At 69.8% G+C, this 54,582-nt stretch carries 60 protein-coding genes and 1 tRNA gene (2 of these 61 running past the window's edge); 35 read left to right on the top strand and 26 right to left on the bottom strand.

Annotation, left to right across the window (positions count from 1 at the left end):
* Both DFO65_RS08625 and DFO65_RS08620 read right to left on the bottom strand, forming a co-directional pair.
* Positions 1-598, bottom strand: the 5' portion of a protein-coding gene (locus DFO65_RS08625) for a ThiF family adenylyltransferase (protein ID WP_113904021.1). It extends 503 nt beyond the left edge of the window; 598 of the gene's 1,101 nt are visible here — the first part of the coding sequence; the start codon lies at positions 596-598; its stop codon lies beyond the left edge, outside the window.
* Positions 599-658: 60 nt separating this feature from the next.
* Entirely contained in the window at positions 659-1,861 is a 1,203-nt protein-coding gene (locus tag DFO65_RS08620; protein ID WP_113904020.1) for a molybdopterin molybdotransferase MoeA, read from the bottom strand.
* Positions 1,862-1,947: 86 nt separating this feature from the next.
* Here DFO65_RS08620 and DFO65_RS08615 point away from each other — a divergent pair, with 86 nt between their 5' ends.
* Positions 1,948-2,799, top strand: coding sequence for a CPBP family glutamic-type intramembrane protease (locus tag DFO65_RS08615; protein ID WP_113904019.1), 852 nt, complete (start codon positions 1,948-1,950; stop codon positions 2,797-2,799).
* A gap of 112 nt (positions 2,800-2,911) precedes the next feature.
* On the opposite strand, the gene DFO65_RS08610 is transcribed toward DFO65_RS08615, so the two are convergent.
* On the bottom strand, positions 2,912-4,384 hold the full coding sequence (locus DFO65_RS08610; protein WP_113904018.1) for a peptide MFS transporter: 1,473 nt from the start codon (positions 4,382-4,384) through the stop codon (positions 2,912-2,914).
* Between the two features lie 138 nt (positions 4,385-4,522).
* Complete coding sequence (locus DFO65_RS08605; RefSeq protein ID WP_113904017.1) at positions 4,523-5,767, bottom strand: MFS transporter; 1,245 nt, start codon at positions 5,765-5,767, stop codon at positions 4,523-4,525.
* 275 nt (positions 5,768-6,042) lie between these two features.
* On the opposite strand from DFO65_RS08605, the gene DFO65_RS08600 reads away from it, so the two are divergent.
* The 10 genes from DFO65_RS08600 (at position 6,043) to DFO65_RS08555 (ending at position 12,874) form a co-directional block, all read left to right on the top strand.
* Positions 6,043-6,648 (top strand): helix-turn-helix domain-containing protein, encoded by a 606-nt coding sequence (locus tag DFO65_RS08600; RefSeq protein WP_113904016.1) that lies wholly within the window; start codon positions 6,043-6,045, stop codon positions 6,646-6,648.
* A complete protein-coding gene (locus DFO65_RS08595) occupies positions 6,641-7,369 on the top strand; it encodes a B3/B4 domain-containing protein (protein ID WP_220151285.1) in 729 nt (242 codons plus the stop codon). Before DFO65_RS08600 ends, DFO65_RS08595 begins: the two co-directional genes overlap by 8 nt.
* Complete coding sequence (locus DFO65_RS08590; RefSeq protein WP_428844221.1) at positions 7,366-8,262, top strand: EamA family transporter; 897 nt, start codon at positions 7,366-7,368, stop codon at positions 8,260-8,262. The genes DFO65_RS08595 and DFO65_RS08590 overlap by 4 nt, the downstream gene beginning before the upstream one ends.
* Before the next feature lie 103 nt (positions 8,263-8,365).
* A complete protein-coding gene (locus DFO65_RS08585) occupies positions 8,366-9,259 on the top strand; it encodes a dihydrodipicolinate synthase family protein (protein WP_220151289.1) in 894 nt (297 codons plus the stop codon).
* A gap of 64 nt (positions 9,260-9,323) precedes the next feature.
* Complete coding sequence (locus DFO65_RS08580; RefSeq protein WP_113904014.1) at positions 9,324-9,887, top strand: DapH/DapD/GlmU-related protein; 564 nt, start codon at positions 9,324-9,326, stop codon at positions 9,885-9,887.
* A gap of 63 nt (positions 9,888-9,950) precedes the next feature.
* Positions 9,951-10,364 carry a phage holin family protein gene (locus tag DFO65_RS08575; protein WP_113904013.1) on the top strand — a complete coding sequence of 138 codons (414 nt, stop codon included), beginning with the start codon at positions 9,951-9,953 and terminating at the stop codon, positions 10,362-10,364.
* 75 nt (positions 10,365-10,439) lie between these two features.
* Positions 10,440-10,667, top strand: a complete 228-nt coding sequence (locus DFO65_RS08570) for a hypothetical protein (protein ID WP_113904012.1) — start codon at positions 10,440-10,442, stop codon at positions 10,665-10,667.
* 166 nt (positions 10,668-10,833) lie between these two features.
* Positions 10,834-11,241, top strand: coding sequence for a GntR family transcriptional regulator (locus DFO65_RS08565; RefSeq protein WP_113904011.1), 408 nt, complete (start codon positions 10,834-10,836; stop codon positions 11,239-11,241).
* Positions 11,238-12,152 carry an ABC transporter ATP-binding protein gene (locus DFO65_RS08560; RefSeq protein WP_113904010.1) on the top strand — a complete coding sequence of 305 codons (915 nt, stop codon included), beginning with the start codon at positions 11,238-11,240 and terminating at the stop codon, positions 12,150-12,152. Before DFO65_RS08565 ends, DFO65_RS08560 begins: the two co-directional genes overlap by 4 nt.
* A gap of 5 nt (positions 12,153-12,157) precedes the next feature.
* Entirely contained in the window at positions 12,158-12,874 is a 717-nt protein-coding gene (locus DFO65_RS08555) for a hypothetical protein (protein ID WP_113904009.1), read from the top strand.
* Positions 12,875-12,911: 37 nt separating this feature from the next.
* On the opposite strand, the gene DFO65_RS08550 is transcribed toward DFO65_RS08555, so the two are convergent.
* Positions 12,912-13,682 carry an alpha/beta fold hydrolase gene (locus DFO65_RS08550; protein WP_113904008.1) on the bottom strand — a complete coding sequence of 257 codons (771 nt, stop codon included), beginning with the start codon at positions 13,680-13,682 and terminating at the stop codon, positions 12,912-12,914.
* A 206-nt stretch (positions 13,683-13,888) separates the two neighbouring features.
* Positions 13,889-14,773: a universal stress protein gene (locus tag DFO65_RS08545; protein ID WP_113904007.1), complete on the bottom strand. Its 885-nt coding sequence runs from the start codon at positions 14,771-14,773 to the stop codon at positions 13,889-13,891.
* Positions 14,774-15,458: 685 nt separating this feature from the next.
* Here DFO65_RS08545 and DFO65_RS08540 point away from each other — a divergent pair.
* Positions 15,459-15,683, top strand: a complete 225-nt coding sequence (locus DFO65_RS08540; protein WP_113904006.1) for a hypothetical protein — start codon at positions 15,459-15,461, stop codon at positions 15,681-15,683.
* Positions 15,684-15,778: 95 nt separating this feature from the next.
* Here the strand turns inward: DFO65_RS08540 and DFO65_RS08535 are convergent, their stop codons facing one another.
* Complete coding sequence (locus tag DFO65_RS08535; RefSeq protein WP_113904005.1) at positions 15,779-17,623, bottom strand: flavin-containing monooxygenase; 1,845 nt, start codon at positions 17,621-17,623, stop codon at positions 15,779-15,781.
* 128 nt (positions 17,624-17,751) lie between these two features.
* Between DFO65_RS08535 and DFO65_RS08530 the strand changes: the two genes are divergently transcribed.
* Entirely contained in the window at positions 17,752-18,933 is a 1,182-nt protein-coding gene (locus tag DFO65_RS08530) for a GAF domain-containing protein (RefSeq protein ID WP_113904004.1), read from the top strand.
* A 93-nt stretch (positions 18,934-19,026) separates the two neighbouring features.
* Positions 19,027-19,099: transfer RNA gene (locus DFO65_RS08525), tRNA-Ala, on the top strand.
* Here DFO65_RS08525 and DFO65_RS08520 read toward each other — a convergent pair.
* Positions 19,091-19,531: a hypothetical protein gene (locus DFO65_RS08520; RefSeq protein WP_113904003.1), complete on the bottom strand. Its 441-nt coding sequence runs from the start codon at positions 19,529-19,531 to the stop codon at positions 19,091-19,093. The genes DFO65_RS08525 and DFO65_RS08520 overlap by 9 nt on opposite strands.
* A 163-nt stretch (positions 19,532-19,694) precedes the next feature.
* On the opposite strand from DFO65_RS08520, the gene DFO65_RS08515 reads away from it, so the two are divergent.
* Positions 19,695-20,678, top strand: coding sequence for a helix-turn-helix transcriptional regulator (locus tag DFO65_RS08515; RefSeq protein WP_113904002.1), 984 nt, complete (start codon positions 19,695-19,697; stop codon positions 20,676-20,678).
* 37 nt (positions 20,679-20,715) lie between these two features.
* Here the strand turns inward: DFO65_RS08515 and DFO65_RS08510 are convergent, their stop codons facing one another.
* The 5 genes from DFO65_RS08510 to DFO65_RS08490 all read right to left on the bottom strand — a co-directional run bounded on the left by DFO65_RS08510 (position 20,716) and on the right by DFO65_RS08490 (position 24,508).
* A complete protein-coding gene (locus DFO65_RS08510) occupies positions 20,716-21,315 on the bottom strand; it encodes a methylated-DNA--[protein]-cysteine S-methyltransferase (RefSeq protein ID WP_113904001.1) in 600 nt (199 codons plus the stop codon).
* On the bottom strand, positions 21,312-22,838 hold the full coding sequence (locus tag DFO65_RS08505) for an Ada metal-binding domain-containing protein (RefSeq protein WP_113904000.1): 1,527 nt from the start codon (positions 22,836-22,838) through the stop codon (positions 21,312-21,314). The genes DFO65_RS08510 and DFO65_RS08505 overlap by 4 nt, the downstream gene beginning before the upstream one ends.
* Before the next feature lie 97 nt (positions 22,839-22,935).
* The gene (locus DFO65_RS08500) at positions 22,936-23,298 is read right to left on the bottom strand and encodes a fluoride efflux transporter FluC (RefSeq protein WP_113903999.1); all 363 of its coding nucleotides are present in this window, start codon (positions 23,296-23,298) and stop codon (positions 22,936-22,938) included.
* A complete protein-coding gene (locus DFO65_RS08495) occupies positions 23,295-23,738 on the bottom strand; it encodes a fluoride efflux transporter FluC (RefSeq protein ID WP_113903998.1) in 444 nt (147 codons plus the stop codon). The genes DFO65_RS08500 and DFO65_RS08495 overlap by 4 nt, the downstream gene beginning before the upstream one ends.
* Entirely contained in the window at positions 23,735-24,508 is a 774-nt protein-coding gene (locus DFO65_RS08490; RefSeq protein WP_113904251.1) for a YggS family pyridoxal phosphate-dependent enzyme, read from the bottom strand. Before DFO65_RS08490 ends, DFO65_RS08495 begins: the two co-directional genes overlap by 4 nt.
* Before the next feature lie 63 nt (positions 24,509-24,571).
* On the opposite strand from DFO65_RS08490, the gene yczE reads away from it, so the two are divergent.
* The 3 genes from yczE (at position 24,572) to DFO65_RS08475 (ending at position 28,835) form a co-directional block, all read left to right on the top strand.
* A complete protein-coding gene (gene yczE / locus DFO65_RS08485) occupies positions 24,572-25,249 on the top strand; it encodes a membrane protein YczE (protein WP_113903997.1) in 678 nt (225 codons plus the stop codon).
* Between the two features lie 131 nt (positions 25,250-25,380).
* The gene (locus DFO65_RS08480; RefSeq protein WP_113903996.1) at positions 25,381-27,426 is read left to right on the top strand and encodes a primary-amine oxidase; all 2,046 of its coding nucleotides are present in this window, start codon (positions 25,381-25,383) and stop codon (positions 27,424-27,426) included.
* Positions 27,423-28,835: an aldehyde dehydrogenase family protein gene (locus tag DFO65_RS08475; RefSeq protein ID WP_113903995.1), complete on the top strand. Its 1,413-nt coding sequence runs from the start codon at positions 27,423-27,425 to the stop codon at positions 28,833-28,835. Before DFO65_RS08480 ends, DFO65_RS08475 begins: the two co-directional genes overlap by 4 nt.
* Positions 28,836-28,845: 10 nt before the next feature.
* Here the strand turns inward: DFO65_RS08475 and DFO65_RS08470 are convergent, their stop codons facing one another.
* Positions 28,846-30,219 (bottom strand): pyridoxal phosphate-dependent decarboxylase family protein, encoded by a 1,374-nt coding sequence (locus DFO65_RS08470; RefSeq protein ID WP_113903994.1) that lies wholly within the window; start codon positions 30,217-30,219, stop codon positions 28,846-28,848.
* A 226-nt stretch (positions 30,220-30,445) separates the two neighbouring features.
* Between DFO65_RS08470 and DFO65_RS08465 the strand changes: the two genes are divergently transcribed.
* From DFO65_RS08465 to DFO65_RS08440, 6 genes are all read left to right on the top strand, one after another.
* Positions 30,446-31,315 (top strand): TetR/AcrR family transcriptional regulator, encoded by an 870-nt coding sequence (locus tag DFO65_RS08465; RefSeq protein ID WP_113903993.1) that lies wholly within the window; start codon positions 30,446-30,448, stop codon positions 31,313-31,315.
* Positions 31,312-32,223, top strand: a complete 912-nt coding sequence (locus DFO65_RS08460; RefSeq protein ID WP_113903992.1) for a beta-keto acid cleavage family enzyme — start codon at positions 31,312-31,314, stop codon at positions 32,221-32,223. Before DFO65_RS08465 ends, DFO65_RS08460 begins: the two co-directional genes overlap by 4 nt.
* Complete coding sequence (locus tag DFO65_RS08455; protein ID WP_113903991.1) at positions 32,220-33,215, top strand: 3-hydroxyacyl-CoA dehydrogenase NAD-binding domain-containing protein; 996 nt, start codon at positions 32,220-32,222, stop codon at positions 33,213-33,215. The genes DFO65_RS08460 and DFO65_RS08455 overlap by 4 nt, the downstream gene beginning before the upstream one ends.
* A gap of 1 nt (position 33,216) precedes the next feature.
* Positions 33,217-33,711, top strand: a complete 495-nt coding sequence (locus tag DFO65_RS08450) for a thioesterase family protein (protein WP_113903990.1) — start codon at positions 33,217-33,219, stop codon at positions 33,709-33,711.
* A 105-nt stretch (positions 33,712-33,816) separates the two neighbouring features.
* Positions 33,817-35,769, top strand: coding sequence for a BCCT family transporter (locus DFO65_RS08445; RefSeq protein ID WP_113903989.1), 1,953 nt, complete (start codon positions 33,817-33,819; stop codon positions 35,767-35,769).
* A gap of 129 nt (positions 35,770-35,898) precedes the next feature.
* A complete protein-coding gene (locus DFO65_RS08440; protein ID WP_113903988.1) occupies positions 35,899-36,438 on the top strand; it encodes a YdeI/OmpD-associated family protein in 540 nt (179 codons plus the stop codon).
* A 42-nt stretch (positions 36,439-36,480) separates the two neighbouring features.
* Here DFO65_RS08440 and mobA read toward each other — a convergent pair whose 3' ends face one another.
* The 4 genes from mobA to DFO65_RS08420 all read right to left on the bottom strand — a co-directional run bounded on the left by mobA (position 36,481) and on the right by DFO65_RS08420 (position 39,062).
* Positions 36,481-37,173, bottom strand: coding sequence for a molybdenum cofactor guanylyltransferase (gene mobA / locus DFO65_RS08435; protein WP_245940558.1), 693 nt, complete (start codon positions 37,171-37,173; stop codon positions 36,481-36,483).
* 105 nt (positions 37,174-37,278) lie between these two features.
* On the bottom strand, positions 37,279-37,710 hold the full coding sequence (locus DFO65_RS08430) for a protein-tyrosine phosphatase family protein (RefSeq protein WP_113904250.1): 432 nt from the start codon (positions 37,708-37,710) through the stop codon (positions 37,279-37,281).
* A gap of 61 nt (positions 37,711-37,771) precedes the next feature.
* Complete coding sequence (locus tag DFO65_RS08425; protein WP_181778676.1) at positions 37,772-38,656, bottom strand: LCP family protein; 885 nt, start codon at positions 38,654-38,656, stop codon at positions 37,772-37,774.
* A 31-nt stretch (positions 38,657-38,687) separates the two neighbouring features.
* Positions 38,688-39,062, bottom strand: a complete 375-nt coding sequence (locus DFO65_RS08420; RefSeq protein WP_147233313.1) for a tyrosine-protein phosphatase — start codon at positions 39,060-39,062, stop codon at positions 38,688-38,690.
* Positions 39,063-39,192: 130 nt separating this feature from the next.
* On the opposite strand from DFO65_RS08420, the gene DFO65_RS08415 reads away from it, so the two are divergent.
* Genes DFO65_RS08415 through DFO65_RS08395 form a run of 5 tightly spaced genes read left to right on the top strand, consistent with a single transcriptional unit; the run spans position 39,193 to position 43,769 of the window.
* A complete protein-coding gene (locus DFO65_RS08415; protein ID WP_245940557.1) occupies positions 39,193-40,005 on the top strand; it encodes an ABC transporter ATP-binding protein in 813 nt (270 codons plus the stop codon).
* Positions 40,002-40,718 (top strand): ABC transporter permease, encoded by a 717-nt coding sequence (locus DFO65_RS08410; RefSeq protein WP_113903984.1) that lies wholly within the window; start codon positions 40,002-40,004, stop codon positions 40,716-40,718. Before DFO65_RS08415 ends, DFO65_RS08410 begins: the two co-directional genes overlap by 4 nt.
* Positions 40,715-41,431: an ABC transporter permease gene (locus tag DFO65_RS08405; protein ID WP_113903983.1), complete on the top strand. Its 717-nt coding sequence runs from the start codon at positions 40,715-40,717 to the stop codon at positions 41,429-41,431. Before DFO65_RS08410 ends, DFO65_RS08405 begins: the two co-directional genes overlap by 4 nt.
* Positions 41,428-42,336: an ABC transporter substrate-binding protein gene (locus DFO65_RS08400; protein ID WP_113903982.1), complete on the top strand. Its 909-nt coding sequence runs from the start codon at positions 41,428-41,430 to the stop codon at positions 42,334-42,336. The genes DFO65_RS08405 and DFO65_RS08400 overlap by 4 nt, the downstream gene beginning before the upstream one ends.
* Complete coding sequence (locus DFO65_RS08395) at positions 42,333-43,769, top strand: protein adenylyltransferase SelO (RefSeq protein ID WP_113903981.1); 1,437 nt, start codon at positions 42,333-42,335, stop codon at positions 43,767-43,769. Before DFO65_RS08400 ends, DFO65_RS08395 begins: the two co-directional genes overlap by 4 nt.
* Before the next feature lie 33 nt (positions 43,770-43,802).
* Here the strand turns inward: DFO65_RS08395 and DFO65_RS08390 are convergent, their stop codons facing one another.
* The 5 genes from DFO65_RS08390 to DFO65_RS08370 form a co-directional block, all read right to left on the bottom strand.
* Positions 43,803-44,981 carry an FAD-dependent oxidoreductase gene (locus DFO65_RS08390; RefSeq protein ID WP_113903980.1) on the bottom strand — a complete coding sequence of 393 codons (1,179 nt, stop codon included), beginning with the start codon at positions 44,979-44,981 and terminating at the stop codon, positions 43,803-43,805.
* Entirely contained in the window at positions 44,978-45,682 is a 705-nt protein-coding gene (locus tag DFO65_RS08385; RefSeq protein WP_113903979.1) for a class I SAM-dependent methyltransferase, read from the bottom strand. Before DFO65_RS08385 ends, DFO65_RS08390 begins: the two co-directional genes overlap by 4 nt.
* Positions 45,679-46,812 (bottom strand): type III polyketide synthase, encoded by a 1,134-nt coding sequence (locus DFO65_RS08380; protein ID WP_113903978.1) that lies wholly within the window; start codon positions 46,810-46,812, stop codon positions 45,679-45,681. The genes DFO65_RS08385 and DFO65_RS08380 overlap by 4 nt, the downstream gene beginning before the upstream one ends.
* Positions 46,813-46,885: 73 nt before the next feature.
* On the bottom strand, positions 46,886-47,545 hold the full coding sequence (locus DFO65_RS08375) for a response regulator (RefSeq protein ID WP_113903977.1): 660 nt from the start codon (positions 47,543-47,545) through the stop codon (positions 46,886-46,888).
* Positions 47,542-48,759, bottom strand: a complete 1,218-nt coding sequence (locus DFO65_RS08370) for a sensor histidine kinase (protein ID WP_113904248.1) — start codon at positions 48,757-48,759, stop codon at positions 47,542-47,544. The genes DFO65_RS08375 and DFO65_RS08370 overlap by 4 nt, the downstream gene beginning before the upstream one ends.
* A gap of 185 nt (positions 48,760-48,944) precedes the next feature.
* Here DFO65_RS08370 and DFO65_RS08365 point away from each other — a divergent pair, with 185 nt between their 5' ends.
* On the top strand, positions 48,945-49,487 hold the full coding sequence (locus DFO65_RS08365; protein WP_113903976.1) for a DUF1772 domain-containing protein: 543 nt from the start codon (positions 48,945-48,947) through the stop codon (positions 49,485-49,487).
* A gap of 6 nt (positions 49,488-49,493) precedes the next feature.
* On the opposite strand, the gene DFO65_RS08360 is transcribed toward DFO65_RS08365, so the two are convergent.
* A complete protein-coding gene (locus DFO65_RS08360; RefSeq protein WP_113903975.1) occupies positions 49,494-49,934 on the bottom strand; it encodes a VOC family protein in 441 nt (146 codons plus the stop codon).
* Entirely contained in the window at positions 49,931-50,761 is an 831-nt protein-coding gene (locus tag DFO65_RS08355; RefSeq protein WP_113903974.1) for a helix-turn-helix transcriptional regulator, read from the bottom strand. The genes DFO65_RS08360 and DFO65_RS08355 overlap by 4 nt, the downstream gene beginning before the upstream one ends.
* 160 nt (positions 50,762-50,921) lie before the next feature.
* Here DFO65_RS08355 and DFO65_RS08350 point away from each other — a divergent pair, with 160 nt between their 5' ends.
* The 5 genes from DFO65_RS08350 (at position 50,922) to DFO65_RS17180 (ending at position 54,109) form a co-directional block, all read left to right on the top strand.
* Positions 50,922-52,004, top strand: coding sequence for a YihY/virulence factor BrkB family protein (locus DFO65_RS08350; RefSeq protein ID WP_113903973.1), 1,083 nt, complete (start codon positions 50,922-50,924; stop codon positions 52,002-52,004).
* Between the two features lie 166 nt (positions 52,005-52,170).
* The gene (locus DFO65_RS17405; RefSeq protein WP_342766916.1) at positions 52,171-52,296 is read left to right on the top strand and encodes a hypothetical protein; all 126 of its coding nucleotides are present in this window, start codon (positions 52,171-52,173) and stop codon (positions 52,294-52,296) included.
* A gap of 9 nt (positions 52,297-52,305) precedes the next feature.
* Positions 52,306-53,031 (top strand): SDR family oxidoreductase, encoded by a 726-nt coding sequence (locus tag DFO65_RS08345; protein WP_342766915.1) that lies wholly within the window; start codon positions 52,306-52,308, stop codon positions 53,029-53,031.
* Positions 53,032-53,042: 11 nt separating this feature from the next.
* Positions 53,043-53,603 (top strand): type I phosphomannose isomerase catalytic subunit, encoded by a 561-nt coding sequence (locus DFO65_RS17400; RefSeq protein ID WP_342766914.1) that lies wholly within the window; start codon positions 53,043-53,045, stop codon positions 53,601-53,603.
* Positions 53,519-54,109 carry a hypothetical protein gene (locus DFO65_RS17180; RefSeq protein ID WP_342766913.1) on the top strand — a complete coding sequence of 197 codons (591 nt, stop codon included), beginning with the start codon at positions 53,519-53,521 and terminating at the stop codon, positions 54,107-54,109. Before DFO65_RS17400 ends, DFO65_RS17180 begins: the two co-directional genes overlap by 85 nt.
* A 15-nt stretch (positions 54,110-54,124) precedes the next feature.
* Here the strand turns inward: DFO65_RS17180 and DFO65_RS08335 are convergent, their stop codons facing one another.
* Positions 54,125-54,582: the 3' portion of an alpha/beta fold hydrolase gene (locus DFO65_RS08335; RefSeq protein WP_220151287.1), read on the bottom strand. The gene runs 340 nt beyond the window's last position; the window shows 458 of its 798 coding nt (coding positions 341-798); its start codon lies beyond the right edge, outside the window — the gene reads right to left on this strand; its stop codon occupies positions 54,125-54,127.

The following is a 54,582-nucleotide window of genomic DNA, read 5'->3' as shown; positions in this document are numbered from 1 at the left end:
TGCCGCACAGGGCGCCGATGACTCCGGCAGTGGCGCAGTCGGGCACCGAACCCGGTGCGGGAACGACCGGGTAGAGGTCGCGCAGGGTCGCGCCGCGGCGGGCGTCGAAGACCGCGACCTGGCCGTCGAAGCCGAGGATCGTGCCCCAGACGAGCGGCACCCCGAGGATCTCGCAGGCGTCGTTGGCGAGGTAGCGGGTGGCGAAGTTGTCACTGCCGTCGACGACGACATCGGCTCCGCCGACGAGGTCGAGGGCGTTGTCGACGGTGAGCAGGACCGGATGGGTGACGATCTCGATGGAGGAGTTGAGCTCGGCGAGTCGGTCCCTCGCCGAGTCGACCTTGCGGCGGCCCACGCCGGTCTCGGAGTGGATGAACTGGCGGTGGAGGTTGCTCAGCTCGACGACGTCGGGGTCGACGATGCTCAGTCGGCCGACTCCGGCGGCGGCGAGGTAGGTGAGCACAGGGGCCCCCAGGCCGCCGGCGCCGATGACGAGGACATGCGCGTCCGTCAGCGCCTCCTGGCCCGCAGCTCCGAAGCCGTCGAGGCGGATCTGGCGGGCATAGCGCTGTCGTTGGGCGGAGGTCAGGGGTGCCATGCCTCCCAGTCTAGATCGCTCCTCGGCAGGACCGCCCGCCCGGTCATGGGCGGCCTCGACTCAGCAGGGAAGGATGTCGACGACATCGCCGGGACGGAACGCGGCCGGGGCTCTCGGCACCCGGATGATGGCGTCGGCACGGGCGAAGTCGTGGAGTCGGGAGCGCGGCATCGCCTCGACCTCACCGTTCGGGGTGAAGACTCCAGGTCGCAGGGAGACGCCTCGAGGGTGACCGCTGAGATCGTCGCCGGCGGCCACTGCCTTCCGCCACCGGTTCGCCAACGGTCCCGCCCCGAGGAGGGTGCGGGCGAAGAGGTGGAAGGAGACGTGTGCGGCGGCGGGGGTGCCGGGGAAGTGCAGGAGGGGCGTTCCCCGGTAGCGCCCGTGGCCCTGCGGTCCCCCGGGTCTCATGGCCACACGGCCGAACGTCGAGTGGGCTCCTTCGAGGGCCGACCGCACGACCTCATAGGCGCCCTGGCTGATCCCCCCGGTCGTGATGACGAGGTCGGTGTCGGCGCTGAGCTCCTCGAGCACCTGGAGGAAGGCCTCGGGGTCGTCACCGCAGACGCGGGTGTGCGCGCTGGCGCCGGCACTCGCGATCGCCGCCTCGAGCATCGGCAGGTTCGAGTTGAGGATGAGTGCGGCCGGGCTCTGCGCCGAGGCGTCGGCGACGACGGCGTCGGGAGCGCCGAGTTCGTCACCGGTGACGATGAGCCCGACATGCAGCGGACGGGTGACGTCGACGGCGGCGATGCCGAGCATCGCGAGCAGGCCGGTCCCGGCATCCGTGATGAGGTCTCCGGGTGCGAGGACGACGGTCCCGGCGCCGACGTCCTCTCCGACCCTCCGGATGTTCCAGCCGGACGGAAGGTCGGCGGGAAGGTCCGCGATCCGGATCGTCGACGGAACCCCACCGGCCGGCTGCGCGTCGGTGAACTCGACCGGGACGACCGCCTCGGCGCCGGAGGGCACATGGGCGCCTGTCATCACCCGGACCGCCGTGCCCTGCTCGAGGACCACGTACGGCCGTCCTGCCGCGATGTCGCCGACGACGCTGACCTCACCGCCCGATCGCGCGGCTGCCAGCGCCGCCGCATCGAGGGCGAAGCCGTCCATCGCCGAGGTGGGCACTCGCGGGACGGACTGCGGGGCCCTCACCTCATGCGCCGTGCGTCTCCCCAGCGCCGCCTCGAGGCCCACGACCTCCGACGTCGGCCGGGGACGCAGATCGGCGAGGAGTCGGTCATAGTCTTCGGGTTCCACGGGGCTCCTTCCTTCAGTGTCCGATCCTACGAGGTCGCCGACCGCGGGCAACGCCATGGGAGACGGCGGTGGCCTAAGGTGAGACCGTGGACAAGGACCTCGCACCCGGAACCGAGACGCGACAGCGCTTCGCGGTCGTCTCGTGGCCGGGCTCCGCCGCTCTGCTGCTGGCTGCTTCGGCCGTGCTCATCTTCGGCGTCGGCACCTCGGTTCCCGACTGGCGAAGTCTCGGTTACGTTCCGATGATCGCTGCCATCGCTCTCGCCTGGTGGGTCGACCGTGAGTTCGGCCGGGATCTCACCGTCATCGCCGCCTGCCTGGCGCTCATCTCGTCGATCTCCGTCGAGGCCGACATCTCGTGGACGAACATCGCCCGGATGGGCGCGGTCCTCTCCGCCGTCGTCATCGGTCCGTGGCTGATCACCCGGCAGTGGTTCGGTGACCGGACGATCGTGTTCCCGCGCCGGCGGGGGCGGAAGTGGTCACCGCTCGAATGGTCGTGGCTGGTCTTCGTCATCGTCGTCGCCTGGCTGATCCTGCCGCCGTACTTCATGGGCACCGGGGTCTACCGCAACTGGCCGCCGGTGACCGAGTGGCACGAGGTGCTGCGCCTGTTCTTCGGCGTCAACGCCGTGGGCATCTGGGACGAGCTGTTCTTCATCTGCACGGTCTTCGCCCTGCTGCGCAAGCACTTCGCCTTCTGGAGCGCGAACGTCATCACGTCGATGATCTTCGTCGCCTTCCTGTGGGAGCTCGGCTACCGTTCGATCGGGCCGCTGCTGACGATTCCGTTCGCGCTCATACAGGCGTTCGTCTTCACCCGGACGAAGTCGCTGCCGTACACGATCACCGTCCACCTGCTCTTCGACGCCATCGTCTTCCTCACGATCGTCGCCGCCCATCACCCGTGGCTGCGCGTGATCTTCCTCGGATTCTGAGGCGACCCGTCCCGCAGACGACTCCGCCCTGCCCACCGGTCGGTCTCCGGTGGACAGGGCGAAGGGGCTCTGACGGCAGCCGCGTCGACCCGGCGACAGCCGCCGGACTGCCTCAGCGCACTCCGCGCAGGGCCTTGAGCATCGGCTTCGTCAGCGTCAGGGCGAGCAGACCGAGCACGATCGAGGCGATGCCCAGTGCCGTCCAGTACGGCACCTGGTTGGCCGCGTCGTAGTAGCCGCCGAGCACACCCGAGAGCGCGGTGCCCACACCCGAGGAGAGGAAGAACACGGCGATCATCTGCGACTGGAACACCTTCGGGGCGACCTTCGTCGAGAACGACAGGCCGACCGGGGAGATGAGGAGTTCGGCCCACACGAAGAGCATCATGATGAGCATGACCCACAGCAGCGGCGTCTGGTTGGCGCCGGCGGTGGCGAACGGCAGGAACAGCAGGTAGGCGATGCCGATGATGACGAGCGACAGGCCCGCCTTGACCGGAGTCGAGATCTGCCGCGTTCCCAGCTTCATCCAGATGGTGGCGAAGATCGGGGCGAAGATGATGACGAACAGCGCGGGGATCAGCTGGATCCAGTTGATCGGCATCTCCCAGCCGAAGATCATCCGGTTCATCTGCGAGTCCGAGTAGGCGGTCATGACGCCGAAGACCTGCTGGTAGAGCGACCAGAACACCACCGAGGTGACGAAGAACGGGATGAACGCGAGCACCCGGGAGCGCTCCTCCGGCCCGGCCTGCGGGCTCGTGAGCATGACGACGAAGTAGCAGGCGGCGGCGCCGGCGGAGATTCCGGCGGTCCACCAGGCGAGGTTGCCGGGGTTGACCACCTCGGTCATCCAGGCGATGACGACGAGCACGACGACGAGCACGATCGCGGCGAAGAAGAGCACCAGCTTGGACGCGGGCAGCGGGTTGACCGGGTGCCGCGCCTCCTCCGGCAGGGACTTCCTCGCGGTCGCATAGATGATGAGTCCCAGTGCCATGCCGACGGCGGCGGCGCCGAAGCCGAAGTGGAATCCGATCTCCTTCTGGAGCAGTCCGGTGATCAGCGGCCCGAGCAGGGCTCCGATGTTGACGCCCATGTAGAAGATCGTGAAGCCGGCGTCCCTGCGCGGATCCTTCTCCTCATAGAGCTCACCGACGAGGGCGGAGGCGTTGGCCTTGAGCCCGCCGGAGCCGAGCGCCACGAGGATGAGGCCGCCGGCGACGCCCGCGTATCCGGGGACGAGGGCGAGGCAGATGTGGCCGGCCATGATGATCATCGCCGAGTAGAAGAGGACCTTCTCCGCGCCGACGACCCGGTCGGCGATCCACGCTCCGAGGATCGTGGCGAGGAAGACGGCGCCGCCATAGGCGCCGACGATGCCGATCGCCGTCGGCTGGGGCATGCCCAGTCCGCCCTCGGAGACCTGGAAGTACAGATAGATGGCGAGGATGCCGTTCATCCCGTAGTAGGAGAAGCGCTCCCACAGTTCGAGGCTGAACAGCTGCAGGAGAGGGAAGGGATGCCCGAAGAACCGGGTGTCGTTCCGCACGGCCTCGGTGCTTGTCGAGGTGCTCGTTGACATAGTGTGCTTTCCGTTGTGCCGGGCGAGGCGCGCCAACGTCGGTGCGCATCGCAATGGACAAGCGGTGATATTACTCTCCGGACACCTCAGGCGTCACATGGCCGGATGATTGGGACGGACCGTCCCAATCGGCGGAAATCAGGTGTGAACCAGGTCTCTTCTCCGGCGTCGGGCGCGGATGAGCAGATTGAGGAGACCGGCGAGGACGACGAGCGCTGACGCCGCCATCGGGACCATCATCGCGGTCGCCGTCCCCGCAGCTTCGGCGAGGATCCCGTTGACCGCCGAGGCGAGCGACTGACCGACGATGATCGCCGAACCGACCATCGACATCACCGTCGCCGATCGGCCCTGCGGGCTGCGTTCGGCGGCGAGGCTGAACAGGGTCACCAGGGTCGGACCGACTGCGCAGCCCATGAGCAGCAGGGCGATGACGACCATGATCATGTCGGCGGCGACCGACATGGTCACGGCCCCGGCGAGCAGCACCGGCGCGAAGCACAGCCACCGGGCCCAGAGCGCGAATCGGGGTGAGAAGAAGGCCACCGAGATCGCGAAGACGGCCGAGCCGATGCCCATGATCCCGTAGATCAGGCCCGCCTGCTCGGGATGCCTGAGGTCGTTCGTCAGCGAGGTCAGGGCGGTCAGCGTCGAGCCGAAGACCATTCCGATGCCGAGGACGCCGAGCACGATGACGAGGATCCCGAAGGTGAACAGCTCTCGTGCAGGAGCCTGGACCGGGGTGTCGGCGGCGGCGTGGGGTCGCACGCGACCCGTGCGGTGGAGGGCGAAGGAGGACACGAAGACCAGTGTCATGACGACCGCGCCGATGATCGGGGCCACCGGGTGCAGGGCGGTGGCGAGGAGTCCGACGACGAAGGGCCCGAAGACGAAGACCACCTCGTCGGCCGCGGACTCGTAGGCCATCGTCCCGTTGAGGACCTTCGGCCGGCGCTGCGCGGGCAGGCGCGACATGACGATCTCGACGAGGCGCGAGCGCGACATGGGCGCGACCTGCGGGGCGGTGGCGCCGATGGCGAAGGCCGCCGCGAGGACGACCCAGTCGGACAATGGCGAGTAGACCACCCAGGCCATGAAGATGAGCGCCAGGCAGTTGAGGAGCCCGACGACGAGGAGGACGGGGCGCTGTCCCCATCTGTCGGCCGCGGCACCGATGAAGGAGCCGAAGAGCGCGGTGCCGAGACCGACCATGGCCGAGTTGATGCCGCCGAGGCTCATCGACCCGCGCCCGGCGACGACGAGGGTGAGGACCCCGATGACGACCATGGCGTAGGGCAGGCGGGCCATGAACGCGATGGGGAAATAGCTGCGCCCGACGACGGAGAGCAGCGACGGCGACGTGACGGTTGTGGTGCTGTTCATCTCAATCCAGTTCCTACCCGCTGTCGCGGGGTTTCGTGCCGCCGTGGTGACCTGGATCAAATCACTCGGTAGATGCACAGGGTTGCTGTGTGCAGGGTCGGACCGCCGCGATCGGACCGCTGACCGGGGAATTCGTGTTCCCGTCAGCACGGGCGACCGTGACAAGACACCTCTATGAAATCACAGTCAGCAGGCAGGCGGCATCTCTCAGGTCGGCACAGCTGCTCCCCCCGAAGCGATGGTCAGTGCCAAGGTAATGCAGTATCGTGCACTATGTGGATATCGAAGCAGAGACGCTCGCGCGTGCGATCGGAGCGCGAGTGAAGCAGGAGCGAAAAGGCCGCAGCTGGACACTCGACCAGCTTGCCGCGGTCGCCGGTGTGAGCCGCCGCATGCTCGTCAATGTCGAACAGGGCTCCGTGAACCCGAGCGTGGGCACTCTGCTGCGGCTGTCGGAAGCGCTCGGCGTCAGTCTGCCCGCCCTGGTGGAACCACCGGCTCCACGGGCGGCGAAAGTCATCAGGCGCGGCGAGGGGGCGGCCCTGTGGACGGGAGACCGGGGCGGGCAGGGCGTGCTCGTCGCGTCCGCCGACACGACCGACGCCATCGAGCTGTGGGATTGGACGCTCGCCGCCGGCGAGCAGCATGTGAGCGAACCGCACAGCGACGGCACACGTGAGCTCCTGCACGTCCAGGACGGCGCGGCGACCGTGACCGTCGGCGACGACCGCTTCGACCTCCACGCCGGTGATGCGCTGTCCTTCCATGGCGATGTCGCCCACTCGTACTCGAACCCGACTCGAGACAGCACTCGATTCTCGCTCACGGTCTTCGAGCCGAGAGCGGGAGCCGCTCACAGAACGGAGCTCCCCCATGCCTGACACGATGACCACCGAAGCGTTCCTCGCCGCCGCCACAGTGGAACCGGCAGTGTTCGACCTGCGCCCGGACTATCGGGCCATGCTCCTCGTCATCGACGGCCTCACCCCGTCCCTCACCGCCGAGGTGGGCGGTCGAACCGTGGATGAGCTCATCGCGGCCGCCGAAGCCCACGCGCGAGGCCTGCTCGCCGAGTCCCCCGTGGAGGAGCTGCCCCACATCGCGGCGTGGCGTGAGGCTTACCGCGGGTTCGGGGCGAAGCCGCAGCGCACCCGCAACAGCCTCGAAGCCCTCACCCGCCGATCCGAGAAGGGTCTGCCGCGGGTGAACGCGCTCACCGATGTCTACAACGCGATCTCGGTGCTCCACCAGATTCCCTTCGGCGGTGAGGACTTCCACCGGTATCAGGGTCCGCCACGACTGATCCGCGCCACCGGCACCGAGCCGTTCGACACCACAGCGAACGGCGAGCCCACGATCGAGTATCCGGATTCCGGCGAGGTCGTCTGGTGTGATGACACCGGTGTGACCTGCCGCCGTTGGAACTGGCGCCAAGGCCGCCGAACCGGGTTGAGCGATGACACTCGGACTGCGTTCTTCATCCTCGATGCGCTCGCCCCCGCCACTGATGACGACCTCGGCGCTGCAGTCGATGCACTCACCGAGGCATTAGCCGGACTCGGTTCCGACGTCCACGTGACCAGGCGCCTGATCGGATCATGATGAACTTCCAGCGACAGGCCCCAGGGGTCCCGCCGTGGTCGATGGCCGTCGCCGCGATGCTCGCCGTCCAGCTCTCCAACGCGCTGTCCGTGCCCGTCATCGGGCAGGTCGGCGCGGCAGGCACCGCGTGGCTGCGCATGTGCTTCGGTGTCGTGTTCCTCTGGATGATCGCCCGCCCCGCGATCCGCTCCCTGCGCCGCAAGGACGTTCCCGCGCTCATCGCGCTCGGAGTGGTCACCGGGTTCATGACGACGTTCTTCCTCGCCGCGGTCGAGCGCATCCCGCTCGGCACTGCCGTCGCGATCGAGTTCCTCGGACCGCTGACCGTCGCGGGACTCATGGGCAAACACCGCAAGGCACTCATCTGGCCCCTCCTGGCGTTCGTCGGCGTGGTGCTGCTGACAGAGCCGTGGCACGGCAGCATCGACCTCGCAGGCGTCGGGTTCGCCCTCGCGGCGGGTGCGTGCTGGGGTCTGTACAACGTGCTCACCCAACATGTGGGCGATCAGTTCTCCGGCATCAGCGGCCTCTCTCTGACGATCCCGGTCGCGGCACTCGCGACGCTTCCGGCCGGTCTGCCCCAGGTCATCGGCGGCGATCTCACCTGGTGGGTGCTTCCGGCTGCGGCAGGGATCGCGCTCATCACACCGGTGATCGCGTTCGGGCTCGAGATGCTCGCCCTGCGCCGCATGACCCACACCGCGTTCGGCACCCTCCTGTCGATCGAGCCCGCGTTCGGCATCCTCATCGGACTGCTCGTCCTCGCCCAACAGCCGACACGCACGCAATTGATCGGGATCACTCTCGTCATCGTCGCAGGGGCTGCCGCTCAGCGCGGCGGCAGGCGTTCGCCCACCCCAGTCGTCATCGCACCCGAAACGGGGACCCCATGACCATCAGACCGAAATACATCTCCACGTTCATTGTCGAGACCAGGAACCTCAACCCGATCCTCGGGCTCGGACACCGACCCGAACTGGAGCAGTCATGACCGACATCTTCACCGGGCTGAGCGCGTTCCCGCTCACGCCATTGCACGACGACACCGTCGACGAGACGGCATTCGCCGGGCTCGTCGAACGGCTGGCGACGGTCGGGGTGGACTCGATCACCGCGCTCGGGTCGACTGGCTCCTACGCCTACCTCACCCCGGACGAACGTGCCCGCGTCGCCCGCCTCGCCGTCGAGCACGCGGGCGCGACCCCGGTATTCGTCGGGGTCGGGGGCCTGCGCACCTCTCAGGTACTCGCCCATGTCGACAGCGCGGAGGCGGCGGGCGCTGCCGGGGTGCTGCTGGCCCCGATGACGTATCAGCCACTCACGCACGACGATGTTTTCGAGCTGTTCCGCACCGTCACCGAGCACACCCGGCTGCCGGTGATCGTCTACGACAATCCCGGCACCACCCACTTCACCTTCACCACCGAGCTGTACGCGCGGATCGCCGAACTGCCGGGCATCGCATCGATCAAGATCCCAGGCGTCCCCACCGACCCGCACCAGGCCGCCGAGCAGGTTTCGCGGATTCGGTCCGTGATCCCGGAGCACGTCACCATCGGGGTCTCGGGAGACGCTTTCGGCGCGCCCGGCTTGATTGCCGGCTGCGACGCCTGGTACTCGGTCATCGGCGGCATCCTCCCCGAACCGGCACTGTCCATCACCCGCGCCGTCCACGAGGGCCGCCCGGACGACGCCGCCGCGGAGTCGCAGCGACTCGCCCCGCTCTGGGAGCTGTTCTCCGAGCTGGGAGGCAGCCTCCGCGTGACCGCCGCGATCGCCGAACACCTCGACCTCGCTCCGCGGAAGTGTCTGCCGCTGCCGATCCAGGGGCTCACCGAGGATCAGCGGGCACGGGTCGCCCATGTGGTGGACCGGCTCGGCCTTGGCTGAGACTGCACAGACGCCACAGGCGACGACCCCGACCACCGGAAGAGATTCACAGAAGGAGATGTCGATGAACACCGAAGAGTTCCTCACCCGGATGAATGCCGGAGAGCCGGCCCTGCCCGGCAGCCATCTCGCGCAGACGATGGACGAGCTCGCGAACGAGGCCATTGCACTGTGTATGGAGCTCAACACCCGGAACACCACCCCTGAGGAGCGGATCGAGATCATGTCGAGGATCACCGGGCGGGAGGTCCCGGCATCGTTTCGCGTCTTCCCACCGTTCACGACCGACTGCGGGAAGAACATCAGGGTGGGAGAGCGGGTGTTCGTCAACAGCGGGTGCCGGTTCCAGGACCAGGGCGGCATCACGATCGGAGATGACGCCCTGATCGGCCACAACGTCGTCATCGCCACCCTCAACCACGACCTCGATCCGGACAGTCGCGCGAGCACGGTGCCGAAGCCCGTGGTCATCGGGAGCAAGGTCTGGATCGGCGCGAACGCGACCATCCTGCCGGGCGTGACCATCGGCGATGGCGCGGTCGTCGCGGCAGGAGCGGTCGTCACCAAGGACGTCCCCGCCCGAACGATCGTCGGCGGGGTGCCGGCCAAGGCGATCAGGGTGATCTGACCGACCAGGTCTTTCCCAAACGCGACTCAGTGAGAACGCAGATCGGTCTGAGACGATGCAGAGATGAATTTCCTCTCCCGAGTCATCGTCAATGCCTGCGCCATCTGGGTTGCGGCATGGATCCTGCCAGGCGTCGCCATCGAGGGCAACCGCCTGGTCGAGGAGCAGACCGGTCCCATCCCCGCGACGATCATCTCCTACCTCGTCATCGGCCTGATCTTCGGTCTGGCGAACGCGTTCATCAAGCCGATCCTCTCGCTGCTCTCGGCTCCGATCACCTGCCTGACCCTGGGCCTGTTCTCCATCGTCATCAACGCCATCATGCTCGCGCTGACGAGCTGGCTCAGCGGATTCACCCCGTTCCGATTCACCATCGACTCGTTCTTCTTCTCCGCGATCCTCGCCGCCCTCATCGTCTCCATCGTCTCCGCCCTGCTGGGATGGCTCGTGCCGGAGAGGACATCCGAGCGCGACTGACCCACGTGGCTACTCTACAGCATGTAGACTGTAGCCAGTGTGTCCAACTGCACCCAACGATCGTCGGAGGAGAACATGTCCCATCCCGTCGCGAAGCGGCCGAAGAACTCGCCCACTGTGGCTGACGTCCTCGTCTTCGTCGTCGCGCTCGCCATCTTCCTGTTCGGGCTCTACCTGTTCGGGTGGTCGTTCTCCGCACCCGTGGGCACCGAGTTCTGGGTGTTCTGGGCAGGACTGCTCGTCTCCAGCTTCGCCTTCCTGGTGCCGATGATCTTCCAGTGGACCAAGGATCCCCGTCCCTGATCAGACCCGGCCCCTGACCGGACTCAAGCGGCCCGTTGCGAAACCTTCGCAACGGGCCGCTTCTTCCATGCCCACAGATCGTTGCCGGTGGGAGATCCTCGCTCTCCCTTGACGCGCCCCCTCTTCAATGGTTCACTAGTTGAGTAACTAACCAAGGAGGTTGGGCATGGTCGATGCCACGACGCCGCTGTTCATCAGGATCGCGGAGGACCTCGAGCATGAGATCCTGCGCGGCACCTATCCCCCGGACACCCCGGTTCCCTCGACGAACGAGCTCGCCAGGTTCATCCGGGTCAACCCCGCCACCGCCGGAAAGGGGCTCAACCTCCTCGTCGATCGCGGGGTGCTCTACAAGCGCCGCGGCATCGGGATGTTCGTCTCCCCGACCGCCCGGGACACCATCCGGTCCCGTCGCCGCACGGAGTTCGCGGCCGATTACATCGACCCTCTCCTCGCCGAGGCGCATCGCCTCGGCATCGACCTCGACACCCTCATCGAGATGCTCACGAGCAGTGCGACCGAGCACGACGGGCACGGCCGATCCGCCACCGACCTGACAAGGGAATCATCATGACCAGTGCAGCCAGCACCTCGGCGCTGACGAAGTCGTACGGCCCGACCCGCGCGTGCGACGCCGTCACCGTCGACATCCGCGACCACACGATCACCGGTCTCCTCGGTCGCAACGGCGCCGGCAAGACCACTCTCATGCAGTTGCTCACCGGGCAGCTCATGGCCACCTCCGGGACCGCGACGGTGTTCGGACAGCCGGTCTTCGAGAACCCCGACGCGCTGTCGCGGATCTGCTTCATCCAGGAGAACCAGCGCTATCCCGACGCCCTGACCGCGACCGACCTCCTGCGGGTCGCCGCCCGCATCTACCCGAACTGGGACGAGACCCTGGCACGGACCCTGGTCTCCGACTTCCGCCTGCCGCTGCGCACGGGCGTCGACAAGAAGCTCTCCCGCGGTCAGCGCTCGGCCCTGGGCATCGTCATCGGCCTCGCCTCCCGGGCCGAGCTGTCCCTGTTCGACGAGCCCTACCTCGGTCTCGACGCCGTGGCCCGGCAGCTCTTCTACGACCACCTGCTCGCGGAGTTCGCCGACCATCCTCGCGCAATGGTCGTCTCCACCCATCTCATCGACGAGGCCGCCGACCTCCTCGAGGACGTCATCGTCCTCGACCGCGGCCGGGTCCTCGTCACGGGCACCGCCGAGGAACTCGGTGCGGCCGCACTCGAGGTCACCGGCCCCGCGGATGAGGTCGAACGGCGCACCGCAGGTCTGCGCCTGCTCTCGGACCGCCGCCTCGGCGCACTGCGCCAGGTGCGGGTGATCCCGGGACCGGACACCCGCCTCGGCGACCTCGATGTCGCCCCCGTCTCCCTCCAGGACTTCATCGTCGCCCTCTCGACCGCACCTGAGCACGGCTGCGACCACACGCCGGAGTCCGCGACCGTCCTCACCGACCAGGGAATGAGCTGATCACCGTGAATCGCACCCGCGAGGCATTCGCCCTCATCACCGCCGACCGCAAGAGCATCATCGGCGTCCCGCTCGCCTTCACCGGCGCGGCGTTCCTCGTCGTCCTCGGCGTCGGCATCTGCTTCCTCCTCTTCTCCTCCGACCCGAACTACCGGTCGGGGCTGAGCGAGGGCATGAAATGGTCGGGCGCCGTCTTCACCGTGCTCGGACCTCTGTTCGCCACCGGCGCCCTGCTCATGGCCAACACGTTCGAACTGGCCCTCGGACTGAGCCTGACCCGCCGGGAGTACACCCGTGCCGCCCTGTGCTTCTACCTCGTCCAGGCCGTCATCGCGGCCGTCGTCATGACACTCGTCCGCCAGGTCGAGGTCGCGACGAACGGCTGGGGACTGTCCGTGAGGTTCTTCGACGTCGTCTACCTCGGCCAGGGACCGTGGTGGCAGTTCGCGATCCAGGCGTTCCTCGTCGTCCTCCTCGGCTCGCTGCTGCTCGCCCTCATCACCATCTGCGGTCAGCGCTGGAGGAGGACGGCCTGGTACTCCATGGGCCTCGGGCTCCTCGTCGTCGTGGCCGTCGTCGTCCTCGTCGCCGCGCTCGACTGGAACGCATTCCGCGAGTTCCTCGCCCTGCCCTGGACGGCGTGGATGGCGATCCTGGCGATCGCCGGCCTCGTCATGACCGCAGCACTGAACGCGATCACCCGGCGCTACGAGATCCGCTGAGCGCGCCTCACGGTCCGGTTCCTCATCGCTGAGCTGCTCAATCCCGTTCCCGGGAGAAGTCCATGATCGCCGAGGCGGCGGCCTCCGGACGCTCATAGTGGACCAGATGCCCCACCCCGGACAGTTCGACGAACCGCGCATCGGCCAGTCCGGCGACGAAGTCCCTGGTTACGGAGATCGGGGCGATGGCATCCCTGTCCCCCGCGATGACGAGCACCGGCATGCTCAGGTCCGCGGCCACCTCGGTGACGGTGTGGGCGACCGAGACCTCGAAGGCCTGGGCCAGGGACTGCCGGTCGCTGAAGGTGGAGAAGTGCCGGTCATGCTGATCGTGGATGTAGCGCCGCAGACCGGGGTCCCTCGTCGTCGCCATCACCTCGCTCATCAGGCGCACGATGACCGGATTCGCGAGCAGCCGCCGCCCCCACGCCTCGGGCAGCCGGGCACCGAGATCGTAGTAGAGGCGGGTGAGCGCGGTCATCACCGTCGCCGGCCCCTCGAGCGCGGGCGAGGTGATCGGATTGATGAGGATGAGCTCCGGGACCAGCTCCGGGTGAGTGCGCGCGGTGTGGGCGGTGAGGATCGATCCGAAGGAGTGTCCGGCGAGGATCGGCGGAGCCTGCCAGCGATCGGTCACCTCGGCGATGAGCGCGGCGATGTGGGCGCAGTAGCTGTCGAGGCCGAGGCCGCCCGGCAGCGGACCGCTCTCGCCGAAGCCGGGAAGGTCGGGCACGATGACCTCGCGGTCGCGCACCGCCGCACCGATGAGGTCCATCCCGTGATGATCGCCCCGGAACCCGTGGATCATGAGGACAGGACGCCTGCCGGTGTGTCGCGCGGCGGCGGGCCCCGGGTCACCGGCGGGCCCCGGGTCACCGGCGGGCCCCGGGTCACCGGCGGGCCCCGGGTCACCGGCGGGCCCGCCGTGACCCGGCCGCGGCGAATGGACCCACACCGGGCCCTGGTGGCCGTCCACCGCGAGCTCGAGGCGCCGAGGCCGTGGGATCGGCACGCTCAGACGTCGGAGGAGGACCGGCGGGGCACCACGACGACCGGCACCGGCAGGACCCGCAGGAGCCTGCGGGCGCGGGCGCCGATGACGACCTTTCCGCCGCGACCCAGCCGGGAGGATCCGATGAACGCCAGGTCTCCCGGCTTCCAGTCGACGCTCTCGGCGGCCTCTTCGATGTCGGCTCCGGCCTGGGACTTGACGACGGCGCGACCGGTCTCGAAGAGATCGGCGGCCCGTTTGGCCAGCACCGCTCCCCCGTACTCCTCCGTGAACTCCGTGATCTCGGCGACCTCGTCCTCGGCCAGACCGTCGTTCTCGATGAGGGACAGCAGCCTGAGGTCGACGTCGAGTTCGAGCGCCGCCTTCACCGCGGTCCCGATCAGCGCGGTGGCACCGGGACGGGCTCCGAAGAGAGCCGTGACCCGGGTGATCGGACCGATGTCCGACCTCCCGGACGGTGCCAGCACGACAGGCACGGGAGAGGAGTGCAGCAGCGCCGAGGCGACGGTGCCGATCCGGAACTGGCGCATCAGGGTCGCGGCGCGGGCCCCGATGACGATGGCCGCCGCGCCCTCGGCCTCGGCGACCTCCATGAGGCCCTTCGACTCGTTGGCACTGGCGTGGATGACGCCTCGAGCGCGCAGATCCTCGGGGATGAGGGCCAGCGCCTCGTCGAGCCAGTCCTCGAGCTGCTGGCCGACGATGCCGCTGCCGTCGGCGGGAATCGCGTTGGCGGCATTCAACGTCGATGACTCCGGGCGCACGATCGTGACGACGAGTTCGACGTCGATGGAGCGGGCGATCGAGATGGCCAGGGCGATGGCGTCCCGGCCGCGATCGGTGGCGATGTAGCCGACGACGAGTCGTCGAGGGGCTGCCTGTGACATGGTGTTCTCCCGTTCGAATCGCGATCCTTCGGGAATTCTACGTGCTCGTGACTATCCCCTCGAATCGCCGACGAATTCGGTGCCGGCGAATGCGGCGCCGACGATGAGTGAGGAATAAAGTTCACATTCCCCTGAACGAAACTCCCCAGGAGGACTGCAGGCGTGTTAGATTGATCACGCAATCAAGGATTCGCAGCCACAGATTGCCACCACTAAACCCTGAGCGTCGACGCCGCTCAGCAGTCATCCGCGATGAGAAGGGAGCGCAGCATGTTGACAACCTCGATGCACACAGTCGGTTGCCACTCGACCGCTGCCGACTCGATCGGCGGACGAGGACTCGCCGGCTGATCCCTCAGCCGCATCTGACGTCTGCCTCACCGGACGCTGTCGTCCACCGGATCCCCGCACAGTTCTCCATCGCCCCTGACCTCGTCATCTCCCTGCCCGCAGCGGAGTCGACCATCACGGAGCGGTCCCTGAACCGGAATCCGGCACGCACGGTTGGCGTTCCCGGCGACTCATCGCACAGCTGATCCTCGTCAATTCCGGCAGGGATTTCCCCGGATCGATTCCGGCAGGTTTCTCGCCGGGGATTCCGAGCGACCAGCGACTCTATCCGCAGGCGATTCATCCCGCCGTTCACCCGGCGATCTCTCCTGCCCAGAATGTCAAAGGAAGAGCTTTGTCCACTGCATTCCCATTCACCTTTCCGCGCCGGATCGCGCTGAGCACCGGCCTGAGACTCATCGAGTGGGCCAGACGTCCGGACGCCTCGGCGACCGCGTCGGTCACCGCTCATCACCGCCGTGCCCTCGAGGTCGAACGCCTCGCCCTCGAGGAGGCCCTCATCGACCACCGGCAGCGCCATGTCGACCGCTACCTCTCCGAGGTCCGGCAGGTGCTGTGACGAGGTCGCGACGGACTCCCGTCCTCGACGCGGTGGCGGCTCCGCCGGCGTTCCCGCCGGTGGAGCCGCCACCGCCCGTCTGTGAGCCTCCCTTCTCAGCTGAGGTGATGGACGTCCTGGAGGCGGTACACCGGGGTGTCGATGCCCTCCCAGCGCGCCTTGAGCTGGAGCGCGAGATAGAGGGAGTAGTGGCGCGACTGGTGGAGGTTGCCGCCGTGGAACCACAGGTTCGGCTGCTGGGTGGGCTTCCACATGTTCCGCTGCTCCCCCTCCCATGGCCCCGGATCCTTCGTCGTGTCCGAACCGAGTCCCCAGCACTTGCCGACCGTGTCGGCGACCTCCTGACTGATGAGATCGGCGGCCCACCCGTTCATCGATCCGTATCCGGTGGCGTAGACGATGAGGTCGGCCTCGAGCTCGGTGCCGTCGGCGAGGACGACGGAGTCCTCGGTGAGGTGATCGACCTGTCCCTTCGCGAGCCCGACCTGTCCGTCGGCGACGAGCTCGGCGGCCCCGACATCGATGTAATAGCCCGATCCCCGGCGCAGGTACTTGAGGAAGAGACCCGAGCCGTCGTCGCCGAAGTCGAGGTCGAATCCGGCCGCCTCCAACCGGTCGTAGAATTCCTTGTCGCGGTCCCTGATCTTCTCGTAGAGGGGGATCTGGAACTCGTGCATAATGCGGTAGGGCAGGGACGCGAAGATGAGATCGGCCTTCTCCGTCGTCACCCCCGATTCGACGGCCCGCTCGGAGTAGAGGTCGCCCAGACCGATCTCCATGAGCGAATCGCTCTTGACGATGTGGGTGCTCGACCGCTGGACCATCGTCACCTCGGCACCGTGCTCATGAAGGGCTCCGCAGATGTCGAAGGCCGAGTTGTTGCTTCCGATGACGACGACCTTCTTCCCTGCATAGTCATCGGGGCCTGGATGCTGAGAGGAATGCTGCTGCTCTCCGCGGAAAACGTCCTGCCCGGGGAACGAGGGCACATTCGGCTTGCCGGACATACCTGTCGCCAGCACGAGCTGGGTCGGGTGCAGGGTGATCCGCTCACCCTTCCGGTCGAGGTCGACGTCCCAGCGTCCGCTCTCCTCGTCGAACCGCGCGCTGAGCGCCGTCGTCGCCGACCAGTAGGGCACCTCCATGATCGTCGTGTAGGCCTCGAGCCAGTCGGCGATCTTGTCCTTGGGCGCGAAGACCGGCCAGTTGTCGGGGAACTTGAGATAGGGCAGATGGTCGTACCAGACGGGGTCGTGGAGGCACAGCGACTTGTAGCGCGAGCGCCATTGGTCGCCCGGACGGTTCCACCGGTCGACGACGAGAGCGGGAACCCCGAGCTGGCGCAGCCGTGCCCCCAACGCGATCCCGCCCTGGCCGCCTCCGATGACGAGCGTGTAGGGCTGAGCCTGGAGCCCCCAGGCGGCGTCCTCCTCCGCGCGCTTCTCCGACCACGTCTTCCGGTGCGGATCGACGCCGTGCTCGGCGCCTGCCGGTCGACGTCGTCCTCGGGGCTCCTCGTGCCCGGTGAGCTCCTGGAGCGAGGTGAGGAAGGTCCAGGCCCGCGGCCGGTCCTCGTCGATGAGCCGCACCAGGCCCTTGCCAGTGCCCACTGCTGTCCGGAAGGTGAACCAGGCCGTCGTCGTCCCGTCGACGGCCTCCGCCGGCTCGCTGAGCTCGAAGCCGGACGGACCGACGCGCTCCAGGGTGTTCTCGAGCAGATCGCGGACACCGTCACGGTTCTCCACGGTGGTGAGGTTCCACGAGAAGGACACCAGGTCCCGCCAGAAGCTCGTCGTGGCGAACAGATCGACGGCGGCTTCGATGTGCCGGGCCGTCAGCGCCGACTCGAGCGCGGCGAGCCATCCGCGGGCGATGGCGTCGGGGTCATCCCCCGCCTGAAGGTGCAGTTCTGTCTCGGTCCGTTCCTGTGTAGCAGTCATGTCACTCCTCGTCGTTGAGCTGTGTGACTGACATGCTATGAATCGCCCACCGCACCGGACAGGGTTGCACCGGGTTGCATCGTGGTCTGCCTCACATGTCGTGTGGGCACCGCCTGTACCCTGGTGGCATGCCCGTCAGAGATCTGGCCGCGCTGGCGAGGACGCTCGAGCGCATCCACGGTGCGGTGGTGTCAGGACAGCCACCGCCGAGCGGACCGCGCTCGCTCGTCGCCCGCTCATGGGAGCGGATGATCGCTCTCGGCATCGATCCCGACGGCCGCAATGCCCGGGTGATCTCCGATCCCGGCGAGGTGGAGTCGAGACGACGGTCGACGAGGCTGAGGTTCGTCGTCGACGAGCTCGTCCAGACCCTGCTGCGGCTGCCCGACGCCGCGGACCTCATCCTCGTCATCGCCGATGCCGACGGTGTGATCCTGTGGCGCGACGGTGCCGTGGGCGCTCGCCGGAGGGCCGACGGGCTCGGCTTCGTCGAGGGCGCCCACTGGACGGAGTCGATCGTCGGCACGAATGCGATCGGCACCGCTCTGGCCGAGGAGGCACCCGTGCAGCTGTTCTCCGCGGAGCACTTCGAGACCTCCCAGCATCCCTGGTTCTGCAGTGCGGTGCCCGTCCACGACCCCGGTGACGGCTCGCTGCTCGGCATCGTCGACATCAGCGGGCCGGCATTCACTCTGCAGCCGACCATGCAGGCCCTGGTGACGACAGCGGTCCGCCTCGCCGAGGCGCGTCTGCAGATCCACCGCCAGACCGCCCTGATGCGGCTGCGGGACCGGTACGCGACCCTGCTGGCGGGAACGACCGGTCCGATCGTGATCGTCGACGACGACGGCTGGGTGGCGTTGGCTCAGGGGATCCTCGTCAAGGATCGCATCGAAGCCCCGGATCCCGGTCGAGCGGTCCATCTGCCCGGTGCCGGCCCCTGCCTGCCCGAACGGATCGACGGTGGCTGGATCCTCCGGCCGGGCGGGTCCGCACGGCTCAGGGTCAGGGTGAGCGCCGGGTCCACCTCGGTGCAGATCGAGTCCGACAACGGCGTTCTCCGGGTTCCGCTCACCCAGCGGCGTCGGCAGATCGTCGAGGAGATCACCAGGGCAGGCCGCCGGGGAACGACCGCGAAGGAGCTCAGCCGACGGCTCTACGGCGACGACGAGCACGTGGTCACGGTCCGCGCCGAGGTCTCCCGGCTGCGGCGCAGCCTTGGCGCGCTCCTGACGACGCAGCCCTACCGCTGGTCGGACGAGATCGACATCCTCGACGAACGAGCGACCGATCGGGTGCCACCGGCATGACGACGCGACGCCGACGCGCCGATGGTGTGTCGAGCGTCACTCTCCGACGATTTGGCGCCGGACGCGCTTCTGAGTAATATTGATCAGGCAAGCGGGGGTATGGCGCAGTTGGTAGCGCGTCTCCATGGCATGGAGAAGGTCAGGGGTTCGAATCCCCTTACCTCCACCGCGAGAAGGCCGGATTCCACTCAGTGGATTCCGGCCTTCGTCGTTCCCGTCCTCGGGACAGGCCACCCCGTTCCCGAGGCGAGTCGAGCAGGACGATGCCGATCACGGCGAGAGCGCCGAGCACCGCATCGGGCAGCCACGTGCCGAGTGCCGCGAGGTGCCAGACGAAGAACAGCGGCAGCGCCCACAGGGCAAGGCGCGAGACCGTCGAGTGGGGCGCGGTCCAGGTCGCGGCCAGCCCGAGCACCGAGGCGAGGACGCCGAACGAGCCGATGAGCACGACGGCCGCGGGTGCGAAGGGGTCGGGGGCGAATGCGGTCGAGACCGCGATGAGGCCGCAGAGTGCGAACTCGATGGTGAGGATCGTCTGGGCGCAGCGGGTGCGGATCCGCCGGGTCCGGGTGGCTGCGGTGGCGGTCGAGGTGTTCATGTCGTCGTCCGTTCGTGAGTCGATGCGGGGATGGTGCCTGCGAATCTATGCCCGCCACCGGCGCCGCCGGCACTGTGGGCGACCGCAATTCGGGGTGGGGAGGACCGCACACCGCCGTCGATCGGCCATTGCCGCCCGCTCGGCCGCTGGAGATAATCGGGAGATGACGACACGGGTCGATCTGCCGCCTCTCCTGGCAGGCGCAGTCTCCGGCGCGGCGCTGGTCATCGCCGGTGCCGCGATCCCCGGCGTGGAATCGGCACTGCTCGTCCCGGCGCTGTTCGTCCTGGCCGGCGTCCTCGGGCCGCTGTGGCAGGCGGCGGCTCTCACCTGCCGACTGCTCGTGGCGATCGGCGCGGCCCACTCGATCGCCTTCGCCGCCGCCTCCGCGGCCCGCATCGGTCCGGACGGGGCGGCGTGGTGGCACCTGCTCGCCCAGCTGCTCTTCGTCTCCGGTTTCGCCCTTCTCGTCGTCCTGGCCTCCGCCTATCCCGCAGGGCCCGTCCCCGGACCGGCGTGGTGGGCCTTTTCCGCGCTGGTCCTCCCCCTGCTCGCCGCGGTCTCGGGTCCCACCCCGGCAGTGCTCGGCGAGGGACGGCTCGGCCCGATAACCGCTCTCCTCCCGAGTGCCGTCGCCGATGCGGCCGTCCTCGTCTTCGCGCTTCCGCCGGCCGCGGCCGTCATCGCCGTGACGAGGTTCGTCCGCGACGGTCGCGATGTCCGCGGTCGCCTCACCCTGCCGCTGGCGGCAGTGCTCCTCGTCGGGGTGCTCCTGACGATCGGGGCCCTGGTCCCCGGCGGATTCTCCACTGCGGCGTTCCTGCTGGCGGCGCCGCTGCTGCCCGTGGCGCTCGTCGCGGGGAGTCGGACTTCCGCCCCTGCCGGCGGTGCCGGCCTGCCCGATTCCGTCGCCGCGGCGCGTCTCGCCGCCCTCACCCCGCGTGAGCGCGAGGTGCTGGCACTCATGGCCGAGGGGCGTGGGAACGTCGAGATCGGTCGGGCGCTGCACATCTCCCTGTCGGCGGTCGAGAAGCATTCCACCGCGATCTTCTCCAAGCTCGGCGTCAGCGGGCAGCCCGGGAGGCACCGGAGAGTCGCCGCCGTCGTCACCTATCTCCGCGGGACACCTCCGGATCGGGTCGGGTGACGGCGGCGGGATGACCCCGAGCGACGAGAGTGCTCGGTCAGCACAGCGGCCGACGTCCGGCCTCGAGGTCGAGCAGGAGGTGCTTGGTGTGCGCACCCCAGGCGTATCCGGTCATCGTGCCGTTGGCGCCGATGACCCGGTGGCAGGGGACGATGATGGTGATCGGGTTCCTCCCGTTGGCGGCTCCGACTGCTCGCGCAGCGGTGGGGCGCCCCAGCCAGCCCGCGAGCTCCCCATAGCCGGCGGTGGATCCGTACGGGATCGTCGTCAGCGCCCGCCAGACCTGACGTTGGAACTCCGTGCCCGTCGGCGCGAGCGGCAGGTCGAACTCCCGCCGCGCACCGGTGAAGTACTCCCCCAGCTGCACCGCCGCCACCTCGAACACGTCGAGCGCGTCGTCCTCCCGTGCGTGGGCGGCGGTCCTCTTCTCCACCCGGGCGATCGTCTCGTCGAAATCGCCGAGGTACATCCCGGTGAGGCTGTGGCCGTCGGAGGTGAGCAGCAGCTCGCCCAACGGTGAGCCGATGACGGTGGTCAGCAGTGCTCCGGGCCGCGGTTCGGCGAACCTCACCGGCGCCTTCGGCTCCCGCCCGGTGCCGTCGTGGGGCAGGGCCGCGTCTGCGTGTGTCGTGGTCATCGCCGTTCCTCTCGTGTGCTCGACATGGGTCGAGCGTGCTGTGCCCACAGCAGATGCGTGACATAGGAGCGCCACGGACTGCAGGCGTCGATCATGTCATCGATGGGAGCGCCGGGCACAGTGCCCTGCGCTCCTGCCTCCCAGTGCCGGCGGTCGAGGGCCCTTCTCACCCCGAGGTCCGAACCCAGGAAGACGTCGGGATCGCCGAGCGCCCGCATCCGGATGTATCCCACGGTCCATGGTCCGATCCCCGGCAGCGCCGTCAGTGCCCGGTCGGCCTCCTCCCGGTCGCAGCCGGGCCCGAGGTCGACCGTGCCGTCGGCCAGCGCCGAGGCGAGCCCGCGGATGGTCGTGATCCTGCGCCGCGGCAGCGCCCAGTCCTCGTCGGGAACGGCGGCGATCGCCTCGGCGGTGGGGAAGAGCCGGTGCACTCCGCCCGTGCGCAGCTGCTCGGGCAGCTCCTCTCCGGTGCGCGCGACGAGGCGCGTGAGGTGGGTGCGCGCGGCCGTGACCGAGATCTGCTGACCGATCACGGTCCTGATCGCCAGCTCGACGGGATCACCGTGACCCGGCGAGCGGATGCCGGGTGCGGTCGCGGCGAGGGCGGACAGTCCCGCCGCCTGCAGGGTGGAGGCGACAGCCGCGGGGTCGGCGTCGAGGTCGAGGATACGCCGCGCTCTCGCGACCGCGCTCGAGAGGTCCCTGGTGTCGCTGAGCCGCAGCCCGCAGTCGATCCAGTCGCCCGCGCCGGGTCGCAAGGACACGACGGCCGGGCCGTGGGCCAATCGCAGGGACCGGGTGCAGTGGCGGGGGCCGGCCTCCTCGATCCCGTCGATCGCGCGGGACTCGAGGTAGCCGAAGAGCCTCTCGACATCGAGGGGCGGACGGTAGGCCAGGCGGACGACGAGTTCGCCGGCTCTCGTGCACGCCGATCGGTCCGCCGTCGGCCCGGTGCGGCGGCTCGACGTCGCCGCTCGGCGGAGGTCGCCGGGAGTCGCGGCGTAGATCTCGCGCACCGTGTCGTTGAACTGCCGAATGCTCGAGAATCCGGCGGCGAACGCGATCTCGCTCATCGTCAGTGACGTCGATTCGATGAGGGTCCTGGCCGTCCGCGCCCGTTCGTGGCGGGAGATCGCCAACGGCCCGGCCCCGAGTTCGGCGTGCATGACCCGTCCCAGCTGCCGGGTGCTGTACCCCAGCGCCGAGGCGAGGCCCGCGACTCCTTCCCGATCGACGAGTCCGTCGCGGATCAGGCGCATCGCCCGGCCGGTGACGTCGGCGCGGACGTCCCATTCCGGGGAGCCGGGGCTGGCATCGGGTCGACAGCGCTTGCAGGCGCGGAAGCCGGCATCGGCCGCAGCGGCTGCCGTGAGGTAGAAGTCGACGTTGTGCCGCAGCGGGGTGCGTGCCGGGCACGAGGGACGGCAGAAGATCCCGGTCGAGCGGACGGCGGTGAAGAACATCCCGTCGAACCGCCGGTCGCGCGACGCCACGGCGTGATAGCACTGGTCGGATGAGAGCATGACTCCATTCTGCTCCGCGCACGCCGCCCCGGCTAGCGGTTTTCGGACATGACAGTCCGGCCTCGGCGGACCGGGGCGCGCGCCGTCCGCCACGCTGTCACAGCGCCTGGCCGAGGAGGATCCCGGCGATCGCGGCGAGGACGATGATCGCCAGTCCCCCGAGGCCGTACACCGCCGCCTGCCCGGGGCGGCGGGCCAGGAGGAGCCGGACGACGTCGACCGAGGCGGTGCTCAGCGTCGTGTAGCCGCCGAGCAGACCGGTGCCGAGGATCCGCACCCACAGGGGATCGAGATGCGTCGTCGAGAGCAGGATGCCGAGTGCGAAGCTGCCGGTGAGGTTGATGACGAACGTCGCCCACGGGAACGTCGACGACAGTCGCGATCGGATCGCCTCGTCGAGGAGGAACCGCACGGCAGCCCCGAGGCCGCCGGCCAGGCTGAGGGCCAGGAGGACGCTCATGGGGCGCCGCCCTCGGGTCCCGATCGCCTGCCTCGGCGGTCGTGGGCTGCGCCGTCGGGCACGAGCATCGTGCCGATGAGGGCGGCGGCGACCCCCGCGAGGACGGTGAGGAGTGCGTACACGACGCCCGGGACCGGCGCTCCCCCGGCGAGGACGGTCCCGGCGAGGACGGCGAACGAACTGTACGAGGTGAAGCCGCCGATGAGACCGGTGCCCGCGAAGAGTCGGAACTGGCAGCGTGCCTCGCTGTCCTCGACGGCGGGGCCGAGGGCGCGGATGAGGATGCCGAGCGCCAGTGAGCCGATGACGTTGCAGGCGAGCAGTGTCGTGGCCGAGAGCCTTCCTCCGGTGAGGGCGACGTCGATTCCGGCCCGGAGGAAGGTGCCGATGGCTCCGCCGAGGAAGACGATGAGCGCATTGCGCATTCGGTCGGCGATCACTCGGGCCAGTAGTGGCTGTCGGGCACGGCTCGTCGCCCGAAGATCGCCTGACCCACGCGGACGCAGTTCGCCCCCTCCTCGATCGCGATCTCGAAGTCGCCCGACATCCCCATGGACAGCAGCCCGCCCCCGATGAGTGCGGGATCGGTCTCGAGCGCCCGGTCGCGCAGGGTCCGCAGGAGCTCGAAGCAGGTGCGGACCCGCTCGGTGTCGGAGGAGAAGACCGCCAGGGTCATCAGTCCCTTGACTCGCAGGGTCTCGAACTGCGGCAGCCGGGAGAGGAACCCGGGCAGCTCCTCGGGCGGCATCCCGAACTTCGAGTCCTCCGCCGAGGTGTTGACCTGCACATACACGTCGAGGCTGCGTCCGGCTGCCTCAAGCCTGCGGTCGAGGGCGGCGGCGACCTTGATCCGGTCGAGGGCCTGGAACTCGGACGCGAACCTCACGACGTCCTTGGCCTTGTTCGACTGCAGATGCCCGATGACCGCCCAGTCGAGGGCGAGGTCAGCCATCTCCTCGGACTTGCGGAACGCCTCCTGGACCTTGTTCTCCCCGAACTTCCGGCACCCGGCAGCGACCGCGAGCCTGATCCGCTCCTGCTCGACGGTCTTGCTCACCGGCAGCAGCTCGACCTCGGAGGCGTCGCGGCCCGCCCGCTGAGCCGCCGCCGCGATCCGCCGGCTCACCTCGGCGAGGTTGGCCCTGAACTCCTCGACGCTGCGGGCGGTGTGGAAGTCGGAATCGTGGTGAAGACCGTCGTCACTGCTCATGAGATCATGGTACTCATCCGGCGCGCCCGCCCCGACTCCCCCGATCACCGCAGAAGGTCTCCCATGCCCTCCTCCCCGACCCCGGCTCAGCCGCCTCGCCGCGAGCTCGCCAACGTCAGCGCGCTCGCGCAGCTGCGCGGGGGCCGCCTCCCCCGGCGGCTCGTCCAGCTGCTCGTCGGCCTGTACCTCTACGGGGCGTCGATGGCGATGATCGTCAACTCCGGCCTCGGGATGATCCCCTGGGACGTCCTCCACTCGGGGATCCTGCGGCATGTGCCGCTGACGTTCGGCACCATCATCACGATCACCGCGCTCGTCGTGCTGTTCCTGTGGATCCCGCTGAAGCAGCAGCCGGGACTCGGCACGATCCTCAACGCCGTGCTCATCGGCCCCGCCCTCGACCTCACTCTCCTGTTCCTCCCCCGACCCGAGGAGCTGGGGTGGGCCATCGTCCTCCTCCTCGGCGGGATCGTCCTCAACGGCGTCGCCTCGGCGATGTACATCGGCTCGCAGTTCGGACCCGGACCCCGCGACGGGCTGATGACCGGCCTCTCACGGGTCACCGGCAGGTCGATCCGCCTCGTGCGCACGCTCATCGAGATCGGCGTCGTCGCTGTCGGCTGGCTCCTCGGTGGGGTGGTGGGCATCGGCACCGCCCTCTACGCGGTGACCATCGGACCCGTCACCGGAGCCCTGCTGCCTGCCTTCACCGTCGAGCTGCGCACCCGCGAGGCCGATTGATCCGCGGCCGGCCGGGGAGGGCCGTGCGCCGGTCGTCATGGACCGTGCACGCGCAGACAAAGGCGGTGCGCGGCCGCTGACCCTATGCTGGGGTCAGGCACTGACACCGCAACGCATCAAGGACGTGTTCGATGACGCACAATCCGGACTCCACCCACACCCACGGCAAACGGGTGACCACTCCCCTCCAGGCCGCTCATCCCCTCGACCCCCTCACCGCGGACGAGATCGCGCGGGCTCGACAGGTGCTCGTCGACGCCGGCCGCTTCCACGACGACACCCGCGTGCCCCGGATGCTCGCCGTCGACCCGCCCAAAGACGCCCTGGCCCGCTGGAGGCCCGGCGACCCGCTGGACCGGCGGATCAAGGTGACCCTGCTCGAGAGGTCGAGCGGGCACGCCGCCGAGGCGATCGTGTCCCTCGACCGCCAGGCGGTCGAGTCCTATGAGGTGCTGACGAACACCGAGGACCCCTACGGTCAGCCCCAGTACCTGTTCGAGGAGTACGCCGACGCCGAGGCGATCGTCAAGGCCTCGCCCGAATGGCAGGCGGCGATGCGGCGCCGCGGCCTCGCCGAGCACATGGAGCTGGCATTCTGCTCGCCGCTCGCGCCGGGGTTCTTCGGCCGCGAGGACGAAGTGGGCAGGCGCCTCGTCCGCTCCCACACGTACCTGCGGTTCCACCCCGGCGACAACCCCTGGGCCCATCCCATCGAGGGCCTCGTCGTCCACGTCGACCTCACCTCCCGGGAGGTCGTGCGGATCGACGACGAGGGTGAGATCCCCGTGCCCGAGGAGTCCGGGGACTACACGCTGCGCACCCGCGGTCCGGCCCGGACGAGTCTCAAGCCGATCGAGATCACCCAGCCCGAGGGACCGAGCTTCTCCGTCGACGGCAGCCGGGTGCAGTGGGAGAACTGGACGTTCCGAGTCGGATTCACCCAGCAGGAGGGCCTCGTCCTCAACCAGATCACCTTCGCCGACGGCGGCGAGGACCGGTCCGTCGCCCACCGCGCCAGCGTGCCCGAGATGGTCGTGCCCTACGGTGACACCTCGACGAGCCGGTACTGGATCAGCTACTTCGACGCCGGCGAATACCTCCTGGGCAAGAACGCGAACTCCCTGTCACTGGGCTGCGACTGCCTCGGCGTCATCCACTACTTCGACGCCTTCGTCCCCGACGACCACGGCCACCCGGTGAAGATCCCGCAGGCGGTGTGCATGCACGAAGAGGACTACGGCATCCTCTACAAGCACACCGACCTCGACGCCGGACCCGAGACCCGACGCAGCCGCCGACTCGTCATCAGCTACTTCTCCACCGTCGGCAACTACGACTACGGGTTCTTCTGGTACTTCTACCTCGACGGCTCGATCCAGGTCGAGGCGAAGGCCACCGGCATCGTCTTCGCCGGCGCCGGCATCCCCGGCAGCACCGACCCCCATCGCACGGAGATCGCCCCCGGGATCTTCACCCCCGTCCACCAGCACCTGTTCTGCGCCCGCATCGACGTCGACATCGACGGGCCGGACAACACACTCCACGAGATCGAGACCGCAGGCGTCCCGATGGGGCCCGACAACCCCTATGGCAATGCGTTCACCTGGACGGACACTCAGCTGAGGAGCGAGAGCGAGGCCAGGCGCCTGGCCAACGGCGCCACCAACCGGGTATGGGAGGTCCGCTCCGGCCACCGGAGGAACCACGTCGGCAGGCCCACCGCCTACTGGCTCATCCCCGAGGGTCGGGGCGTGCTCGCCGCCCAGCCCGAGTCGACGGTCCACGGCCGCGCGACCTTCGCCACCCACCACCTGTGGGGGACCCGGTACGCTCCCGACGAGCTCTACCCGGCCGGCGACTACCCCAATGCGCACGCCCCGGGGGCAGGACTGCCGGACTGGACGAGCCGGGATCGCAGCCTCGACGGTGAGGACCTCGTCCTCTGGCACGTCTTCGGCCCCACCCACATCCCCCGGACCGAGGACTGGCCGATCATGCCCGTCGACTACTCCGGCTTCTGGTTCAAACCGCACGGATTCCTCGACCGCAACCCCGCCATGGACCTGCCCGCCGACCCCGACGACGGAGGCCGGCACTCCGCTGCCGCCGAGGCGGGCCCGCCCACCGGTTCCTGCTGCTCCACGCCATCGACCGACACCCCAGAGGAGAACCGATGAACACCTATGACAGCCTGCTCGCCGCCGTGACCTCGACCGACCCCGACGCCCGCGAAGTCCGCGACCCGGCGACGGGCGAGCTCATCGGCCACGCCCCCGTCCAGGGGCTCGACGACCTCGAATCCGCGCTCGACGCCGCGAGTGCCGCACAGCGACGATGGGCGGCCCTCGACGACGCCGAGCGCACCATCTACCTCCACCGCGCCGCCGACGCGATCGACGCCGCCGCCGAGCCGCTGGCCCAGCTGCTCTCCCGCGAGCAGGGCAAGCCCCTCAACGGACCCAACGCCCGCTTCGAGGTCGGCGCCTGCTCGGTGTGGACGCAGGCGGCCGCGGACACCCAGCTGCCCGGCGGGGTCATCCTCGACGACGAATCCGGACATGCCGAACTGGTCTACCGACCGCTCGGCGTGGTCGGGGCGATCTCGCCCTGGAACTGGCCGATGATGATCTCGATCTGGCAGATCGCGCCCTCACTGCGCATGGGCAACACCGTCGTCATCAAGCCCGCGGAGTCGACGACCCTGTCCGTCATGGCACTCGTCGCCGTGCTCAACCAGGTGCTGCCCGCCGGGGTGCTCACCGTCGTCCCCGGCAAGGGCTCGGTCGTGGGCGCGGCCCTGACCCAGAGCGCCAAGGTCGCGAAGGTGATGTTCACGGGATCGACGCCCGTGGGCAAGCAGATCATCGCCGCCAGCGCCGACAACGTCACCCGGCTCACCCTCGAGCTCGGCGGCAACGACGCAGGCGTGGTCCTTCCCGATGTCGATCCCGCGGCGATCGCCGAGGGACTGTTCTGGGGCGCGTTCATCAACACCGGCCAGACGTGCGCGGCCCTCAAGCGCCTCTACGTCCACGACTCCGTCTATGACGAGGTGGTCACCGCCCTCAGCGATTTCGCGCGGACCGTCCCCATGGGCGTCGGCCTCGACGAGGACAACCTGCTCGGTCCCCTGCAGAACCGGGCGCAGTACGACATCGTCGACCGCCTCGTCGAGGCGGCGAAGTCCTCGGGCGCCCGGGTGGTCCTCGGCGGCGACCCCGATCCGCAGTCCCCCGGGCACTTCTACCCGACGACGCTCATCGCCGACATCGACCCGCACGCGGAACTCGTCGTCGAGGAGCAGTTCGGCCCCGCGCTGCCGATCATCCGCTACTCGGACATCGACGAGGCGGTCGCCCTGGCCAACGAGCTCGAGGTCGGCCTCGGAGCCTCGGTGTGGTCGAACGACCGCGAGGAGGCCAAGCGGGTCGCGGCCCGGCTCGAAGCGGGGACCGTGTGGATCAACTCCCACGGCGGACTCCACCCGATGGTGCCCTTCGGCGGGATGAAGCAGTCCGGCTACGGCCGCGAGTTCGGCGTCGAAGGGCTCAAGGCCGTCGCCGAGCCGCAGGTGATCAGCGGCTGAGCCGGGAGCATCACTCCATCGTGTCGAGGATGTCGACGAGATCGTCGAACGTCGTCAGCGGGTTGACGATGGCGAACCGGGCGTTCGGTCGACCGCGGTGCGAGCTCGGCACGACGAAGGCCCGCTGGTCGTCGAGGAGCCTCTCCGACCACCGGTCGTAATCGGCTCGCTCCCAGCCGTCGCGTTCGAACACGACGACGGACAGCTCCGGCTCCCGCACCAGCCGCAGCCCGGGCCGCCGCCTGATCTCCGAGGCGATCTCCCGCGCGAGCTCGATCGAGTGGGAGATCGCCTCGCGATAGGTCTGGGCGCCATAGCTGGCCAGGGAGAACCACAGGGGCAGCCCGCGCGGGCGCCGGGTCAGCTGGATGGCGTAGTCCGAGGGGCTCCAGTCGTCGGTCTCCGTCAGGGTGTCGAGGTACTCCGCCCGCTGGGTGTGCGCACGCCGACCGCTCGTGGGATCGCGGTAGATCAGCGCGCACGCGTCGAACGGGGCGAACAGCCACTTGTGGGGGTCGACGACGAGGGAGTCGGCGGCCTCGACGCCGGCGAACCGGTGCCGGGCCAGAGGCGAGAGCATCCCCGCCAGACCGTAGGCGCCGTCGACATGGAGCCAGAAGTCGAACTCCTCCTTGAGCTCCGCGATCGAGGCGATGTCGTCGATCGTGCCGAAGTTCGTCGTCCCGGCGGTGGCGACGACGGCGATGACGGCATCGCCGTGCTCCTCGAGCGCCGCCCGCACACCAGGGGCGCGCAGGCGCCCGTCCTCACCGGTGACGACGGGCGCCACGTCGACGTCCATCACCTCGGCCGCCGAGGCGATCGACGAGTGGGCCTCGGCGCTGCACACGATCACCCACCGGTCCGAGGAGCGTGCGGTGGTCGTGGCCTTGCGGGCCTCGCGCGCGGCGACGAGCGCCGAGAGGTTGCCGATCGTCCCGCCCTGGACGAAGACCCCGCCGGCCCCGGCCGGCAGTCCGAACTCTCCCGCCAGCCAGGTGAGGACCTCGTTCTCGGCGTGGATGACGCCGGCGCCCTCGAGCCAGGAGCCCCCGTAGAGTGCGCTCGCGGACACGACGAGGTCGAAGGCGATCGCCGCTTTCGTCGGTGCGCTGGGGATGAACGACAGATACTTCGGATGATCCGTCGTGATGCACGCCGGCGCGAAGATGTGCTCGAAGATCGCCAGCGCCCGGGCCGAGCCGATCCCCTCCTCGCCGATCGTCGGTCCGGCGAGGCGGTTGAGCTCGGCCTCCGTCGTCGGACGATCGAGCGGGGTGTCGACCGCGAGCGTACGACGACGCGAATAGTCGAGGACGAGGTTGACGAGGTTCCTCGACTCGTCGGAGACCTGGTGCATGCGGGAATGACGATCGTCGTTCATGGGGCCCTCCGGGTGCGTGGACGTGGTCACGGCTGGGTGCGGTCGAGGACAGACTACAGTGTCCCCCGTCACACTCGCGCGAGTCGCCGCCGACCGGCGAGCTCCGCCGGCGGCTCACCGCACCGGACCGCCGTCGGAGCATCGCCGGCGCATCCCACTTGCGGACCGACTGATTTCCTGTCAGAAATGCTTGCGATCCTCGCAAGTCTCGCCTAGGCTCTCCACCATGACCACCGCCGCTCACGCCCAGCCGACGGCCGCCCGCGCGAAGCAGGCGATCGTCTCCAGCGGACTGTCCCAGCGTCAGCTCGCGACCGGCATCGGCATCGACGAATCGAAGCTGTCGAAGTCGCTGGCCGGGCGCCGTCGATTCACGGCCGCGGAGCTCGTCGCCATCGCCACGGCCACGGGAGTGACCGTGGCGTGGCTGCTCGGCGAGGATTCCACGGTCTCCGCGCCCCCGCCCGCGCTGTCCGGGCGGACCGGTGACGGGGCGGGCGACGATGATCCGACGCCGCGGCGCATCATCGTCGAGACCGCCTGGGACCTCTTCGCCCGGCACGGCTACGACTCGGTGCGGATCGCCGATGTCGCCGCCGCGGCGGGTGTCTCGAGTGCGAGCATCCACTACTACTTCCCCAACAAGTCCGCCCTCTTCGACGCCACGCTGGGCTATTCGGTCAAACTCGCCTTCGACCGGCAGATCGCCTGGCTCGGCGACATCCCCGATCCGAAGCGCAGGCTGCGCCGGCTGCTCGAGCTGCAGTCGCCGATCGGCCGGACGGCGCGCAGCGAGTGGTCGATCTGGCTGCAGATGTGGAGCCGGCTGACGCTGGAGAACACCTCGGTGCCTGACTACCACGCCAGCTATGACCGGTGGTCGCGGACCGTGCGGGCGACGCTGGAGGACGGGCAGGCCGCCGGCGTCGTCCGCCGCCGCGACAGCGCTGAGATGACCGACGAGCTCACCTCCCTGCTCGACGGACTCGGCGTCAAGGTCCTCACCGGGGTCCTCGACGTCTCCACGTTCCGCAGACGACTGTCCGCCTATCTCGACCGTTCCATCTTCACCACCCCTGATAAGGAGTCACAATGAATCGCAAGGTCATCCTCACCTGCGCGGTCACCGGCGCCGGTGACACCACGCACAAGAGCGAACACGTCCCGGTCACGCCCGAGGAGATCGCCTCCGATGCGATCGCGGCCGCTCGCGCCGGCGCCTCGGTCGTCCACATCCATGTCCGCGACCTCGAGACGAAGCAGGGCTCGCGCGAGGTCGCCCACTACCGCGAAGTCGTCCGCCTGATCCGCGAATCGGACGTCGACCCGGTCATCAACCTCACCGCCGGCATGGGCGGGGACCTCGTCATCGACCCCCAGGACCCGACCTCTCACATGCCGGGCACCGACCTCGTCAACGCCCTCGACCGGCTGCCCCACGTCGAGGAGCTCCTTCCCGAGATCTGCACCCTCGACTGCGGCTCCCTCAACTTCGGCGAGGGCTCGAACATCTACGTGTCCACCCCCGACATGCTCCGGGAGGGCTCGAAGCGGATCCAGACGCTCGGCGTCCGTCCCGAGCTCGAGATCTTCGACACCGGCAACCTGTGGTTCGCCAACGTCCTCGTCGAGGAGGGCCTCATCGACCCCCCGCCGCTCTACCAGCTGTGCATGGGCATCCCCTACGGCGCCCCGGTCGACGCGGGACTGCTCCACGCGATGGTGAACATGCTCCCGCAGGGGGCGGAGTTCACCTCGTTCGCGATCGGCCGCGACCAGCTTCCGTGGGTCGCCCAGTCGGTGCTCGCCGGAGGGCATGCCCGCGTCGGCCTCGAGGACAACCTCTACCTGGCCAAGGGCGTCAAGGCGACGAACGAGTCGCTGACCGATCGCGCGGTGACGATCATCGAGAGCCTCGGCGCCCAGGTCGCGACCCCCGCCGAGGCCCGCGAGATCCTCAACCTCAGGGTCCAGGTCCCCACGGCGACGGGAGCCGATCTGTGAGCGCCTTCCCCTCGCCGCAGGACATCACGACGATCACGTGCGTCGGAGCCGGCACGATCGGAGGCGGGTGGGCCGCCTACTTCCTCGCCCGCGGCTACACCGTGCGCGTCTGGGACCCGTCCCCGGTCGCCGGGGAGAGGCTCGCCCGGCTCATCGACGCCGCCTGGCCCGCGCTGGCCGAACTCGACATGGTCGACGGCGCCGACAAGGACGCGTGGTCGGTCCACACCGATCTCGCCGAGGCGGTCGCCGGAGCCGGCTTCGTCCAGGAGTCGGCTCCCGAGGACCTCGACCTCAAGCGCCGCCTCTTCGCCGACCTCGACGCCGTGTGCGACCCGGGCGTCGTCATCGGCTCGTCGACCTCCGGCTACGCGATGACGGAGATGGCCACCGAGGTCACCCACGCCGACCGCTTCGTCGTCGGCCACCCGTTCAATCCGCCCTACCTCATCCCCCTCGTCGAGGTCGTCGGCGGGGAGCGCTCCTCCCAGGAGGCAGTCGACTGGGCGGCGGCCTTCTACACCCGCATCGGCAAATCGGTGATCAGGATGGACCGCGAGGTCCCCGGCTTCATCGCCAATCGGCTGCAGGAGGCGCTGTGGCGCGAGGCCCTGCACATGATCGACAACGGTGAGGCCACCGTCGAGCAGATCGACCGCTCGATCACCGACGGACCCGGGCTGCGCTGGCCCTTCCACGGGCCGATGCTCACCTTCCACCTCGCCGGCGGTGAGGGCGGAATGGCCCACATGCTCGACCACTTCGGGCCGTCGCTCAAATCCCCGTGGACGCGGCTGACCGCACCGGAGCTCACCCAGGCGCTCCGCGATGACGTCGTGGCCGGGTGCGAGGAGGAGAGCGGCGAGCGCACGATCAGCGACCTCATCGCCGAACGCGATGCGGGGATCGTGGCGCTGCGCAAGCTCACCGGTTCGGGGATCTCTCCCGCTCCGACGGCCTCTGAGTCCACCGCGACCCCGGGCGGGGCCTGAGATGGCGGGCCCGGAGTCGACCGCGGGCAGCGACGACGAGGCGCTCGCCTCGACCGCCCGACGGCTGCCCGACTACGTCACCGAGGTCGCTCCGGAGTGGATCGACTACAACGGCCACATGTCGGAGGCGTTCTACGTCCTCGTCTTCGGCTTCACCACCGACCAGGTCATGGACACGCTCGGCCTCGACGAGTCCTACCGGGAGGCCACCGGATGCTCCCTCTACACCGTGGAGGCGCACATCAGGTACCTCAGCGAGGTGTCCCTCGGCTCGACCCTGACCGTGCGTGCGCACCTCGTCTCCGCCGGTGCGAAGAAGCTCCACCTCGCCTACGAGATGAGAGTGGACGAGACCGTCGTCGCGACCGAGGAGATCATGGCCCTCCACGTCGATCAGCGGAGAGGAGGCACCGCAGAATTCCCCGTCGAGGTCGCTCAGGCACTCGACGCGGTGAGCAGACACACGCCCGAATGGAGCGGACGCCGGATCGGCTGAGAGCACTGCCCCCGGGCCGCGGCGGACACGGAAGTCCGGTGCGGCCCGGGCGCGCCCTGCCCTGATCACGCGCGACGCACGAGCACACAGAGGACACGAAACACCATGGCCAAGCCAGACACCCCCAGACCAGACGACCACGGGCACAAGCGACATCGTGCCAGGAAGGTCCTCAAGGAGGTGACCAAACCAGGACTCGTCCATCCGGCGCTCATCCCCGGCATCGGGGTCGAACGGACAGGGAAGACCTTCGGCACCTCGAAGACCGTCTTCGGCGTCGCCGGAGTGCTCATCGTCGCGGTGCTCATCTGGGCGTTCGTCTCCCCGGAGTCGATCTCCGTGGCGGGGACGACCTCGCTGACCTGGGTCACCCGCACCTTCGGCTGGCTGTTCGGGATCCTCGCCATCGCCATCGCGGTGTTCATGCTCGTCGTCGGCTACGGCCGCACCGGGGGCATCCGGCTCGGCGCCGACGACGAGAAGCCGGAGTTCTCGACGGTGTCCTGGGTCGCGATGCTGTTCTCCGCGGGCATCGGCATCGGGCTCCTCTTCTACGGGCCCTACGAACCCCTCACCTACTTCCTCGACCTCCCGCACGGATTCGAGGCCGAGGCCCTGTCGACCGACGCGATGCAGCTCGCCCAGGCGCAGACGCTGCTCCACTGGGGTCCGATCGCGTGGGCGTTCTATGCGCTCGTCGGCGGCTCGATCGCCTACTCGGCCTACCGCCGGGGGCGTGCCCCGCTCTTCTCCTCCCTCTTCGAGCCGATCTTCGGGGCGAAGGCGAAGGGACCCCTCGGCGCGATCATCGACATCTTCGCGATCGTCGTCACCCTCTTCGGCACCGCCATCTCGCTCGGCATCGGCGCCCTGCAGATCGGCCGCGGAGTCGAGGTCGTCGCCGGGGTCGGCCCGGTCGGCAACGGCTTCCTCATCGGCACGATGGCCGTGCTCACCGTGCTCTTCATCCTCTCGGCCGTGTCCGGGATCAAGCGCGGCATCCGCGCGCTGTCGAACATCAACATGGTCATCGCCGGAACGCTCGCGCTCTTCGTCTTCATCGCCGGACCCACGGTGTTCCTCCTCACCTTCATGCCCGCCGCGCTCGCCGAGTTCGTCGGGCAGCTGCCCACCATGGTCGCCCGCAACGCCTACCAGAGTCCGGAGACCGGCGAGTTCATGTCGGCGTGGACGACCTACTACTGGGCGTGGTGGGTGTCCTGGTCGCCGTTCGTCGGGCTGTTCATCGCGAAGATCTCGCGCGGACGCACGCTGCGCGAGTTCACGACCGTGGTCGTCCTCGTCCCCTCGGGCGTGTGCTTCGTGTGGTTCGGGATCTTCGGCGGCACCTCGATGTGGATGGAGTCCCGGGGACAGCCGATCAGCGAGGCCGGCTCCCCCGAGGCGATGCTCTTCGAGGTCCTGTCCCACCTCCCGCTGGCGGCCATCACCCCGATCCTCGCGATGGCCTCGATCGTCGTCTTCTTCGTCACCTCGGCGGATTCGGCCTCCATCGTCATGGGCTCGCTGTCCCAGCGCGGCAAACCCGAGCCCTCCCGCTGGGTGACGATCACCTGGGGCGTCCTCCTCGGACTCATCTCCGTGTCCCTGCTCATCGCCGGCGGTGAGAACGCCCTCTCGGGACTGCAGTCGATCATGGTCGACTCCGCCCTGCCGTTCGCCTTCGTCGTCATCGGCATCATGTTCGCGTGGTGGAAGGACCTCCGGACCGACCCCTACATCCTCCGGTCGAAGTTCGCCCAGGCCGCCATCGCCCAAGGGGTCAGGCGCGGGATCGAGGACCACGGCGACGACTTCGTGTTCAACGCCACCGAGGTGGCCAAGGACGAAGGCGCCGGCGCCGGGCTCGACACCGAGGACCCCACGCTCACCGAGTGGTACCTCGACGCCACCGGCGACCTCGACTCGGTCCACGCCGAGGACGTCCGGCGCACCCTCGAACCCGGGCGGATCCAGAAGCCGGGCGGGCATCGGCCGGGCGACTTCGCCTCCGGTGACGAATCCCTGACGACCGCGCACACCCATCCCGACGACTGAGCGGTGAGGGACCGAGGCGGCAGGGCGCCGCGCCACCTGCCGCCTCGGTGGTCAGGAATCGAGAAGTCCGCGGGCGCGTGACGGGCTATCCTGTCAGCAGACGCACCCGCCCGACGAAGGAGCCCGCCGATGTCCACGACAACCGCCCCCGCGCAGCCGATCGCCTTCACCGCCACCCCCGAGACGGTCGGGGACCGGACGATCATCCGAGTGCCCGAGGACGCGAGCGCCGAGCTGCCCTCCCGGGGCCAGGTCGCCGCTCATGCTGTCATCGACGGGCACCAGCACAGCATCGTCGTCGAACCCGACGGCAGGCGCGGCCATTGGCTGAGCGTTCCCGCCGACCTGCGGGAGGGCCTCGGCGACACCGTCTCCGTCGCCCTCACGCCGACGAAGGACTGGCCGGAGCCCCAGCTGCCCGACGACCTCCGCGAGGCTCTCGACGCCGCCTCCCACCTCGCCGAGGTGTGGGCCGGTCTGACGCCGATGGCGCGGTGGGAATGGGTGCGGTGGATCGGAGCGACGAGGAACCCCGAGACCCGGGCCAAGCGGGTCCGGGTGACGATCTCGAAGCTCGAGGACGGCAAGCGCCGGCCCTGCTGCTTCGACCTCTCCTCCTGCACGGATCCCGAGCTCTCGCGCAGCGGAAAGCTCATCCCGACTTCCTGAGGACCACCGCCAGCAGCCGCACGGGAAGAGGGGATGTCGAGCTCAGTCCGACGATCCGCCGACGGCGGGCCGCGGCCGGATGGGCAGACGCTCGACGTCGCCGTCGAGCCGCTCGATGCCGGCGAACTCCTCCGGGGTGTCGAAGTCCCTGAGGATCGTCGGGTCGACGGCGATGCTCACGGGTTGAACCCCCTCGAAGAGGAGGCGCACCGGTTTGTCCCGCGGATCCCCGATCGACCGCAGGCGCTCGTCGAGCAGGGTCCTCGGCCACGCCGCGCACAGGTACTGCACCCTGCCCCGGTCGTCGAGTCCCGCCGCCACCGTGCCCGACCGGCGGCTGGCCGCGACGAGCTCACGAAGGTGGGCGACCGTGAGCAGCGGCATGTCCCCGGCGAGGACGAGGACCGTGTCCCGGTCCGACGGGGGCGGATCTGCGGGCGCGGTCGTGCCGGCGATGTCCGCGGCCATCGGCTCCTCCAGCGCCGTGACCGCCGCGGCGATCGCGGCCAGGGGGCCGGAGAACCGCGGCTGTTCGACGACGACGTCGATGCCGGCGATCTCGGAGTCGTCGAGCCCCTCCGCCGTCCCGGCCAGCCAGATCCGGGTCCCCGGTTCCACCGCCGCCGCGACCTCGACGAGGCGGGAGATGACTGTGCGCCCGCCGAGCGTGACCCCGGGCTTGTGGACGCCGCCGAACCGGCTCGACCGACCTCCGCTGAGAATGACTGCGCTCATCGCCATGGCACAGATCCTACGTGCTGTGAAGATGCCCGAACCCAGTCGATGATCATCGGAGTCGGCGGTGGACTCTCCGAGTCGGCAATGAGCTCGACTTGACACTCAGAGGACTGCGGCGACCGTCGCGATCCAGGCCCTCTGGGCCCGGGTCTCGACAGCCCTCGGGTGATAGTGCGCACGCACCCAGTCGACGACGACACCGGGATCGATCCCGCTGAGGAGGCCGAGCACGCACAGCGCGGTCCCCGTCCGGCCGATTCCCGCCCCGCACGCGATCTCGACCCGTTCGACCGCGGCCCGGCGGTGCGCCTCGCGCAGGGCATCGAGGGCATCGGCATCGGAGTGCGGCAGTCGGAAGTCGGGCCACCGGACCCACCGGGACGGCCAGGTCGTGATCCGCGGGTCACGGCCCTGCAGGTAGACGGCGAAGTCCGGTGGCGGGAGGGCGTCTCGATCACGCCTCAGCCCGGTCCCGCGCACACTCACGCCGTCGGGGAAGACGACGACCCCCTCGACGTCACCCCAGCCGCTCATGCTCTCCTCCTGCTGCTCGGCCTCCACACGCGTGTCCCCTCCTGCTCGCGGCCCGCGAACCTCAGTAACCGAGCGAGGCGAGGCCGCGGACGAATCCGATGGGATCGTCGCCGGCCAGCGCCTCGCGCAGGACGGGCACCGCCTCGACGTCCACGTCGACGATCACGTGTCCGGACTCGTCGCGGCGCGACGTCGTCGGCAGCGTGACGGTGAGGATGTTCACGGGCGAGAGTCCACGCAGCCGGCCGGGGAGACCGGCGAGCACCGACGTCGTCAGTCCCGCATCGGTGCGCGATCCCGCCGCGAGCAGGGAGAAGAGGCCGACGAGCTCCTGCGGATCCTTCGCCGGCCGGCCGAGGTCGAGGGCGGCGATGAGGGAGCGCAGCAGCGCCCGTTGACCGCGGGTGCGCGTCTGCCCGGCGTCGTCGATGGGATCGGCGGCGACGAATGCCCGGGCCCGGACACCGTCGAGATGGTTGGTGCCGACGACGAACTCCCCTGCGGCGGTGGAGAAGGCGACGGCGCTGTAGACGGCCAGCGGTCCGAGCCGGTCGACGATCCCCGCCAGCGCTTCGATGTCGAGGGACATCACATGGTCGACCCGCATGCCGAGGATGTCCTCGACGACCGCGACGGCCACCGGCCAGCCCGACTCGTCGATGAGCTCGCCGAGGCTCGCTCCCGCCTCCACCGTCGTGGCCGGATTGATGACGAGGACGATGACGCCGGTTCCGGAGGCCGGGACGTGGATGAGTGCGATGACATCCCCGCCGGAATCCGTGGGCACGCGCAGGAGCAGGCTCAGTCCCCCGGTGGAGTCGGGCCGGATGGGCTCGGGCGGGAAGACGGCGGTGAGCTTGCGCCCGGGGTCGTCGAACGCAGCTCGGGCGCGGTTGGCGTCACGCAGGGAACCGAGGGAGGAGAAGAGAGTCCGTACTGAGGGCACAGGGACGAGTGTACTGCTCAGGCGTCGCGGGTCAGAGCGGCGCGGAGGGCCTCCTGCTCGTCCGTGCCGATCCCGAGTCCGTCGGCGAGGATCTCCTCGGCGAGGTCGGGTCCGAGAGGATCTCGGGAAGTCGTGCCGCCGCGGCTCCGGAGTCGTCGCCGAGGACGTCCTCGACGACCTCGTGGACGCCGGAGAGCACCGGGTCCGGTCGGGATTCGCGTTCGACGCGGGTGCGGAGGTCGAAGACGCGCTTGAGCTCGAGGTGGGCGAGCGCGCTCCGCCCATCCTCGTCGAGCCGGCTGAGGTCGACGGACCGGAAGACCTGGCCGGTGCGCACGACCCGTCCGTCTCCGGCCGGGTGTCCGCCGAGATCGCGGAGATCGGGCACATGCGGGATCGTGATCATCGTCGGCTCCTTCGAGACACCATCATGGTCCAGGTCCGGCTCCCCGTCCACGGGCTCATCGCGGTGCTAGGGTTTCAATCACAAGCCCGGCTGTCACCCCGGGCGAGGCGGACACACCGAGGAGTGGCCTGTGGGAATCGAATTCGCAGCGGTGTCGAAGGTCTATCCCGGGTCGAGCGCGGCCGTCTCCGACTTCTCCCTGACCGTGCCCTCGCATCGCACCGTCGTCCTCGTCGGCTCCTCGGGGTCGGGGAAGACGACTCTGCTGCGCATGGTCAACCGGATGGTCGAACCGACCGCCGGCAGGGTGCTCATCGACGGCACGGATGTCAGCACGATCGACCCCGTGGCGCTGCGCCGGTCGATCGGATACGTCCTCCAGCATGGCGGGCTGCTGCCCCATCGCAGCGTCATCGACAACATCGCCACCGTCCCCATCCTCACGGGAACCCCGCGCCGGCAGGCCAGGGAGCAGGCACGGGAGATGCTCGCCGAAGTCGGCCTCGACGGCTCCGTAGCCGATCGCTATCCCGGGCAGCTCTCCGGTGGTCAGCAGCAGAGGGTCGGCGTCGCCCGCGCCCTCGTCTTCGACCCGAACATCCTCCTCATGGACGAACCGTTCGGTGCGGTCGATCCGATCGTCCGCCGCGACCTTCAGGACAGCCTCCTGCGTCTGCAGGCCGAGCTCGGCAAGACGATCGTGTTCGTCACCCACGACATCGACGAGGCGTTCCGCCTCGGGGACGAGGTCGTCGTCCTCCGCTCGGGAGGCCGGATCGCCCAGCACGGCACACCGGCGGAGATCATGGCCGCCCCCGCCGATGACTTCCTCCGCAGCTTCATCGGCGCCGACCGCGGGCGGCGCACCCTGCGCACCGAGCGCGTCGGGGACCGCACGATCGCCGTCGACGAGGACGGCCGCCCGGTGGGAGTCCTCGAATGACTTGGCTGGGCCACAGTTGGCCCCTCGTCCTCGCGCTCACCCGCGACCACCTCGTCCTCAGCCTGCCCGCCGTGCTCATCAGCGTCCTCATCGCCGTGCCCATCGGTCGGCTCGCCTTCCTCCGCCCCCGCCTCGGTTCGCCGCTGCTCACCGCGGCGGCGCTCCTCTACGCCGTCCCGGCCCTGCCCCTGCTCATCATCGTCCCCGCCGTCATCGGCACCCCGCTGCGCTCCCAGGCGACGATGATCGTCGCCCTGAGCGTCTACGGAGTCGCCCTGCTCGTGCGCACCGCCGCCGACGCCTTCGCCGCAGTCGACTCCCGGATCACCGACGCCGCCGTCGCCATCGGCCACTCCCCCACGAGCGTGTTCTGGCGCGTCGAGCTGCCCCTGGCCGTGCCCGTCCTCCTCTCCGGGGTGCGGGTGGTCATGGTGAGCACCGTGAGCCTCGTGACGATCGGCGCCCTCATCGGCGTGCCCGGCCTCGGGTCCCTGCTCACCGACGGATTCCAACGCGGCATCACCGCCGAGGTGGTCACCGGCGTCGTCGCGACCGTCGTCCTCGCGCTCGTCCTCGACGGCCTCCTCCTGCTCCTCGGACGCGCACTCACCCCGTGGACCCGGCCGACGCCTCGGCGCCGGCGGCCCGCGGCCGTGACCGCCACCCGGGCCGACCCGCCGTCCGGAAACGCCGGGACCGGGGAGGGACCGTGAATCTCTCCGCCGAGGCGCTCGCCTGGCTGACCGATCCCCTCAACTGGTCGGGTCCCGGAGGGATCCCCACCCGCTTGGCCGAGCATGTGCTCATCTCCGCGGCCGCCGTGCTCATCGCCGCCGTCATCGCCCTGCCCGCCGGGGTCCTCATCGGCCACAGCCGCCGGGGAGCCGGGGTCGTCGGGGCGATCGCCGGAGCCGCCCGCGCCGTGCCGACCCTCGGTCTGCTCACGCTCTTCGGCCTCGGGCTGGGCATCGGACTGGAAGCGCCGCTGCTCGCACTCATCATCCTCGCCGTCCCGTCCCTGCTCGCGGGCGCCTACGCGGGCACCGAGGCGATCTCCCCGACGATCACCGACTCCGCGACGGCGGTGGGGATGAGTCCCGCACAGGTCGTCCTGCGCGTCGAGCTGCCCCTGGCCGCGCCCGTCATCATCGGCGGGATCCGCGCGGCCACCCTCCAGGTCGTCGCCACCGCCACCCTGGCCGCCTACACCTCGGACGTCGGGCTCGGCCGCTACCTGTTCTCCGGGCTGAAGTCCCGGCAGTACGACGAGATGCTCGCCGCCGCCCTGCTCGTCACGGCCGTCGCCCTCCTGCTAGAGATCGGACTCGCCGCATGGCAGCGGGCCGCACGAGCCCGCATCGTCGGCACCCCGCACGCACCGCTCACGCCCGCTCCGGGCTCACCACAGGGAAGAGGTAAGACATGATCCGCTCACCCCGCACCGCTCTGGCCGCCACCGCCGCCTGCGCGCTCCTGCTGTCCGGCTGCGGCGGCGACCCGCTCGAGGACCAGGGCGGGCAGTCGGCGGACACGGACGCCATCGTCATCGGTTCGCAGGACTACTACTCGAACGAGATCATCGCCGAGACCTACGCCCAGGCTCTCGAGGCGGCCGGCGAGACGGTCGATCGGCAGTTCCGCATCGGGCAGCGCGAGGTCTACCTGCCCGAGATCGAGAACGGGTCGATCGACCTGTTCCCGGAGTACTCGGGGCCCCTCCTCCAGTATTGGGACGCGGAGACCCCGGCGCGCAAGAGCGACGAGGTCCATGACGCCCTGGTCCAGGCGATGCCCGAGGGTCTGCGCGCCCTCGACCAGGCCCGCGCCACCGACCAGGACTCCTACGTCGTCACCCGCGAGTTCGCGGAGGAATGGGACCTGTCGTCGATCGAGGACCTCGCGAAGGTCGACGAGCCCATGACGATGGGAGCGAACTCCGAGGCGGAGAACCGCCCGAACGGTCCGCGGGGACTCAAGGAGGTCTACGGCGTCGACGTGGACTTCGCCCCGATCGAGGACGGCGGCGGGCCCCTGACGGTCAAGGCGCTGACCGACGACGACGTGCAGCTGGCGATCATCTACACCGCCGACCCCTCGATCCGGAAGAACGACCTCGTGTCCCTCGAGGATCCGAAGGGCCTGTTCCTCGCCTCCCACGTGGTCCCGGTGGCCAGCGACGCGATCGACGACTCCGCCGCCGAGGTGGTCGACCGGGTGAACGCGGCCCTGACGACCGAGGTGCTCATGGAGCTCAACGCACGCAGCGTCGAGGAGGAGCTGCCCGCCGCGGACATCGCCGGCGACTGGCTCAGCGACGCGGGCCTGAGATGATCCCGACCCTCGCCGTCCGATCCGAGTTCGCCAGGGAGCTGCCCGAACTCGCCATCGCCTGGCGCGCCGAGGAGTTCCCCGCCCCCGAGGTGCTCGTGCTCAACACCCCGCTCGCCCGGGAGCTCGGCCTCGACCCCGAGCAGCTGCGCTCTCCCGACGGGGCCCGGCTGCTCACCGGCAACCGGGTCCCCGCAGGGACCGCTCTCGTGGCCCAGGCCTACTCCGGGCACCAGTTCGGGTGGTTCTCCCCGCGGCTGGGCGATGGCCGGGCCCTGCTCATCGGCGAGCTGACCGGGCCCGATGGTCGCCTCCGCGATCTCCATCTCAAGGGCTCGGGCCCGACCCCCTTCGCCCGCGGAGGTGACGGTTTCGCCGCGCTCGCCCCGATGCTGCGCGAACTGCTCGTCAGCGAGGCGATGCACGCCCTCGGGATCCCGACCACGCGAGCCCTCGCGGTGACCGTGACAGGGGCTGCCGTCCACCGCGACGGCCGGAAGCCGGGCGCGGTGCTCGCCCGGATCGCGAGCAGCCACCTGCGGGTCGGCAGCTTCCAGTACGCGCGGACGAAGGACGATCCGGACCTGCTGCGGCGCCTGGCCGACCATGCGATCGCCCGCCACCATCCGCAGGCGGCCGGCGAGGAGAATCCCCACCTCGCGCTGCTCGGCGCTGTCGTGCGGGTCCAGGCCGAGCTCATCGCGCAGTGGATGCTCACCGGCTTCGTCCACGGGGTGATGAACACCGACAACATGACGATCTCCGGGGAGACCATCGACTACGGACCCTGCGCGTTCATCGACGCGTTCGACCCGGCCGCGGTCTTCTCCTCGATCGACGAGACAGGACGCTACTCCTACCGCAATCAGCCCCTCGTCGCCGAATGGAACCTCGCGCGATTCGCCGAGACGCTCCTCCCCCTGCTCGCCGAGAGCCAGGACGACGCGGTAGGCCTGGCCGAGGAGGCCCTGGGAGAGTTCCGCCCGACGTACAGCGCGGCCTGGACGGCAGGGATGAGCGCGAAGCTCGGAGTGGCCGAGGCCGATGTCCCGTCCCTCGCCGCCGACCTCTTCCCACTCCTCCACGAGCACGCGGTCGACTTCACGTCGGTCTTCCGCGCCCTGGGGACGGCGGCAGGCGGCGACGATCGACCCGTGCGGTCGCTCATGGCCGGCGCCGACGTCGACGAGTGGCTGGGACGCTGGCGGGCCGCACACCCCGATCCGGACCTCATGGACCGGACGAACCCGATCTTCATCCCGCGCAACCACCTCGTCGAAGAGGCCCTCGACGCCGCGACGGACGGTGACATGAACCCGTTCACCGAACTGCTCGAGGTCGTCACCTCCCCCTTCGCCGAGCGTCCCGGACGCGAACGGTACGCGGCACCCGCGCCCGCCGACTTCGGCCCCTACCGGACCTTCTGCGGCACCTGACCCGCCTGCCCGCGCACCGGTTCGTCGTCCCCGTCAGCCCAGGGACCCGGTCAGCGCCCTGCGCATCGTGAAGGCCCGGGCCAGGGCGCCCCTGGCCGGAGTCGACAGGGCGGCGCGCAGCAGGGCGTCGCGGACCCGCACCCGCGACTCGGGCATCGGTCGGCCCAGGCGCATGTTGAGCTCGGCCTGGATCGCCGCGGCCCGAGCCGCTGAGAGGAGTCTCCCCTCGACGTGCCTCGTCTCCGGCACGGACTGCGGCGGCGCGCCCGAGGCCGAGGATTCGAGGATGAGCGGTGCCAGGGCTCGGGCGTCGAGCCAGCCCAAGGTCATCCCCTGCCCGCCGATCGGGCTGATCTCATGGGCGGCATCGCCGACGATCACCGTGCGCCCGGACACCAGACGGGAGGCCAGTCGCCGCCGCACCCCGAAAGCGCTGACCATCGTCGCCGTCGCCGGATCCGGGGCGTCCCCGGTCCGATCGGCGATGATCGCGGCGAGGATCGCCGGATCCTCGGCCCGACTCACCAGTGAGGTGTGGACGACCCACCTGCGCATCGATCCGGGCAGCGGGAACGATTCGACGACGCCGTCCGGTTCGAGGTGGATCACCGCGGTCGGGTCCCCGGTGGGATCGGCGAAGTCACCCATGAGGTACCGGTCGGGCAGCTCGCGGAGGGTGTGCGGGATCCTCGCGCTCGAGCGCACGAGGCTGTGCGGGCCGTCCGCGCCGACGACGAGAAGCGCCGTCCACGAGGCGACCGTTCCGGTGGCGGTGTCACGAGCGCTCATCCGCACGTGATCGCCGGTCTCGACCACTTCGGTGACCTCCCACCCCAGGCGCAGGGCATCCGGCGACAGCTGCGCCAGCCGTGCGATGAGCAGCCGTTCCGTGTGCCGTTGGGGCAGAGTGAGGACATAGGGGCGCTCGGGCCACGCGGTCTCGAAGCTGAGCTCACCGAGGACCCTGCCGCGACTGCACCCCAGACCCGACCGCACCTGGACCCCGGCTGCCACTGCCGCCTCGGCGAGACCGAGGTCGGACAGGACCGCGAGCGCGGGCGGGTGGAGGCCGATCGCCCGGGAGTGGAGGCGGGGTCGGGTGCGGCGCTCGAGGACGACGACGTCGACGCCGCGGTCGGCGAGCAGTCCCGCGAGCACGAGGCCCGTCGGCCCTCCACCGACGATGAGCACGTCGCACGACTCCTCGGTCATCGCCGCCGCGCGGCGTCGTGGATGAGGAGGACCCGGAACGGGCGCCCGGATTCCACCCGCCAGCCCGGCGCCGCCGCGGCCAGTTCGGCCGGCGTGAAGCTGCGCCGGATCGAGGTGAGTCCGTCGGGGCGGATGAAGGAGCCGGGGAAGAACGGCCAGGTGCCGACGGAGAAGAGCGCATAGGCCAGACGACTGCGGTGGATGTCGCTGTGGACGCAGCGCAGGCGGGTCAGGCGCTGCGAATCCTCGAGCAGCGCCGTCAGTGCAGCCGGGTCGAGGTGGTGGAGCAGGTGGTTGGAGATGACGACGTCGAAGGTCTCGCCCGCCGTGACGAGGTCCCGGCTCAGCGCCTGCCGGTACTCGACGCCGGCCACGGCCGGAGCTCTCCGGGCCCAGTCATGGGCGCGCGCGTCGGGATCGGCGGCGGTGATGCGCAGGTCGTACCCGTCGCGTCTGCCCCAGCGGGCGAGCGCCCGGGCCAGGTCACCGCCGCCGGAGCCGATGTCGAGCAGGGTGGTGGGGCCGCGCTCGGACAGGAGCGGCCGGATGAGACCGCGGTACGTCCGGGCCCATCCCGCGACGAGTGCGTTGACGACCCGGAACTGGGCGTAGGTCCGCTCGAGCCTGGCCCGGTCGCAGTCCGGATCGTCCATCCGCTCCCGGGCACGGGTGTCGCGACGGCTCAGGTCGGGCAGGATCACGGGTTGGCGCCCACGGTCGTCAGCAGACCGGTCTCGACGGTCAGCCCGGGTCCGAAGGCCATGGAGCAGATGCGTTCGCCGTCCCCCGATCCGGGCTTGTCGAGGATCCGCTTGAGGACGAAGAGGACCGTCGCGCTGCTCATGTTCCCGAACTCGCGCAGCACCGACCGCGAGTGCACGAGCTGGTCCTCGTCGAGGCCGAGTCGGCGTTCGACCTTGTCGAGGATGCTCCGTCCGCCCGGGTGGATCGCCCAATGCTCGATCCGGCGGTACCCGGAGCCGGTCAGCGAGTCGTCGGCGGCGAGCAGGGGGTCGAGCGCCCCGGCGATGTGCTCGTCGATGATCTTGGGGACGTAGGTGCCCAGCACCATCTCGAAGCCGTGGTCGCCGATGTTCCAGGCCATCGCCTCCTCCCCGACCGGGGTGAGGACGGTGGCGAAGCGATCGAGGCGCAGCCCCCTGCCGGTGCTCGGATCGCGTCCGGTGATGAGCGCGGCGGCCGCACCGTCGGAGAACAGGGAGGAGCCGAGGATGGTATCGGGGTCGTCGGAGACCCGCACGTGGATGCTGCACAGTTCGGCGCTGACGACGAGGACGACGGCATCCGGGTCCGCGTCGCAGATCGTCTTCGCCTGCCGCAGGGCCGGGAAGGCGGCGTAGCAGCCCATGAAGCCGAGGTGGTACCGCTGCACGGAGGGGTCGAGGCCGAGGTCCCGCACGATCCGGTAGTCGGGTCCGGGCGAGAAGAATCCGGTGCAGGACACGGTGATGACATGGGTGACGTCGCCGGCCTCGACGTCCGGGCAGGCGTCGAGTGCGGCGCCGGCGGCGGCGACGAAGAGCCGCGCCGCCTCCCGCACGTAGACGGCGTTGCGGGTGCCCGTCGACGGATTGAGGATCCGTGCGGCCTCCGGGTCGAAGAACAGGGGTGATTCGGCCCGGGAGGAGAAGCTCATCTCGTCGACGACGCTGCGCCGGCGGTCGATGCCCGAGGAGTTGAAGGCGGCGCCGATGAGCCGTCTCGCGAGATCGCTGATGCCCGGCTGAGCGGCGAAGACGTCGCGGACCTCGGACTGGATGAGCACGGTCTCGGGAACGGCGACCTCGAGGGATCTCAGCGTGACGGCCATGCCCCATTCTCGTGCCAGGCTCTCGATATTGGCAAGAGGTGCTGTGAGGGGCGGCACCAGCTAGACACGACCCTCAGGCGCCGGGTTCCACCAGTCCGGACTCGTAGGCGATGACGACGAGTTGGGAGCGGTCGCGGGCGCCGAGGCGGCCGAGGAGGCGGGACACATAGGTCCGCGCGGTGGCCGGTGAGATGAACAGTGCCTGAGCGATCTCGGCATTCGACTCACCGCGGGCGACGTGCCGCAGGACTTCGCGTTCGCGCTCCCCCAGTGCCTCGAGCGCCGACCGGTCGAGGCTGCGCTGCGGGGCTGCCCGGATGCCGGCGAGGACCTTGCTCGTCACCGCCGGGGAGAGCAGGGCCTCACCGGCGGCGACGGTGCGGATCGCTGCGCGCAGGTCGCGGGCGGAGATGTCCTTGAGCAGGTAGCCCGAGGCTCCGGACCGGATCGCCTCGGCGATGTCCTCGTCCTCGTCGAAGGTCGTGAGCATGACGACCCGCGTCCCCTGCAGCTGCGGGTCGGCGACGATGAGGCGAGTGGCCTCGAGACCGTCCATCTCCGGCATCCGGATGTCCATGAGGACGACGTCGGGCCTGAGCTCGCGGACGCGGCTGAGCCCGGTCCGTCCGGTGCCCGCCTCGGCGACGACGCGGATGTCCCCGTCGTGCTCGGCGAGGTCCTTGAGCCCCGTGCGCAGCAGCTCCTGGTCGTCGACGACCACCACCGAGATCATGAGCCCAGCCTCGCCGGCAGGAGGGCGCGGACCGCGAATCCTCCGCCCGGGGCCGGGGCGGCCTGCAGGTCCCCGCCGAGGAGGCGCACCCGTTCGGCCATTCCCTCGAGTCCGGTGCCGCCCGATGCCCGAGCGGTGTCCCGGTCGTTCGCGCCGGGCCCGTCGTCGACACCGGGTCGCGGGCCGGCCGGACCGTCGTCGGCGATCGTCAGCAGCAGCCGGTCGTGCTCGGGGCGGAGGGAGACCCTGGCGACGGCGGAGCGCGAATGCCTGAGCACATTGGTCAGGGACTCCTGGACGATGCGGTGGACCGCGGTTCCGACGGCGGCGTCGACCTCCTCGGCGTCGACCGCGATCTGTGCGACGACGTCGATGCCGGCGTCCCGCGCCTCGTCGAAGAGCCGACCGAGACCGGCGAGGCCGACGGCCGAGCGGTCGACGCCCTCGCCGTCGGCCGAGCGCAGGAGCTTCACGGTCGCCCGCAGCTCGTGCAGCGTCTCCGAGGCGGCTCGGCGCACCCGTTCGACCGCCTGGGCCGCGCGCGCGTCGTCGTGGCCGATCGCCTCGGCGGCGACGTTGCTGTGGACGGCGATGACGGAGATCGAATGGCCGATGACGTCGTGGAGGTCCCGGGCGATGCGGAACCGTTCGGTCTGGAGCCGTCGCTGGGCCTCGCGGCGCTGGTCGGCGATGCCGCGCTGCCGCTCGCGCTCCTCGTGGGCGCGGATCTCCCGCCGCGAGCGGACGCTGACGGCGAGGGCGATGGCCGCGGCGGCCAGGGCGATGTCGGTGAGCAGATCGTAGCTGTAGAGGTAGGCCGCCGGGAGCCCCTCGTGCAGCCGCGCGTATCCGGCCACGGCGATGAGCGCGAGACCGGCGCCGGCGGACCACCGGGTCCATCCGGCTTCGGCCGTCGAGTACAGGGCGGGCACCGCGGGCAGGGCGATGCCGATGGGCGGCCAGTCGAAGATGTAGTAGACGAAGACGGCGACGACCGTGACGGTGAGCACCGTCCGGGGCGCGCGGCGCCGGGCCAGGAGCAGGGCGCCGAACCCGAGGGCGAACGCATAGGCGCCGGGTCCCGCCCTGCCCGTCCCCTCGAGGTCGGCGGTGATGACGACGGTGAGCACGAGAGCCAGGGTCAGGGCCAGGGCGAGGTCGACGAGGCGCGGGTGGGCCGCACCGGCACGTGGATCCGTCGTCTCGCTCGCCATGGGTTCAGAGTAGCCGCCGCCGTGGATGCGGGGAATCACCTGGAGGCGACATCCTCCGTCGCCTCCCGCGCACCGGCTCCTCGGCCCGCTGTCGATCCAGATGACGCCTCGGGGCCGATGACCGGGAGGTGGCACGGTCATTAGCGTCGGAGACGTCCCGCCGATCCCCTCACAGGAGTACCGCCATGAGTGCCGACACCGCCCGCACCACCCGTCCGACACTGCTCGACCGGCTGCGGCTTCCCGTCGTCATCGCCTATCTCTGGGTGATGATGACCCTGTTCGGAGCCATCGTCCTCGAGACGCTGATGATCTACCCGAACGTCTTCGCCGACCCTCCCGAGTCCCTGGGGCTGGCGATGGAGTTCCTCGCGGTCACCGGGCCCGGCGACGTGTTCCCGCCCTTCGGCATGGCCTGCTGGATCCTCGGCGCCGCCTCACTGCTGCTGACGATCCGCGTTCGCGGTGTGCGCTGGTGGATCGCGCTGAGCCTCGCCGCGCTCGTCGCCGAGGGGATCGTGTCGATGCTCTTCTTCTGGCCCCGCAATGACGTCATGTTCGTCGAGGGCCTGGCCGTCCATTCCGCCGAGCACCTCATCGCCGTCGCCCGCGAGTTCGAGACCTGGCACTGGATCTCGCGGATGACGTTCAACTCCATCGGAGCGGCGTCCGTCTTCGTCGGATTCCTCCGGCTCCACCGGTTCCGGGTGCTGGCCGCCGGGGTCTGAGCCGGGTCACTGTCCGCGGTAGGTCCCGACCGACCACAGGTTCCCGTCGGAGTCGCGGAAGCCGAACTGATGGGAGCCGTAGTCGGTGTCGGTGAGCTCCTCGCGGATCTCGAGATCCGGTGCCGCCCGGACGCGATCGGCGATCGCGTCGACCGTCTCCGGGACCGCGGCGACGACATAGACGCCCTGCGCGCCGAGTCCGCCCCAGTCGCCTGCCTTGCCGCGGCTGCCGAACATCACTCCGCCGCCGTCGGGCCAGCGCGCCTCGGCGTGCTCGACGGTGCCGTCGTCGCTGCGGTGGAGCGCGGTGACGACGAAGCCGAGCACCTCGGTGAGGAGGCGCACCCCGGTGTCGACATCGGTGAAGGAGACCGTCGGCCAGACCGTGGGCGCCGGGGGTGCGAGGTCGGGGGCGGTCGTGGACTGTGTGTGCTCGTTCGTGGTCATGGCACCCAGTCTGCCGCGGTGGGGCCATCCGCGTCTTGAAGGAATGGGAGCTCCTCGCGCATCCACGTCCGCGCGCTGACCCCGGCCAGGCTGCGCCATTCCCGGGACAGGTGGGAGTGGTCGGAGTAGCCGCAGACCGCGGCGATGTCCGCCAGTGACGGTCGCGCCGAGGTGCGCAGCAGGTCGCGTGCGGCCGTGAAGCGGGCGATCCTCGCCGCCTCCTTCGGCGTCAGTCCCGTGACCTGCCGGAACTGTTCGGACAGGTGGCGTCTGCCCCAGCCCACCCGCGCGGCGACCTCGCTGATCGTCAGCCGGCCCGAACTCGCGGCGATGAGCCTCCACGCCTCGCCGACCTCCGGGCGCAGGGGTGGGACATCGCGGATGAGCAGGGCGATGAGGGCGTCGTCGAGGAGGCGGAAGCGCTCGCCCCAGTCCGCGGTGCCGTGCAGCCGCTCGACCAGCCGGGCACCGGGAGTCCCGAGGACCTCGGCGAGGTCGAGCGAGTGGTTGCACAGCTCGGCCGGGCTCGCCCGGGCCAGCGCCCGCAGGCCCCAGGGCGAGAGGGCGTACTGCAGTCCCTCCTGCTCACGGTCGGCGTCGATGGCCACCGGCCTCGTGTGCAGTCCCGCGAGCACACCGTGGGCCGCGACTCTTCCGAAGTCGCCGCTGACCCGCAGCGGCCCGGCGAGCTCGACGACGAGGGTGGCCCCCAGGCTCGGCAGGCCGCGGTGCACTCCCCCGGGAAGCGGCGACGCCCGGTAGCCGACCGCGGAGAGGACCACATGCCGCAGCGGGGCGGCGGGGACGTGGTCGATGAGCAGGTCCATGCCGACAAGTATCCGCTCCCCCTCCCCTTCTGCCCAGAGGCGGCACCGGTGAACAGGACTGACGCACCCGGAACAGGGAAATCGCCGCGGTCACCTCGGCGATATCCGGTTAGGATCGAGGCACCTTGTCTCAGACTCGACCCTGCGAAGAGGAGCTGACATGTCCTACATCGTCCGCAGACGCACGAACGACGACCCGGCAGACGCCCCTCATCCCGAAGATCGGCGCAAACCCGATTCCCCCACCGACATCACCAAACCGTCGTGGAAGTACCTGCTCAAATCGACGATCCGCGAGTTCTCCGAGGACGCGTGCACGGACCTCGCCGCCGGCCTGACCTACCGCACGGTGTTCTCGATGTTCCCCGGCCTGCTCGCCCTCGTCTCGATCCTCAGCCTGTTCGGGCAGAGCGGCCAGACCCTGACCTCGGTGCTCGACGAGGCCGAGCGGATGGTTCCCGGGTCGACGTGGAGCTCGGTCAAACCCGCCGTCGAGGCGGTGCTCACGGCCCCGGCTCCCGGCATCGGCCTGCTCATCGGTCTGCTCACCGCCCTGTGGTCGACGTCGGGGTACATCAAGGCCTTCGGGCGGGCGATGAACGACATCCACGACGTCCCCGAGGGCCGGGGATTCGTCAAGCTCACCGTGCAGATGTACCTGCTCACCGCGCTCGTCCTCGTGCTCGGGGCCATCGCCCTGATGATCTTCGTCCTCTCCGGCCCGGTCGCGGAGATGATCGGCGGACTCATCGGCCTCGGCTCCGCCGCGCTGACCGTGTGGGGCGTCGCCAAGTGGTTCGTCCTCGCCTTCGTCGTCGTGTTCCTCCTCGCTCTGCTCTACTACGCGACGCCGAACGTCAGGCAGCCGAAGTTCCGGTGGATCAGCATCGGTGCGTTCGTCGCGATCCTCGTCTCGGCGCTCGCCACGGCCGGCTTCTTCTTCTACGTCGCGAACTTCGGCAACTACAACGCCACCTACGGTGCGCTGGCCGGCGTGATCATCTTCCTGCTGTGGGTCTACATCATCAATGCGATCCTCCTCTTCGGCGCCGAGCTCGACAGCGAGATCGAACGGGTCCGTGAGCTGCAGGCCGGGATCCACGCCGAGGAGACCCTCCAGCTGCCCGCACGCGACACGAAGGCCAGCGACAAGAAGGAGCACAAGCGCGAGGAGGCCATCGCCGAGGCGCGCAACCTGCTCCGGACCGACGGCCGCAGCACGAAGCCCCCTTCGCACCGGTAGCCCGCAGTCTGCCCGGCAGCTTCGACTGCCCGGCAGGCGGGAGCACGGACTGAGGCAACGGGGGTCCTTTCCCTCTCACCGGCACGGCTTGGAGACTGGAACGACAGGCGTCGCCCGCCGGCGCCGAGGCGAACCGGACGTCTTCGACCCGCCAGGGAGAGCAACCATGACTCAGTCCTCCGACCAGCAGACCATTCCCGCCCAGCAGCAGTCGCCCCCGGGATCCACCGGGACGACGACCCCGAAGCCCGACCACGGTGAGGAGAGCTACCGTGGTTCGGGCCGTCTCTAGGACAAGAAGGTGGTGCTCACCGGCGGCGACAGCGGCATCGGCCGGGCTGTGGCGATCGCCTTCGCGAGGGAGGGCGCTGACCTCCTCATCTCCTACCTCGACGAGCACGAGGACGCCGAGGAGACGCAGCGGTGGGTCGAGGACGCCGGGCGACGCTGCGTCCTCGTCCCCGGAGACGTCGCCGTCCCGGCCCACTGCCGGTCGATCATCGACCGGGCCGTCGCGGAGTTCTCGCGCATCGACGTGCTCATCAGCAACGCCGCGTTCCAGATGACCCGGAACTCCGTCGAGGAGATTCCCGACGAGGAATGGGACACGACGATGGCGACGAACCTCGACGCCTTCTTCCACCGGACCAAGGCGGCGATCCCCCATATGCGGCCCGGGTCGGCCATCATCGGCAGCACCTCCGTCAACTCGGATTCCCCGCCTCCGCAGCTGCTGCCCTACAACGTGACGAAGGCCGGCATCGCCAACATGGTCGGGTCCCTCTCCCAGTTGCTCGGACCGAAGGGCATCCGGGCCAACAGCGTCGCTCCGGGACCGATCTGGACCCCGCTGATCCCCGCGACCATGCCGGAGGACCAGGTGAGGGACTTCGGTTCGCAGACCCCTCTCGGCCGGGCCGGCCAGCCGGCGGAGCTCGCACCCGTCTATGTCATGCTCGCCTCCGACGAGGCCAGCTACGTGTCCGGGGCGAGGGTCGCCGTGACCGGCGGACAGCCGATCCTCTGAGCGGGTCGGCGATGAGTGAGCACGCCCTGTATCCTCTCCGGCTCAGCGCCTCCGCGCGACCGCTCGTCTTCGGCGGGCATGCGATCGCGAAGCGCCTGGGCAAGGAGGGGATCCCCGACTGGTCCGTCGCCGAGACCTGGGAGGTCTCCGATGTCGACGGCAGCATCGGTGAGGTGACGAACGGCCCGCTGGCCGGCACTCCCCTGCGCCGCATCGTCGCCGAGCAGCCCGAGGAGCTCATGGGTCCGGGGTGGTCGGGCGACCGGTTCCCGGTGCTGACGAAGTTCATCGATGCCGCGGGAGCCCTGCCCGTCCACCTCCACGCCGATGACGAGCACGCCCGGCGGCTGGAGGGCCAGCCGAACGGCAAGACCGAGGCCTGGCACGTCCTCGAGGCGGAGCCGGGTGCCACCGCCCTGTGCGGAGTCCGGGCCGGGTCAGCGCCGAGGAGGTGCGCGCCGCCTTCGAGGCGCAGGATTTCGATGCGGTGCTGCGCCGCCTTCCGGTGCGGCCCGGGGAGACGATCCACGTCCCCGGCGGGACACCGCACAGTTTCGGACCGCGGACCCTGATCTACGAGATCGAGCAGACCTCGGACATCCAGCAGCACGCGATGCGGTGGAGGATGGAGGACGGCTCGGGCATTCCCGACGAGGACTTCGACACGAACCTCGACATGCTCATGCGGGAGGTCGATCTCGACTCCCGACCGGACTTCGTCCCCGGGCTGCGCATCGCCGCCGACGATGGCGTCGAGCGGGTGTTCCTCTGCGCGAGCCCGTACTACGCCCTCGAACGATGGCGGGCGGGGACCGCCGAGCCGCTGCGGCACTCCTTCGCCACCGCCCAGGTGCTCACGAACGTCGGCGCACCCGTCCGGGTGACGAGCGGCGACTGGAGCGAGGAGCTCGGGCGCGCCCAGACCCTTCTGCTGCCGGCGGTGTGCGGGGAGGTCGAGATCACCGGACCGGCCGACGTCCTCTTCGGCTACCTGCCGGAACTCGACCGGGACGTCATCGGCCCGGTCACCGCGGCCGGATACCCACGGGAGGTCATCGCGAGCCTCGGCGAGGTGTGAGGAGCGTCCGCCCCCTCAGTCCAGGCGCTCGAGGAAGCGCAGGAGTGCGTCCGTGACGAGGTCCGGTCGGTCCTGGCTGACGAAGTGTCCCGCCTCGGCGACGACGATGTCGGTGACTCCCTCATGGGCGGCCCACGCCGGCATCGCCGTCGCGATGTTCCCCGTCCGGTCCCGCTCACCCCGGAGGAGTCCGAGCGGAACCGGGGTGCGGTAGCCCGGGTCGGGGACGACGAAGGCGACCGTCGCCCTCCAGATCTCGAGGAACTCGGCCTTCGTCACCTGGGAGAAGGCTCGCCGCGCATCCTCGCGCGCGACGTCGGTCGTCGCCGAGGCGTTCGCGAGCAGGCGGGGCAGCCGCGCGGCGGGGATGAGCGCGAGACCGGGGGCGGCGAGCCCCAGCAGGCCCCGGTCGACCCGGCTCAGCGGACCCGTGTTCCAGGTCGCGCCCATGACGAACAGGCCCGACATCTCTC

Source organism: Brevibacterium sanguinis (genome assembly GCF_003315415.1).
Taxonomy (GTDB): domain Bacteria; phylum Actinomycetota; class Actinomycetes; order Actinomycetales; family Brevibacteriaceae; genus Brevibacterium; species Brevibacterium celere_A.
The sequence above is the reverse complement of the archived record's forward strand: the minus strand, read 5'-3'. Positions and strand labels throughout refer to the sequence as shown.

What these genes read in the sequence shown, in the direction of transcription:
- DFO65_RS08610 (WP_113904018.1), bottom strand. Translation starts at nt 4,384, where the DNA reads ATGTCAACGAGCACCTCGACAAGCACCGAGGCCGTGCGGAACGACACC.
- DFO65_RS08605 (WP_113904017.1), bottom strand. Translation starts at nt 5,767, where the DNA reads ATGAACAGCACCACAACCGTCACGTCGCCGTCGCTGCTCTCCGTCGTC.
- DFO65_RS08595 (WP_220151285.1), top strand. Translation starts at nt 6,641, where the DNA reads ATGCCTGACACGATGACCACCGAAGCGTTCCTCGCCGCCGCCACAGTG.
- DFO65_RS08590 (WP_428844221.1), top strand. Translation starts at nt 7,366, where the DNA reads ATGATGAACTTCCAGCGACAGGCCCCAGGGGTCCCGCCGTGGTCGATG.
- DFO65_RS08580 (WP_113904014.1), top strand. Translation starts at nt 9,324, where the DNA reads ATGAACACCGAAGAGTTCCTCACCCGGATGAATGCCGGAGAGCCGGCC.
- DFO65_RS08575 (WP_113904013.1), top strand. Translation starts at nt 9,951, where the DNA reads ATGAATTTCCTCTCCCGAGTCATCGTCAATGCCTGCGCCATCTGGGTT.
- DFO65_RS08570 (WP_113904012.1), top strand. Translation starts at nt 10,440, where the DNA reads ATGTCCCATCCCGTCGCGAAGCGGCCGAAGAACTCGCCCACTGTGGCT.
- DFO65_RS08565 (WP_113904011.1), top strand. Translation starts at nt 10,834, where the DNA reads ATGGTCGATGCCACGACGCCGCTGTTCATCAGGATCGCGGAGGACCTC.
- DFO65_RS08560 (WP_113904010.1), top strand. Translation starts at nt 11,238, where the DNA reads ATGACCAGTGCAGCCAGCACCTCGGCGCTGACGAAGTCGTACGGCCCG.
- DFO65_RS08550 (WP_113904008.1), bottom strand. Translation starts at nt 13,682, where the DNA reads ATGATCCACGGGTTCCGGGGCGATCATCACGGGATGGACCTCATCGGT.
- DFO65_RS08545 (WP_113904007.1), bottom strand. Translation starts at nt 14,773, where the DNA reads ATGTCACAGGCAGCCCCTCGACGACTCGTCGTCGGCTACATCGCCACC.
- DFO65_RS08535 (WP_113904005.1), bottom strand. Translation starts at nt 17,623, where the DNA reads ATGACTGCTACACAGGAACGGACCGAGACAGAACTGCACCTTCAGGCG.
- DFO65_RS08530 (WP_113904004.1), top strand. Translation starts at nt 17,752, where the DNA reads ATGCCCGTCAGAGATCTGGCCGCGCTGGCGAGGACGCTCGAGCGCATC.
- DFO65_RS08520 (WP_113904003.1), bottom strand. Translation starts at nt 19,531, where the DNA reads ATGAACACCTCGACCGCCACCGCAGCCACCCGGACCCGGCGGATCCGC.
- DFO65_RS08515 (WP_113904002.1), top strand. Translation starts at nt 19,695, where the DNA reads ATGACGACACGGGTCGATCTGCCGCCTCTCCTGGCAGGCGCAGTCTCC.
- DFO65_RS08510 (WP_113904001.1), bottom strand. Translation starts at nt 21,315, where the DNA reads ATGACCACGACACACGCAGACGCGGCCCTGCCCCACGACGGCACCGGG.
- DFO65_RS08505 (WP_113904000.1), bottom strand. Translation starts at nt 22,838, where the DNA reads ATGCTCTCATCCGACCAGTGCTATCACGCCGTGGCGTCGCGCGACCGG.
- DFO65_RS08500 (WP_113903999.1), bottom strand. Translation starts at nt 23,298, where the DNA reads ATGAGCGTCCTCCTGGCCCTCAGCCTGGCCGGCGGCCTCGGGGCTGCC.
- DFO65_RS08490 (WP_113904251.1), bottom strand. Translation starts at nt 24,508, where the DNA reads ATGAGCAGTGACGACGGTCTTCACCACGATTCCGACTTCCACACCGCC.
- yczE (WP_113903997.1), top strand. Translation starts at nt 24,572, where the DNA reads ATGCCCTCCTCCCCGACCCCGGCTCAGCCGCCTCGCCGCGAGCTCGCC.
- DFO65_RS08480 (WP_113903996.1), top strand. Translation starts at nt 25,381, where the DNA reads ATGACGCACAATCCGGACTCCACCCACACCCACGGCAAACGGGTGACC.
- DFO65_RS08475 (WP_113903995.1), top strand. Translation starts at nt 27,423, where the DNA reads ATGAACACCTATGACAGCCTGCTCGCCGCCGTGACCTCGACCGACCCC.
- DFO65_RS08470 (WP_113903994.1), bottom strand. Translation starts at nt 30,219, where the DNA reads ATGAACGACGATCGTCATTCCCGCATGCACCAGGTCTCCGACGAGTCG.
- DFO65_RS08465 (WP_113903993.1), top strand. Translation starts at nt 30,446, where the DNA reads ATGACCACCGCCGCTCACGCCCAGCCGACGGCCGCCCGCGCGAAGCAG.
- DFO65_RS08460 (WP_113903992.1), top strand. Translation starts at nt 31,312, where the DNA reads ATGAATCGCAAGGTCATCCTCACCTGCGCGGTCACCGGCGCCGGTGAC.
- DFO65_RS08450 (WP_113903990.1), top strand. Translation starts at nt 33,217, where the DNA reads ATGGCGGGCCCGGAGTCGACCGCGGGCAGCGACGACGAGGCGCTCGCC.
- DFO65_RS08445 (WP_113903989.1), top strand. Translation starts at nt 33,817, where the DNA reads ATGGCCAAGCCAGACACCCCCAGACCAGACGACCACGGGCACAAGCGA.
- DFO65_RS08440 (WP_113903988.1), top strand. Translation starts at nt 35,899, where the DNA reads ATGTCCACGACAACCGCCCCCGCGCAGCCGATCGCCTTCACCGCCACC.
- mobA (WP_245940558.1), bottom strand. Translation starts at nt 37,173, where the DNA reads ATGAGCGCAGTCATTCTCAGCGGAGGTCGGTCGAGCCGGTTCGGCGGC.
- DFO65_RS08430 (WP_113904250.1), bottom strand. Translation starts at nt 37,710, where the DNA reads ATGAGCGGCTGGGGTGACGTCGAGGGGGTCGTCGTCTTCCCCGACGGC.
- DFO65_RS08420 (WP_147233313.1), bottom strand. Translation starts at nt 39,062, where the DNA reads ATGATCACGATCCCGCATGTGCCCGATCTCCGCGATCTCGGCGGACAC.
- DFO65_RS08410 (WP_113903984.1), top strand. Translation starts at nt 40,002, where the DNA reads ATGACTTGGCTGGGCCACAGTTGGCCCCTCGTCCTCGCGCTCACCCGC.
- DFO65_RS08400 (WP_113903982.1), top strand. Translation starts at nt 41,428, where the DNA reads ATGATCCGCTCACCCCGCACCGCTCTGGCCGCCACCGCCGCCTGCGCG.
- DFO65_RS08395 (WP_113903981.1), top strand. Translation starts at nt 42,333, where the DNA reads ATGATCCCGACCCTCGCCGTCCGATCCGAGTTCGCCAGGGAGCTGCCC.
- DFO65_RS08390 (WP_113903980.1), bottom strand. Translation starts at nt 44,981, where the DNA reads ATGACCGAGGAGTCGTGCGACGTGCTCATCGTCGGTGGAGGGCCGACG.
- DFO65_RS08380 (WP_113903978.1), bottom strand. Translation starts at nt 46,812, where the DNA reads ATGGCCGTCACGCTGAGATCCCTCGAGGTCGCCGTTCCCGAGACCGTG.
- DFO65_RS08375 (WP_113903977.1), bottom strand. Translation starts at nt 47,545, where the DNA reads ATGATCTCGGTGGTGGTCGTCGACGACCAGGAGCTGCTGCGCACGGGG.
- DFO65_RS08370 (WP_113904248.1), bottom strand. Translation starts at nt 48,759, where the DNA reads ATGGCGAGCGAGACGACGGATCCACGTGCCGGTGCGGCCCACCCGCGC.
- DFO65_RS08365 (WP_113903976.1), top strand. Translation starts at nt 48,945, where the DNA reads ATGAGTGCCGACACCGCCCGCACCACCCGTCCGACACTGCTCGACCGG.
- DFO65_RS08360 (WP_113903975.1), bottom strand. Translation starts at nt 49,934, where the DNA reads ATGACCACGAACGAGCACACACAGTCCACGACCGCCCCCGACCTCGCA.
- DFO65_RS08355 (WP_113903974.1), bottom strand. Translation starts at nt 50,761, where the DNA reads ATGGACCTGCTCATCGACCACGTCCCCGCCGCCCCGCTGCGGCATGTG.
- DFO65_RS08350 (WP_113903973.1), top strand. Translation starts at nt 50,922, where the DNA reads ATGTCCTACATCGTCCGCAGACGCACGAACGACGACCCGGCAGACGCC.
- DFO65_RS17405 (WP_342766916.1), top strand. Translation starts at nt 52,171, where the DNA reads ATGACTCAGTCCTCCGACCAGCAGACCATTCCCGCCCAGCAGCAGTCG.
- DFO65_RS17400 (WP_342766914.1), top strand. Translation starts at nt 53,043, where the DNA reads ATGAGTGAGCACGCCCTGTATCCTCTCCGGCTCAGCGCCTCCGCGCGA.